This window comes from Streptomyces violens, assembly GCF_000717745.1.
In the GTDB taxonomy this organism is placed as follows: Bacteria; Actinomycetota; Actinomycetes; order Streptomycetales; family Streptomycetaceae; genus Streptomyces; species Streptomyces violens.
This window is the reverse complement of the sequence record NZ_JOBH01000015.1, coordinates 1-57,671: the sequence shown is the minus strand read 5'-3', so window position 1 is coordinate 57,671 and position 57,671 is coordinate 1. Positions and strand designations below refer to the sequence as shown.

Annotated in this window: 48 protein-coding genes and 4 pseudogenes (1 of these 52 running past the window's edge); 23 read left to right on the top strand and 29 right to left on the bottom strand. The window is 71.2% G+C overall.

Annotated features, from left to right (window positions below):
• From IF04_RS0126930 to IF04_RS0126880, 11 genes are all read left to right on the top strand, one after another.
• A protein-coding gene (locus IF04_RS0126930) for an MFS transporter (RefSeq protein WP_030263261.1) crosses the window boundary here: on the top strand, positions 1–337 show its final stretch. 932 nt of this gene lie to the left of the window's left edge; 337 of the gene's 1,269 nt are visible here — the last part of the coding sequence; the start codon falls outside the window, past its left edge; the stop codon is at positions 335–337.
• 36 nt (positions 338–373) lie between these two features.
• Positions 374–1,423 carry a MupA/Atu3671 family FMN-dependent luciferase-like monooxygenase gene (locus IF04_RS0126925; protein WP_030263260.1) on the top strand — a complete coding sequence of 350 codons (1,050 nt, stop codon included), beginning with the start codon at positions 374–376 and terminating at the stop codon, positions 1,421–1,423.
• A 20-nt stretch (positions 1,424–1,443) separates the two neighbouring features.
• Positions 1,444–2,001, top strand: coding sequence for a flavin reductase family protein (locus tag IF04_RS36075; RefSeq protein WP_063829532.1), 558 nt, complete (start codon positions 1,444–1,446; stop codon positions 1,999–2,001).
• Positions 1,998–2,861, top strand: a complete 864-nt coding sequence (fabD, locus tag IF04_RS0126915; protein ID WP_030263258.1) for an ACP S-malonyltransferase — start codon at positions 1,998–2,000, stop codon at positions 2,859–2,861. Before IF04_RS36075 ends, fabD begins: the two co-directional genes overlap by 4 nt.
• Complete coding sequence (locus tag IF04_RS0126910; RefSeq protein WP_051831595.1) at positions 2,858–3,652, top strand: thioesterase II family protein; 795 nt, start codon at positions 2,858–2,860, stop codon at positions 3,650–3,652. The genes fabD and IF04_RS0126910 overlap by 4 nt, the downstream gene beginning before the upstream one ends.
• On the top strand, positions 3,643–4,782 hold the full coding sequence (locus tag IF04_RS0126905; RefSeq protein ID WP_078600843.1) for an AfsA-related hotdog domain-containing protein: 1,140 nt from the start codon (positions 3,643–3,645) through the stop codon (positions 4,780–4,782). The genes IF04_RS0126910 and IF04_RS0126905 overlap by 10 nt, the downstream gene beginning before the upstream one ends.
• Positions 4,779–5,825: a beta-ketoacyl-ACP synthase III gene (locus IF04_RS0126900; protein ID WP_030263249.1), complete on the top strand. Its 1,047-nt coding sequence runs from the start codon at positions 4,779–4,781 to the stop codon at positions 5,823–5,825. Before IF04_RS0126905 ends, IF04_RS0126900 begins: the two co-directional genes overlap by 4 nt.
• 51 nt (positions 5,826–5,876) lie before the next feature.
• The gene (locus IF04_RS0126895; protein ID WP_030263246.1) at positions 5,877–6,131 is read left to right on the top strand and encodes an acyl carrier protein; all 255 of its coding nucleotides are present in this window, start codon (positions 5,877–5,879) and stop codon (positions 6,129–6,131) included.
• Entirely contained in the window at positions 6,128–7,354 is a 1,227-nt protein-coding gene (locus IF04_RS0126890; RefSeq protein WP_030263243.1) for a beta-ketoacyl-[acyl-carrier-protein] synthase family protein, read from the top strand. The genes IF04_RS0126895 and IF04_RS0126890 overlap by 4 nt, the downstream gene beginning before the upstream one ends.
• Before the next feature lie 71 nt (positions 7,355–7,425).
• On the top strand, positions 7,426–9,141 hold the full coding sequence (locus IF04_RS0126885; RefSeq protein WP_030263239.1) for a 3-hydroxyacyl-CoA dehydrogenase family protein: 1,716 nt from the start codon (positions 7,426–7,428) through the stop codon (positions 9,139–9,141).
• A gap of 80 nt (positions 9,142–9,221) precedes the next feature.
• A complete protein-coding gene (locus tag IF04_RS0126880; protein WP_051831594.1) occupies positions 9,222–10,460 on the top strand; it encodes an MFS transporter in 1,239 nt (412 codons plus the stop codon).
• A gap of 55 nt (positions 10,461–10,515) precedes the next feature.
• Here IF04_RS0126880 and IF04_RS0126875 read toward each other — a convergent pair whose 3' ends face one another.
• From IF04_RS0126875 to IF04_RS0126825, 11 genes are all read right to left on the bottom strand, one after another.
• On the bottom strand, positions 10,516–10,965 hold the full coding sequence (locus IF04_RS0126875) for a DUF7144 family membrane protein (RefSeq protein ID WP_030263232.1): 450 nt from the start codon (positions 10,963–10,965) through the stop codon (positions 10,516–10,518).
• 145 nt (positions 10,966–11,110) lie between these two features.
• Complete coding sequence (locus tag IF04_RS0126870) at positions 11,111–11,869, bottom strand: HpcH/HpaI aldolase family protein (protein ID WP_030263228.1); 759 nt, start codon at positions 11,867–11,869, stop codon at positions 11,111–11,113.
• Position 11,870: 1 nt separating this feature from the next.
• A complete protein-coding gene (locus tag IF04_RS0126865) occupies positions 11,871–13,094 on the bottom strand; it encodes a type III PLP-dependent enzyme (protein ID WP_030263225.1) in 1,224 nt (407 codons plus the stop codon).
• Complete coding sequence (locus IF04_RS0126860; RefSeq protein WP_030263221.1) at positions 13,091–14,869, bottom strand: IucA/IucC family protein; 1,779 nt, start codon at positions 14,867–14,869, stop codon at positions 13,091–13,093. Before IF04_RS0126860 ends, IF04_RS0126865 begins: the two co-directional genes overlap by 4 nt.
• A complete protein-coding gene (locus IF04_RS0126855; protein ID WP_030263218.1) occupies positions 14,869–16,125 on the bottom strand; it encodes an MFS transporter in 1,257 nt (418 codons plus the stop codon). The genes IF04_RS0126860 and IF04_RS0126855 overlap by 1 nt, the downstream gene beginning before the upstream one ends.
• On the bottom strand, positions 16,122–17,948 hold the full coding sequence (locus tag IF04_RS0126850) for an IucA/IucC family protein (RefSeq protein ID WP_051831593.1): 1,827 nt from the start codon (positions 17,946–17,948) through the stop codon (positions 16,122–16,124). Before IF04_RS0126850 ends, IF04_RS0126855 begins: the two co-directional genes overlap by 4 nt.
• Positions 17,945–19,135, bottom strand: a complete 1,191-nt coding sequence (locus IF04_RS0126845) for an ATP-grasp domain-containing protein (RefSeq protein ID WP_030263211.1) — start codon at positions 19,133–19,135, stop codon at positions 17,945–17,947. The genes IF04_RS0126850 and IF04_RS0126845 overlap by 4 nt, the downstream gene beginning before the upstream one ends.
• Before the next feature lie 87 nt (positions 19,136–19,222).
• Positions 19,223–20,233: an ABC transporter substrate-binding protein gene (locus IF04_RS0126840; RefSeq protein WP_030263207.1), complete on the bottom strand. Its 1,011-nt coding sequence runs from the start codon at positions 20,231–20,233 to the stop codon at positions 19,223–19,225.
• A gap of 67 nt (positions 20,234–20,300) precedes the next feature.
• A complete protein-coding gene (locus IF04_RS0126835; RefSeq protein WP_051831592.1) occupies positions 20,301–21,143 on the bottom strand; it encodes an ABC transporter ATP-binding protein in 843 nt (280 codons plus the stop codon).
• Complete coding sequence (locus IF04_RS0126830; protein ID WP_030263201.1) at positions 21,140–22,204, bottom strand: FecCD family ABC transporter permease; 1,065 nt, start codon at positions 22,202–22,204, stop codon at positions 21,140–21,142. The genes IF04_RS0126835 and IF04_RS0126830 overlap by 4 nt, the downstream gene beginning before the upstream one ends.
• Positions 22,201–23,169: a FecCD family ABC transporter permease gene (locus tag IF04_RS0126825; protein ID WP_425428456.1), complete on the bottom strand. Its 969-nt coding sequence runs from the start codon at positions 23,167–23,169 to the stop codon at positions 22,201–22,203. The genes IF04_RS0126830 and IF04_RS0126825 overlap by 4 nt, the downstream gene beginning before the upstream one ends.
• Positions 23,170–23,432: 263 nt before the next feature.
• Here IF04_RS0126825 and IF04_RS0126820 point away from each other — a divergent pair, with 263 nt between their 5' ends.
• A complete protein-coding gene (locus IF04_RS0126820; RefSeq protein WP_030263195.1) occupies positions 23,433–24,230 on the top strand; it encodes a GNAT family N-acetyltransferase in 798 nt (265 codons plus the stop codon).
• Positions 24,231–24,233: 3 nt separating this feature from the next.
• On the opposite strand, the gene IF04_RS0126815 is transcribed toward IF04_RS0126820, so the two are convergent.
• From IF04_RS0126815 to IF04_RS0126790, 6 genes are read right to left on the bottom strand one after another with little or no spacing between them, the layout of a single operon-like run.
• Positions 24,234–26,357 (bottom strand): endo-beta-N-acetylglucosaminidase, encoded by a 2,124-nt coding sequence (locus IF04_RS0126815; protein WP_051831591.1) that lies wholly within the window; start codon positions 26,355–26,357, stop codon positions 24,234–24,236.
• A gap of 2 nt (positions 26,358–26,359) precedes the next feature.
• Positions 26,360–29,404: an alpha-mannosidase gene (locus IF04_RS0126810; RefSeq protein ID WP_030263189.1), complete on the bottom strand. Its 3,045-nt coding sequence runs from the start codon at positions 29,402–29,404 to the stop codon at positions 26,360–26,362.
• Positions 29,405–29,419: 15 nt separating this feature from the next.
• Complete coding sequence (locus IF04_RS0126805; protein ID WP_030263187.1) at positions 29,420–30,643, bottom strand: glycoside hydrolase 5 family protein; 1,224 nt, start codon at positions 30,641–30,643, stop codon at positions 29,420–29,422.
• A 42-nt stretch (positions 30,644–30,685) separates the two neighbouring features.
• Positions 30,686–31,516 carry a carbohydrate ABC transporter permease gene (locus IF04_RS0126800; RefSeq protein WP_030263184.1) on the bottom strand — a complete coding sequence of 277 codons (831 nt, stop codon included), beginning with the start codon at positions 31,514–31,516 and terminating at the stop codon, positions 30,686–30,688.
• Entirely contained in the window at positions 31,513–32,391 is an 879-nt protein-coding gene (locus tag IF04_RS0126795; RefSeq protein ID WP_030263181.1) for a carbohydrate ABC transporter permease, read from the bottom strand. Before IF04_RS0126795 ends, IF04_RS0126800 begins: the two co-directional genes overlap by 4 nt.
• 3 nt (positions 32,392–32,394) lie before the next feature.
• Complete coding sequence (locus IF04_RS0126790) at positions 32,395–33,705, bottom strand: ABC transporter substrate-binding protein (RefSeq protein WP_030263179.1); 1,311 nt, start codon at positions 33,703–33,705, stop codon at positions 32,395–32,397.
• Between the two features lie 209 nt (positions 33,706–33,914).
• On the opposite strand from IF04_RS0126790, the gene IF04_RS0126785 reads away from it, so the two are divergent.
• Together IF04_RS0126785 and IF04_RS0126780 are read left to right on the top strand one after the other, a co-directional pair.
• Positions 33,915–35,024 (top strand): LacI family DNA-binding transcriptional regulator, encoded by a 1,110-nt coding sequence (locus tag IF04_RS0126785; RefSeq protein ID WP_051831590.1) that lies wholly within the window; start codon positions 33,915–33,917, stop codon positions 35,022–35,024.
• A 142-nt stretch (positions 35,025–35,166) separates the two neighbouring features.
• Complete coding sequence (locus IF04_RS0126780) at positions 35,167–36,498, top strand: formimidoylglutamate deiminase (RefSeq protein ID WP_030263173.1); 1,332 nt, start codon at positions 35,167–35,169, stop codon at positions 36,496–36,498.
• Positions 36,499–36,573: 75 nt separating this feature from the next.
• Here IF04_RS0126780 and IF04_RS0126775 read toward each other — a convergent pair whose 3' ends face one another.
• The gene (locus IF04_RS0126775; protein WP_078600839.1) at positions 36,574–37,485 is read right to left on the bottom strand and encodes an alpha/beta fold hydrolase; all 912 of its coding nucleotides are present in this window, start codon (positions 37,483–37,485) and stop codon (positions 36,574–36,576) included.
• 153 nt (positions 37,486–37,638) lie between these two features.
• On the opposite strand from IF04_RS0126775, the gene IF04_RS0126770 reads away from it, so the two are divergent.
• Positions 37,639–38,277: a TetR/AcrR family transcriptional regulator gene (locus tag IF04_RS0126770; RefSeq protein WP_030263168.1), complete on the top strand. Its 639-nt coding sequence runs from the start codon at positions 37,639–37,641 to the stop codon at positions 38,275–38,277.
• A gap of 6 nt (positions 38,278–38,283) precedes the next feature.
• On the opposite strand, the gene IF04_RS0126765 is transcribed toward IF04_RS0126770, so the two are convergent.
• Positions 38,284–38,739 carry a hypothetical protein gene (locus IF04_RS0126765; protein WP_157847710.1) on the bottom strand — a complete coding sequence of 152 codons (456 nt, stop codon included), beginning with the start codon at positions 38,737–38,739 and terminating at the stop codon, positions 38,284–38,286.
• Positions 38,736–39,353 (bottom strand): TetR/AcrR family transcriptional regulator, encoded by a 618-nt coding sequence (locus IF04_RS0126760; protein WP_030263159.1) that lies wholly within the window; start codon positions 39,351–39,353, stop codon positions 38,736–38,738. The genes IF04_RS0126765 and IF04_RS0126760 overlap by 4 nt, the downstream gene beginning before the upstream one ends.
• A gap of 155 nt (positions 39,354–39,508) precedes the next feature.
• On the opposite strand from IF04_RS0126760, the gene IF04_RS0126755 reads away from it, so the two are divergent.
• A complete protein-coding gene (locus IF04_RS0126755) occupies positions 39,509–41,122 on the top strand; it encodes a class I adenylate-forming enzyme family protein (RefSeq protein WP_030263156.1) in 1,614 nt (537 codons plus the stop codon).
• A 31-nt stretch (positions 41,123–41,153) separates the two neighbouring features.
• Positions 41,154–42,365: an acyl-CoA dehydrogenase family protein gene (locus IF04_RS0126750; protein ID WP_030263153.1), complete on the top strand. Its 1,212-nt coding sequence runs from the start codon at positions 41,154–41,156 to the stop codon at positions 42,363–42,365.
• On the opposite strand, the gene helR is transcribed toward IF04_RS0126750, so the two are convergent.
• From helR to IF04_RS0126735, 4 genes and pseudogenes are all read right to left on the bottom strand, one after another.
• Positions 42,352–44,547, bottom strand: a complete 2,196-nt coding sequence (helR, locus tag IF04_RS0126745; RefSeq protein WP_030263149.1) for an RNA polymerase recycling motor ATPase HelR — start codon at positions 44,545–44,547, stop codon at positions 42,352–42,354. The genes IF04_RS0126750 and helR overlap by 14 nt on opposite strands.
• 120 nt (positions 44,548–44,667) lie before the next feature.
• On the bottom strand, positions 44,668–45,123 hold the full coding sequence (locus tag IF04_RS39160) for a tellurite resistance TerB family protein (RefSeq protein ID WP_030263145.1): 456 nt from the start codon (positions 45,121–45,123) through the stop codon (positions 44,668–44,670).
• 123 nt (positions 45,124–45,246) lie between these two features.
• Positions 45,247–45,453, bottom strand: a pseudogene (locus IF04_RS40145) (ArsR/SmtB family transcription factor); the annotation flags it as partial.
• 788 nt (positions 45,454–46,241) lie between these two features.
• Complete coding sequence (locus IF04_RS0126735) at positions 46,242–46,682, bottom strand: hypothetical protein (protein WP_030263141.1); 441 nt, start codon at positions 46,680–46,682, stop codon at positions 46,242–46,244.
• A gap of 116 nt (positions 46,683–46,798) precedes the next feature.
• On the opposite strand from IF04_RS0126735, the pseudogene IF04_RS37790 reads away from it, so the two are divergent.
• Positions 46,799–47,112, top strand: a pseudogene (locus IF04_RS37790) (DNA-processing protein DprA); the annotation flags it as partial.
• Between the two features lie 61 nt (positions 47,113–47,173).
• The gene (locus IF04_RS0126725; RefSeq protein WP_211259861.1) at positions 47,174–47,890 is read left to right on the top strand and encodes a TRADD-N-associated membrane domain-containing protein; all 717 of its coding nucleotides are present in this window, start codon (positions 47,174–47,176) and stop codon (positions 47,888–47,890) included.
• Between the two features lie 111 nt (positions 47,891–48,001).
• On the opposite strand, the gene IF04_RS0126720 is transcribed toward IF04_RS0126725, so the two are convergent.
• The 3 genes from IF04_RS0126720 to IF04_RS38870 all read right to left on the bottom strand — a co-directional run bounded on the left by IF04_RS0126720 (position 48,002) and on the right by IF04_RS38870 (position 50,191).
• Positions 48,002–48,202 (bottom strand): hypothetical protein, encoded by a 201-nt coding sequence (locus tag IF04_RS0126720; protein WP_157847708.1) that lies wholly within the window; start codon positions 48,200–48,202, stop codon positions 48,002–48,004.
• A gap of 777 nt (positions 48,203–48,979) precedes the next feature.
• On the bottom strand, positions 48,980–49,612 hold the full coding sequence (locus IF04_RS38875) for a hypothetical protein (RefSeq protein WP_157847707.1): 633 nt from the start codon (positions 49,610–49,612) through the stop codon (positions 48,980–48,982).
• A 366-nt stretch (positions 49,613–49,978) separates the two neighbouring features.
• Complete coding sequence (locus IF04_RS38870) at positions 49,979–50,191, bottom strand: hypothetical protein (RefSeq protein ID WP_030263128.1); 213 nt, start codon at positions 50,189–50,191, stop codon at positions 49,979–49,981.
• 1,312 nt (positions 50,192–51,503) lie between these two features.
• Between IF04_RS38870 and IF04_RS0126705 the strand changes: the two genes are divergently transcribed.
• The gene (locus IF04_RS0126705) at positions 51,504–53,567 is read left to right on the top strand and encodes a tetratricopeptide repeat protein (protein WP_078600833.1); all 2,064 of its coding nucleotides are present in this window, start codon (positions 51,504–51,506) and stop codon (positions 53,565–53,567) included.
• 141 nt (positions 53,568–53,708) lie between these two features.
• Entirely contained in the window at positions 53,709–54,434 is a 726-nt protein-coding gene (locus tag IF04_RS0126700) for a hypothetical protein (RefSeq protein ID WP_245654518.1), read from the top strand.
• Between the two features lie 142 nt (positions 54,435–54,576).
• Here the strand turns inward: IF04_RS0126700 and IF04_RS0126695 are convergent, their stop codons facing one another.
• Positions 54,577–54,807, bottom strand: a complete 231-nt coding sequence (locus tag IF04_RS0126695) for a hypothetical protein (protein ID WP_030263118.1) — start codon at positions 54,805–54,807, stop codon at positions 54,577–54,579.
• Between the two features lie 499 nt (positions 54,808–55,306).
• Between IF04_RS0126695 and IF04_RS37780 the strand changes: the two are divergent.
• Positions 55,307–55,535: pseudogene (locus IF04_RS37780) on the top strand (oxidoreductase); the annotation flags it as partial.
• Positions 55,536–55,715: 180 nt separating this feature from the next.
• A complete protein-coding gene (locus IF04_RS38865) occupies positions 55,716–56,282 on the top strand; it encodes a hypothetical protein (protein WP_157847706.1) in 567 nt (188 codons plus the stop codon).
• Positions 56,283–57,082: 800 nt separating this feature from the next.
• On the opposite strand, the pseudogene IF04_RS36070 reads toward IF04_RS38865, so the two are convergent.
• A pseudogene (locus IF04_RS36070) lies at positions 57,083–57,638 on the bottom strand (MerR family transcriptional regulator); the annotation flags it as partial.
• Positions 57,639–57,671 lie beyond the last annotated feature (33 nt).

Genomic DNA, 57,671 nt, shown 5'->3' with positions numbered 1-57,671 from the left:
CGCCGCCGCGTGCCTGCTCGCGGGCGCCTTCGTCCAGGTCATCGGCGAGATGCTGCACTCCGCCGGCTCCTGGGCGCTGTCCTACGATCTCGCGCCCGCCCAGGCCCACGGCCAGTACCAGGGCCTCTTCGGGCTCACCCAGCGCGCGGGGGCCGCCGTCACGCCCGCCCTCACCACGGCCCTGCTCATCGGCTGGGGCAGCGCCGGCTGGCTGGTCTTCGCCGCTGTCCTGCTCGCCGGGGGCCTCGCGACGCCCGCGGTCGCGCGCTGGGCGGAGCGCAACCGGCCGTTCGCCACCGAGCGGCCCGCCGCCGAGCCGGCGGCCACCGCGGCCTGACCGGTGGCATCACTCAACCGAGCCAGAGAGAAGCACATGGACTTCAGCCTGTTCTACTTCGGGGACGACGGCCGCGACCCGGCCGCGCGCGGCCGCTACGACCTGGTGCTCCAGGGCGCGCGGTTCGCCGACGAGCGCGGCTTCACCGCCGTCTGGACCCCCGAGCGCCACTTCCATCCCTTCGGCGGTCTCTACCCCAACCCCGCCGTCACCGGAGCCGCCGTCGCCGCCGTGACCAGCCGGGTCGCCATCCGCGCCGGCAGCGTCGTCGCGCCGCTGCACCACCCGCTGCGGATCGCCGAGGAGTGGTCCGTCGTCGACAACCTCTCCGGCGGCCGGGTGGGGCTCGCCTTCGCCTCCGGCTGGCACGCGGTGGACTTCGCGCTCCGCCCGGAGTCGTACGCCGACCGCAGGAAGGTCATGACGGAGACCGTCGAGGACGTCCGCCGGCTGTGGCGCGGCGAGGAGCTGACGGTGACCGACGGGGCGGGCGAAGAGCAGCGGGTACGGGCCTATCCGCCGCCCGTCCAGCGGGAGTTGCCCGTCTGGATCACCAGCGCGGGCGGGGTGGAGACGTTCCGCGCCGCGGGCGACCGGCGCGCCGGCGTCCTCACCCATCTGCTCGGCCAGGACCTGGACGAGCTGGCCGGGAAGATCCGCGAGTACCGCAGGGCGTACTCCGCGAGCGCGGGCCCGGGCGGCGGCGACGGCCATGTCGTCCTGATGGTGCACACCTTCCTCGGCGCCGACGACGACGAGGTCCGGCAGCTCGTCGGGGACCCGCTGAAGGCGTATCTGCGCAGTTCGCTGGGGCTGCTGCTGGGCTCGGGCACGGCGGGCGCACGGCGGGTGGACCCGGCGAAGCTCAAGGAGAAGGACGTGGACTTCCTCGTGGCCCGCGCGTTCGACCGCTACTACGACAACGGCGGCCTGCTCGGCACGGTTCCCAAGGCCGCCCGCGTGGTCGAGCGGCTGGCCGGTCTCGGCGTGGACGAGGTGGCCTGCCTCATCGACTTCGGGCTGCCGGTCAAGACCGTACTGGACGGGCTCGGCCACCTCGACGCGCTGCGGGAGCGGTGCGCATGAGGGGCGGCGGGAGCAACACCGTGACGGAGCCGGCCGCGTCCCGGAGCGGCAGCGAGGCCGAGCGGCGGCGCTTCCGGCGGGCCGCCGGCCGGTTCCCCACCGGGGTCACCGTGGTCACGGCGCTGGCCGGGGGAGTGCCGCACGGTACGACCGTCAACGCCTTCGCCACGGCCTCGGTGGACCCGCTGTTGATCCTCGTGGCGCTCGGCAACGGCTCCCGGCTCCTCGGCCACGCCCTGCACAGCAGACGGTTCGCCGTCACCGTACTGGCCGCGCACCAGGAGGCCGACGCCCGGTGGTTCGCCGACCCGGGCCGCCCGGCCGGCGCGGCGGGCTTCGCCGGGCGGCCGTACCGGCCCGCCGCGTACGCCGGTTCACCCGTGCTGACCGAGGGCGTCGCCGCCTTCGACTGCGCGCTGGCCGGCGCCTTCCCGGCCGGCGACCACACCGTACTGGTCGGCCGCGCCGAGGAGTTCGAGGTGCTCTCCGCGGCCCCGCCGCTGCTCTTCACCGACAGCCGCTTCCACCCCGGCCCCCGGCCGGCTTCCGACACCCTTCCGAGGATCACCACTCCATGACCTACGTCCTGATGTTTCCCGGCCAGGGGGCGCAGCGCCCCGGCATGGGCGCCGACTGGTTCGACCGCTTCCCCGAACTCACCGAGGCGGCCGACGCCGTACTCGGGTACTCCGTTCGTCGCCTGTGCACCGAGGACCCCGACGGGCTGCTCGGCCGTACGGAGTACACCCAGCCCGCCGTCTACACCGTCAACGCACTCGGCCACCGCGTCCTGCGCGAGGAGCACGGTGTCCCCGACGTCGCGATCGGCCACAGCCTCGGCGAGTACAACGCCCTGGAAGCGGCCGGGGTGTTCGACTTCGCCGAGGGGCTGCGGCTGGTCGCGGCCAGGGCACGCGCGATGTCCGCGGTCACCGGCGGCGGCATGGCGGCGGTGGTCGGCCTGGACGACGCGGTCCTCCGCCTCGTCCTGCGCCGGGCCGGGCTCGCGAGTATCGAGGCCGCCAACTTCAACACCGCGGACCAGACCGTGATCGCGGGCCCGGCGGCGGACCTGGAGCCGGCCGCCGACGTGGCGCGCGCCGCGGGCGCCCGGATGGTCCGCCGGCTGGACGTCAGCGGGCCCTTCCACACCTCGCACATGGCCCCGGCGGCGGACGCGTTCGCGCCGGTACTGAAGGCCGCGGCCCTCGCCGCGCCCACCCTGCCGGTCCTCTCGAACCGGCACGCCGCGCCGTACGGCGACGACGGGGCCGGGATCGCCGAGGTACTGCTCGAACAGATCGCGCACCCCGTGCTGTGGCGGCAGACCCTGGAACGGCTGCTGGCCGAGGGCCGCACCGCGTTCCGGGAGGCCGGCGACGGCAGCGTGCTCACCCGCATGCTGCGCGCCGTCCGGCGGGAAAGGGCGGCGGCGTGAACGGGACGACCGAGGTGAGCGAGGCGGTGATCAGGCCCCGCCCGGTGGACCGGCCGGCGCTGCGGGTCTTCCTGCTGCACCATGCGGCGGGCTCGCACCTCGCCTTCACCGACTGGGCCCGGCACGTCCCCGACGACTGGGAGGTCTGCCTCTTCGAGGCGCCGGGCCGCGGGCGGACGAGCGACCGCCCCGCCCTGCGCAACGCCCGTGACCTCGCGGAGTACTTCATCGGCGAGACGCTGGACCTGATGGACCGCCCGTTCGCGCTCTTCGGGCACAGCATGGGCGCCCTCGTGGCGTACGAGGCGGCCGCGCGGCTCGCCGCGCGCGGGCTGCCGGAGCCGTGCTGGCTCGGGGTCTCCGCCTGCGGCGCGCCGTACGACGAGCTGCCCGGCGAGGGCCTGGGCGGCGAGCCGCTGCACCGGATGCCGGGGGACCGGCTCAGGGCGGCGCTGCGGGCGATGGGCGGCATCCCGCCGGCGGTGCTGGACGAGGACGACGTCTGGGCGCTGTTCGAGGACCGGGTGCGCGCCGACTTCGCGGTGGTGGAGACCTGGGAGCCGCGGACGGTCTCGGCCGACGTGCGGGTCCCGCTGTCGCTCTTCGGTGGCGAGGACGACCGCGTGGTGCCCGTGGAGAGCCTGCTCGACTGGGCGGACGGCGCCGAGGATTTCCTCGGTCAGCACCTTTTCCCGGGCGGCCATTTCTACTTCGAAGGACGTGTGACGGCCGTTGTCGAACGGCTGGTCCGGGATATCCGGGCAGCGGTCACCGCCGGGTCATGGAATTGATCCGGGTCATGGAATCGATGAAGAACGGGGGAAACATGCAGTTCACAGCCTCGGGACGAACGGCGGAAACTGAGCGGGCGTTGCCCGACCTCGACCGCTGGGCGCTCCCCGAAGTGTTTCTGAGCACCGTACGGAAATTGACCGCCGCGGAATACATCGCGACGGCCCGTATTCCGGGGGAGCACTCCTACTACACCGATCGCGTACCGGGCCCGGAGCGGGCCGCGGGAATCGATCCGCTGCTGCTCCTGGAATGCTGCCGGCAGGCCGGACCGTACGGCGGCAGGGAATTCTCGGGAATCGAGTCCGGCGGGCGCTTCCTGATCGAATCGTTGGAGCTCGCGCTGCCCGGCATCCGCACGGCGGGCCGGACGCAGGGCGCGGCGGATCTCGCCCTGGCGGTGACCGCCGAAGGCCGCCCCGGCACGCCCGCGGCACGGCGGATGTCCTACGCCTTCGACATGACCCTGCCGGCGGGCCGCCTCGGCACGGCAGCGCTGCGCGTCCGGCACGTCTCCCGCGAGCTCTACGACGGCCTGCGCCCGGCCCGCGCCCGCAAGGCGGTGGCACGCCCGGGAGCGCCGGTGCTGCCCTGCACGCCCGTCGCTCCGCACCTCGTCGGCCGCACCCGCCCGGAGAACGTGGTCCTCACGCGGGTCGCGGTGGAAGGCGGCAGGGCCAGGGCGCTGCTGCGCCTGCCCGCCGACAACCCCGCGCTGTTCGACGCCGGTTACGACCACGTGCCCGCCATGGCCCTGCTGGAGGCGGCCCGGCAGCTCGCCCTGTGCGCCGCTGCCGAGACGTACGGCGCGCTGCCCGCCCTGACGACGGTCGCGGGGCTCGACCTGCGCTGCCACCGGTTCGTCGAGCCGCACCTCCCGGTCACCGTACGGCTGAGCGCATACGACACGGCCGAGCGGCCCGCCGGGCTCGGCGCCGGCCTGCCGCAACCCCGTTCGTTCCGGGCCGCATTCGAGCAGAGCGGCACGACCGTGGCCGAGGGGCGGCTCCACCTCACCACCGCGGGACCGGAGGCACAGGCCCGCCGCGCGGAGAGCCGCCGGCCGGTCGCCCTGGCGGCGGCGGGCCGAGACGTCCCCGCCACCGGCGCCGCGGGGGAGCCGTCATGACGGCCGGCACGCAACGCGCCGCGGTCCTCTGCGGCCTGGGCGGCGCCCTGCCCGCCACCGCCGTACCGAACAGCGCGCTGGCCGCGGAGCTGGACACCACCGACGAGTGGATCCGTACGCGTACCGGCATCCGGCAGCGCTTCGTCATCGCGCCCGGCGAGGCCACCTCCGACCTGGCCGTGGCGGCCGGGCGCCGGGTCCTGGAGTCCGCGCGCAAGGCCGCGGGCGCCGACACCGAAGAAACCGCCGTGGACCTCGTCGTCCTCGCCACTAGTACCCCCGACCACCCCTGTCCGGCCACCGCACCGGCAGTCGCCCGGCGGCTCGGCCTGACCGGCGTCGCGGCCTTCGACATCGGCGCGGTCTGCACGGGCTTCGTCTACGCACTGGCCACCGCCGCCTCGATGATCACCGCGGGCACGGCCCGCCGCGCACTGGTCATCGGCGCCGACACCTTCTCCACCATCCTCGACCCCGCCGACCGCACCACCCGCGCCATCTTCGGCGACGGCGCCGGAGCGGTGGTGCTGCGCGCGGGCGACCCGGCCGAGCCGGGCGCGCTGCTCGGCTTCGACCTGGGCAGCGACGGCGCGGGGGAGGAGCTGATCACCGTACCGGCGGGCGGCTCCCGGCAGCGCTCGACGGCCACGCCCCCGCCCGAGCGGGACCGGTACTTCACCATGCAGGGCCGCGCCGTCTTCAACGAGGCCGTCCTCAGCATGAGCAAGTCCGCCGAGACCCTGCTCGCCCGGATCGGCTGGCGCGGCGCGGACCTGGACCGGGTCGTGGCCCACCAGGCCAACGTCCGTATCCTGCGGGCCGTCGCCGACCAGCTCGGCCTCCCCGAGGACCGCCTCGTCATCAACCTCGACCGCGTCGGCAACACCGTCGCGGGCTCCATCCCGCTCGCCCTCGCCGACGCCGCCGCCGACGGCACCCTGCGCCCCGGCGACAAGGTGCTGCTCACCGGCTTCGGCGGCGGTCTGACCTGGGGTTCGGCGGCCCTGCGCTGGCCGGCCCCGTACGTCGAACCGGTCGCCTGACGCGCCCCCTGAACGACCCCGACGATCCCTCTCGACACGACAAGGAACCCCATGCCCACCCTTGCCCCTGCCGACATCAAGACCCGCCTCGTCACGCTGCTGAGCGAGAAGTTCGGGCTGCCCGAGGACGAGATCCTCGCCGGCGCCACCTTCGACGAGCTGGACATCGACTCGCTCATCCTCGTCGAACTCGGCCTGCTCGTCCGCAAGGAGCTGGGCATCGTCCTGGCCGAAGGCGACCTGCAGTCCTCCTTCCGCATCGACGACGCCGTCGCGGTCGTCGCCGAGAAGGGCGGCCTGGCATGAGCGCAGGCCGGGAGGTCGCGATCAGCGGCATCGGTCTCGTCACTCCGGCGGGCATCGGTGTCGAGGCCAACTGGGAGCGCGTCCGCGCAGGCAGATCCGCCGCGGCCCGCGACCCCGAACTCGCCGGTCTGACCGTCGACTTCTCCTGCCGCGTACCGGACTTCGACGCGAACGCGCTGCTCGGCCGGCGCACCGCCTGGCGCCTGGACCGCTTCGTCCAGCTCGCGATGGTCGCCGCCCGGCAGGCCGTCGCGGACGCCGGACACGACCCGGCGACCTGGGACGGCACCCGCGTCGGCGTCGTCCTGGGCAACTCCCTCGGCGGGACCGCCACCTTCGAGTCCCAGCACCGCACGTACTACGACGGCGCGCCCGACGAGGTCTCCGCGCTGATGATCCCCATGGCGATGGTCAACATGGTCGCCGGGTACGTCGCCATCGACCAGCGTGTCCACGGGCCCAGCCTGGTCACCGCGACCGCCTGCGCCTCCGGCGCCGCGGCCCTCGGCACCGCCCGCGCCTGGCTCGCCGCCGACGTGTGCGACATCGTCCTCGCGGGCGGCACCGAGTCGGCGATCACCCCGGCGACGCTCACCGGCCTCTCCCGCATGGGCGCCCTCTCCACGCGGCGCGACGAACCGGCCGCCGCTTCCCGCCCGTTCGCCGCCGACCGGGACGGCTTCGTCGCCGCCGAGGGCGCCGCGGTCCTCGTCCTGGAACGCGCCGATGACCTGCGGGCCCGCGGTGCGCGCGGCTATGCCCGGCTCGCCGGGTACGGTGCCTCCTCGGACGCCCACCACGCCACGGCGCCCGACCCGGAGGGCAGGGGTGTGACCCGTGCGCTGCGTACGGCACTGCGGGACGCGGGCGTGGCGCCCGACGACGTCGGCCACGTCAACGCGCACGGCACCTCCACGCCCATGAACGACCTCACCGAGGCCCGCGCGCTGCACCGCGTCCTCGGTACACGCGCCGCCGTGACCTCCACCAAGGGCGTCACCGGGCACACGCTCGCCGCCGCGGGCGCCGTCGAGGCCGCCTACACGGCACTGGCGCTGCGCGACGGCGTCGTACCACCCACCGCCAACGTCACCGCGCTGGACCCGGAGATCGAGATCGACGTGGTGACCGGCGCGGCCCGCACCACACCGCTCGACGTGGCCGTCAGCACCTCGCTCGGCTTCGGCGGCCACAACGCGGCACTCGTACTGACCGCGGCATGACCCGCGGCACAGCACCACACGAGAAACCACCGCACCCGAGAAAACGCGCCACAACAGGGGGAACAGCAACGATGGACGAGGAAGCGGAACAGGCCGGTGTGCGCAGCGTCGCCGTGGTCGGCCTCGGCACGGCGGGCGCGGCCCTGGCCCGGCGCTGTGCCGAAGCGGGCCTGCGGACGATCGGCGTGGAGGAGGACGAGGCGTCCGCGGACCGGGCCCGGCGGGAGTTGGCCGGTACCGGTACGGAGGTGACCTGCGCCCTCGACGCGGTCGCCGCGGCCGACGTGGTCATCGAGGCGGTGCCGGAACGGGCCGCGGCCAAGCGCGCGGTGCTGGCGGCCATCGCCGCCCACCGCGGTCCCGGCACGCCGGTGCTCACCACGGCCCTGACCCTGACCGCCGCCGAACTGGCCGCGGCGAGCGGCGGCCCCGGCCTGCAGGCCCTCCGCTTCGTACGGGCCGACCGGCTCACCGCGGTCGAGCTGGCCCGCGCGCCCGGCACGCCCGAGCGGCACACCGCGATCGTCCTCGCGCTGCTGCGCCGCCTCGGGCTGAAGGCGCATCAGGTACCGGACCTGCCGGGGTCGGTCGCCCCCGTGCTGCTCTTCGCGCTGCTCAACCAGGCCGCGTGGATGCACGAGGAGGGCCACGCGAGCGCGGCCGCGCTGGACACCGCCGTACGGCTGGGCTCCGGCTGGCGCGACGGCCCGCTGCGGACGCTCGACGCCATCGGCCTGGACACGGCGCTGGACGTCCTCGACGGTCTGCACGGACGCCTGGGGCCGCGCTTCCAACCACCGCCCGGAATGCGGAAGTTGGTCGGCCAGGGCGCGCTGGGGGCGAAGGCGGGGAGGGGGTATGCGTGCGGAAATGTCACCGCCACACCCAAGCCCACCATCACCTCCGGCCCCGTCCCCGGCGTCGGCCCGGTCGTCGTCATCGGCTCCGGGACGATGGCCACCGGCATCGGCGAGGTCTTCCTGCGCGCCGGGTACCGCACCGCCCTGCTGGCCCGTACGGCGGAGAAGGCGGCAGCGGCAGACGAGGCCGTCCGGTTCGGGCTGGAGCGCACCGCGGCGAGCGGGCCCGACCCGGCCGAGGCGATGACCCGCTGGACGGCCACCGCCGACCGGAGCGTGCTCGGCCGCGCGGGGCTCGTGATCGAGGCCGTCGTCGAGGACCCCGCCGTCAAGCGCGACCTCTTCGCCGAGCTCGGCGCGGTCTGTGCGCCCGGCACCCTGCTCGCCACCACCACCTCCAGCTTGCCGGTGGGGGAGTGCGCCAAGGCGAGCGGCCGCCCCGCCGACGTCGTCGGCCTGCACTTCTTCAATCCGGCCCCGGCGATGCCGCTGGTGGAACTGGTCCGCGCCGCGGGCACCGGCGAGCCCGCGCTCGCCACCGCCCGGCGCCTCATCACCGGGCTCGGCAAGACCCCCGTCGAGTGCGCCGACCGCACCGGCTTCCTCGTCAACGCGCTCCTCTTCCCCTACCTCAACGACGCGTTGGGGCTGCTGGAGGACGGCGCGGTCGGGCCGGCCCTGCTCGACGCCGCGGTGAAGTCGGTCGGCGGCCAGCCGATCGGCCCCACCCGGCTGCTGGACACGGTCGGCGCGGACGTCGCGCTCACCGTGGCCCGGCGGCTGTACGAGCGGTACGGCAGACGACCGGAGTTCGCGCCCGCGTCCCTGCTGGAGCGGCTGGTCGACGGCGGCTTCCTGGGCCGCAAGAGCGCGGGCCGGGGCGTACGCGCCTACCTCACGGAGGCGGCGGCCGCGGTGGCGGCCTGACGCAGTGCACGACGGGGGAACGGGCGAGCAATCGCAGAACGACGCAAGGCCGGGCGCGCCCGGCCGGAAAGACACGGCTCATGACGATGGACAGCACCACCTCCGGCACCGTGCCACGCGCACGGCCGACGGATGCCCCCGCTCCGCCCCGCCGCCGCGGCCTCGCCGTGTGCACGGTCACCGCCCTGCTCTTCACGGTGATGCTCGGCGGCACCCTGCCCACCCCGCTCTACCCCCTCTACGCCGCGCGCCTGGGCCTGTCCCCGCTGATGGTGGCCCTGGTGTTCGCGGCGTACGCGCTCGGCATCCTCGGCCCGCTGCTGCTGGCCGGCGGCCTGTCCGACCAGGTCGGCCGGCGCGCCGTCCTCGTACCGGCCGTCGGCGTCGGGCTGCTGAGCTGCGCGGTCTTCGCCGCGTTCCCCACCCTCCCCGGCCTGCTCGCGGGCCGCGTCCTGTCCGGCGTCTCGGTCGGCCTGACCACCGGCGCGGCCACCGCCTACCTCGCCGAGCTGCACGCCCGCCCGCCCCGCGCCGCGCTCATCGCCGCGGTCACCAACATGGCGGGCCTGGGCGTCGGCCCGCTGCTCTCCGGCCTGCTCGTGGCGTACGCGCCGGCCCCGCTGATCACCCCGTACGTGGTGCTCGCCGCCCTGCTCCTCCCCGGCCTCCTGGTCCTCGCGCTCCCCGAGACCGTGCGCAAGGGCGGGGCGAAGGCCCGCATCCGGCCGCAGCGGCTGTCGATACCGGTGTCCGCCCGCCCGGTGTTCACCGCGGCGGCCGTCGCCGTCTTCGGCTCGTTCGCGGTCCTCGGGCTGCTCTCCGCGCTGGCGGGCAAGTTCCTGGCCGAGGGCCTGCACCACACCAGCCCGGTCCTCGCGGGAACGGTCGTTTTCTGCGCGTTCGGCAGCGCGGGCCTCGCCCAGCTGGCCGCGGCCCGCATCGCGCCGCGCACGGCGGCCGTGTGGGGCATGGTCGTGGTGCCGCTCGGGCTGGCCGCCATCGTGCTCGCACTGCCCGCCGCCTCACTGTCGTTGTTCCTGGCGGGCGCGGCCGTGGCGGGCGCGGGCGGTGGCGTGGCGTTCCGGTCGGGGCTCGCGCTGGTGGCGGCCGAGGCCCCGGCGGGCCGCGCGAGCGAACTGATCTCCAGTTACTTCGTCGCCGCCTACCTGGGCCTGGCCGTACCGGCGATCGGCGTCGGCCTGCTGGTCACGGCGACCACCCTGCAGACCGCCGCCACCGTGTTCGCCGCCGTGGTGGTCCTGCTCGCCCTGACCAGCATCGCCGTCACGGCACGTACGAGGCCGGCGGCGCGGGCGTGAGAAGTCGGAGGCCGCCCCGCTCGGCGGAGCGGGGCGGCCTCGGTTCCGGGGCCGGTCAGGCGATGTAGCGCGTACGGTCCGTGCACAGCGACCAGATGACGAAGACGCCGAGCGCGATGCCGACGATGGCCCACACGGGCTGGTACGGCAGCCACATGAAGTGGGCGATCACATACAGGCTCGCCAGCACGATGCCCGCCTTGCGGGCCCAGCCCCTGCCCTTCAGCAGGCCGAAACCGGTGACAGCCACGAGGACGCCGAGGATCAGGTGGATCCAGCCCCACGCGGTCGTGTCGAACTCGTAGACGTAGGTGCCCGTCAGCTCGTTGCTCAGCAGGTACACCTCGTTGTTGGCGATGCCGGCGATGCCTTCCAGGACCCCCAGGACCCCGGAGACCAGCATCATGACCCCGGCGAAGAGCGTGCCGCTGGACGCCCAGACGCTCTCCGGGCCGTGCGCCCGGGGCGTCTTGGGGCCCGGTGCGTGGGGTGCTGCCTGCGACATGGTGGCTCCCCTCGTGACATACGTGTGCGAATGCCGTCGGTTCAGCGTCGTCCCGCCGCGCCCCGGTGTCCACCACATACGTTGCCTACCGGACGAACCCGGTCCCGGACGTGCATGGCGTACTGGACGCCGGGACCGGGCGGTCTCAGACCCGTTCGCGATGGGCGCGCAGCGCCCGGGCGGCCAGATCCCGGTCCTCGCCGAGGACGAAGGCCGTGACACCGTCCGCACGCCACTCGGCGCGCCGCTCCGGAGTGGTGGCCATGGCACAGAAGGGCACGCCGTGCCGGCCGCAGGCGGCACGCAGCGTGCGCACCGCCTCCTGGACGCGCGGGTGCCGCACCTGCCACGGCACGCCGTACGACTGCGAGAGGTCGCCGGGGCCCGGCAGGACCAAGTCGACGCCGCCGCCCGCGAGGATGTCGTCGATCGCGTCGACGCCCTCGGCGTCCTCGACGAGCGGCACGACCATGATCTCGGCGTTGGCCCGCTCGATGTACGCGCGCAGGTCCGTGCCGCCGTACCCGGGCATGCGCCCGCCGTTGAGCGAGCGCATCCCCTCGGGTGCGTAGCGCGCGGCCCGCACCGCGGCGTCCACATCGGCCCGGCCGCGCACATGCGGTACCACGATGCCCATGGCCCCGGCGTCCAGCGCGTGCAGCACGGCGCCCGGGTCCGCCTCGGGCACCCGCACGAACGGCGTGACGCCGCTGGTCTCCGCCGCCCTGATCAGGTGCTCCAGCTGCCGCGGATCGACGAGCGTGTGCTCGGTGTCGAGAATGACGAAGTCGTACCCCGCGCAGCCGATCATCTCGACCACCGCGGGCTCGGGGAGCACGTTGAACAGGCCGTGCACCTCCTCGCCCGCCGCGAGCTTCCGCTTCACCTCGTTGGTGCGCAGCACGTCAGGAGTCCTCCCCGGCCCCGCCCAGGAAGTGGAACCCCGGCCGCGGGTGCATCAGGAAGTCGTGGTGCGAGATGTTCCAGGCGTAGGCGCCGCACAGGCTGAAGGCCACCCGGTCGCCGGCGCGCAGACCCGGCGCCGGGACGTCGCGGGCGAGCAGGTCCTTCGGCGTGCAGAGCTGGCCGGTGAGGGTGACCTTGTCGCCCTGCGCGGCCGAGCGCGGCCACGAGTGCGGCCACGGCGCGTCGGTGGGCAGGACCGTGCAGGGCTGGTCGTGGCCCTTGGTCGCCGGGGTGCGGAGGTGGTGGGTGCCGCCGCGGACCACGGCGAACTCCTCGCCGTGGCTGTGCTTCACGTCCAGCACCTCGGTGGCGTACCAGCCGCAGTACGCGGTGAGCGCGCGGCCGGGCTCGATGCGCAGCGTCAGGCCGGGGTGCGCGTCGGCGAGCCGGCCGAGCCCCGCGCCGTACGCCGCCCAGTCGAAGCGGCGCTCCGGCTCGGCGTAGTCGACGGCCATCCCGCCGCCGACCACGACCTCGTGCAGCTGCACACCGTGCCGGGCCGCCAGCTCCACCGACCAGGTGACGATCGAGGACGCCACCGCGAGCTGCTCGGCGGCCTCCAGACCGCTCGCCAAGTGGGCGTGCACGCCGCGCAGTTCGAGCTGCGGGTAGCTGCCGTCGGTCAGCAGCCGGACGACCTCGTCGGCCTGGTCGGGGTCCAGGCCGAAGGGGGTCGGGCGGCCCCCCATGGCGAGCGACACGCTGTCCAGCGAGCCGTCGCCGACGGGGAGGTTGAAGCGCGGGAGGACGGCGATCCGACGGTCACCGGCGTGCCGGGCCGCCAGGTCGGCGAGCATGTGGAGCTCGTACACGCTCTCCACATGGAACCGCTCGACGCCCAGCTCCAGCGCCTGGATCACCTCGGCGGGCGTCTTGCCGGGGCCGCCGAAGGCCAGCGGGCGGCCGGGCACGGCCTTGCTGACGTGCGCCAGCTCGCCGCCGGAGGAGACCTCGTAACCGTCCACGTGCGGCCGCAGCGCGGCGAGGATCTCCGGCTCCGGGTTGGCCTTGGCCGCGTAGTACAGCTCGACGCGCTCGGGAAGGGCGGCCCGGACCTCGGCCACATGTTCCTGAAGTGCCGTCAGGTCATAGATGTACGCGGGGAGTTCCTCGGGGCGGAGGGCGTGAACGCGGTCGCTGACCGCGGGAGTGGGGTGGGTCATCGGGCGCTCCAGGCGGTGGCGGAGAGCACGTCCTCGGCGAGCGGCGAGGGCAGCCGGACGTAGCCGGCCTCGCGGTCGGCCTTGCGCTCCCAGCGGGTGAGCAGATTGGACTTGGCGGGCAGCGGCACGCCGGCGAGCAGCGCGGCCAGCCGCGGCGGGCAGCCGTGCCGGTCGGCGTGGCGCTGGAGGGTGCGGCGCACCTCGGCCCACAGCTCGGTCTCGCTGTCCGGGTGCAGGTCGGCGAGGGCGGCGAGCAGTTCGGAGACGTGGTTGACCAGCAGGCAGTACACGACGCGGTCCCAGCCGCGCTGCGCGTCGTACGTCAGCGGCGCGGCGACCTCGGGCGGCAGCGCGGCGAGCGTGTCGGCGTGCTGCTCGGGGACGAGCTTGGTGCCCTCCAGGTCGCGCAGCAGCACCTGGGCGGGCATCCCGTCGCCGTCGACGCAGATCAGCACGTTCTGCAGATGCGGCTCGAAGACCAGGCCGTGGTCGAAGTAGGCGGACAGCACCGGCGGGACCAGCAGGTCGAGGTAGGCGGCCCACCACTTCAGCGCGGTCTCGGCGTCGGCACCGGCCAGCAGCCGGGAGATGTGCGCGTCGCTCGACGGGTACTCGTCGGCGACGGCGCCGGCCAGCAGCGGAGTGGTGCCGGGCAGCAGCCGCCGGGACAGCCCCTCGCGGACGATCACACCGAAGCCTTCGAGGAGCGCGGTGTCCGGCTGCCCGTCGGGGCCCGGCAGCGCGACGCTGCGGTACGCGGGCTCGCGGAGCACCGCGCAGCCGGGGAAGCGGGCCGCCAGGTCGTCGAGCACGGGAGCCAGCAGCCGGGTGAGCGCGACGGCGCCGGTCAGCTCGTAACTGGAGTTCTTGCGGAGGCAGTTGGTGATCCGCACGTTCAGGCTGAACTTCAGGAAGGAGTCGGCCGTGTAGAGCGTGCGGACCGAAGCGGTCGCGGCGTGCGGGAACTCGGCGGTGCCCAGGACCCGGATGTCACCGCGGTCCAGGGCCTCCTGGAGCGCCGGCTGATCGCGCAGCAGCTCGTACTGCCAGGGGTGGGCGGGCAGCAGCCGGTACCCCTCCGGAACCTCGGCCTCGAAGGCGTCCAGCGGAGCGGTGGCGTCGGCGGCCACGCTCTCCTCGGCGAGCAGCTCCGCGCGGACGGCGAGCAGCAGCAGGGGGAAGGACCCGCCGGTCTCGGGCGCGTACTCCTGCCAGGCGACGGGGTCACCGGTGCGGGCCTTGGGGGTGGGGTGGAAGCGGTGGCCGAGGACGAGGGACTGCTCGGAGGCCACATAGGCGTCGTGCCAGTTCCCGGCGGTGGCCGAGGGGCCGTCCGGACGGGTCGGGGCGGCCGTCCGGCCGGCCAGCGCCGCGGCGGTGGCCTGGTGGCTGGCGGCGATCTGGGTCAGGAACTCGTCGTTGTCCACGCCGGTCCGCAGCGACAGCTCGGCGCTTACGTACTCGGCCAGCCGGTGCCAGCCGACCTCGGCCCAGCCGTCACCGTCCTGCTCGGTGACCGGGCCGGTGAAGCGGTGCGCGCCGATCAGCGACGTGCGGCGCAGCGCGACGCGCAGCAGCACGCCGCGGCGCGGCAGCCGCAGGAGCAGGTGGCCGTGGTCCACGGCGGTCTGGTGCTCCGGGCCCGAGACCTCGCGGAGCAGGCAGTTGAGGAGGGTGTGTGCCACGGCGTCGTCGGCGGTGGGCAGGCCGGCGGGGGACGCGCCGGCCGGGGAAGCGGCCCGCGCGGGGCCGGTGGAATGCGTCAGCGGAGGCATCAAGAGCTCCTGCGAGTGTGGGAAAGACGACGGAAGAGAGCGGGGAGGGTGGTCGCCAGCACGGTGGCCACGGCGATGGCGGTGCCGATGAGCAGCGGCGCGGACGGCCCGAACAGGCCGTTGCCGAGCGCGGCTGCCAGGCCGGCGGCGACCGCGCCGGCCTTCGAGAAGAATTCGATGGAGCCGAACAGCCCCCCGGGTGCACGGCCCTTGGCGCAGTCGGCGGCCAGCACGGACATGCAGACCAGGCCCAGAGTCAGGCCGGCCCCCAGCAGCAGGCGCACGGCGATGAACGCGGGCAGCGACCCGGCGACGCCGTGCCCGGCCGAGCCCAGCGCGATGCAGGCGAAGCCGAGCGCGATGCCGAGCCGGGGCCGGGTGCGGAAGGCGGCGTGCACCGCCATCGCGCCGGCCAGGTAGCACATGTGCGGGAGCGCGAAGAGCACGCCGGAGACCAGGGACCCGGTCCCGGGTATGCGCTCCTTGATGAGCTCGATCAGGTACGGGAAGGAGATCACCGTCGAGAAGACGAAGGCGAACTCCAGGGCGAGCAGGGCACGGAGAGCTCCGGTGCTGCCCCGCTCCGGCTGCGCGGCGGAGGCGGCCGCGTCGGGCTTCGCCGCCGGGACGGTACGCGTCCGGGGCGGCTCCGGCAGTGCCGCGAGCATCGCGGCGGCGGCCAGCGGCAGCACGGCCAGCAGCGCGTACTGCCGGTGCGGCGACAGCCACGGCGACAGCGAGCCGACCACGATCGGCGCGAAGACCAGCGCGGCCCGCGCGCTGCCCTGCATCAGCGTCAGCGCCTTGGACAGCGCGGGCCCCTCCAGCGCGGCACCCAGATAGCCGTTGGACGCGGCGAACGTGCCGCCCAGGATGCCCTGCAGCACCAGCGCCGCGGTGAAGGTGGCGAGCGAGTCGGCCCAGCCCGCGAGCAGGAACGCCGCCGCCAGCCCCAACTGCGCGCGCAGGAGCAGCCGTTTGCGGCCGAACCGGTCGGCCAGCCGCCCCCACAGCGGGGCGCCGAGCCCGCCGAAGATGGTGGGCACGATGTAGAGCAGACCGGCCCAGCGGGCGGCGTGGTCGCCCAGGTCGGGCAGGATCTCGGTCAGATACGGCGGCAGGCCGAGGGCGGCGAAGGAGGCCACGAAGTAGCAGCCGGCCACGGCGTGCACCTGGCGGCGGCCCAGGGCCGGTGCCTTGGGTGCTTCCGGTGCGGCGGCGGGTGCCTGGACCGCCTCGGGTGCGGTGGCGCTCATCGGATGTTCCCCGTCGGCAGCAGGTAGTTGGGGCCGGTGGTGTAGTGCTTGTTGATGTCGGCCGCGCCCGAGCGCTCCTTCGACAGCAGCGTCCCGGCGCTGACCATGGCCTTGACCGGCAGGTGCGGGGCGTCCAGCAGCTTCTCGCGGAGGACCGCGCCGGGCTCGCCGGGGCCGGTGCCCAGCCGCTCGACGGCCTCGGTGAGGCGGTCCCGGACCAGCTCCAGCAGCCGGTCCAGCGGCGCCCGGCCGTGCCGGGCCAGCCCGAAGGCGTACGAACCGGCGCACAGGTGGACGGTGATCGTGGCGAGCATGTCGGCCACCGGGCCGTCGCTCTCACTGAAGATCCGCGGGTCGGCGAAGTCCGCCGGGTCCGGCGCGTCGGCGCCCAGCCGCTCCCGCAGCCGTACGGTGTTGATCCGCGGCGCGTCGTTGTCCTTGAACAGCAGCCGCGGCCGGGTGCCGCCCGCGTCGGTGCGGTCCAGCACCAGCGAGATGTTCTGCTGGTGGGACTCCAGGCCGATGCCGTAGCCGAAGAGCGTGGTCTGCCAGTCGAACAGCAGGGTCAGGCAGGCGTCGAGCAGCGCGAGCGGGTCGCCGCCGTAGAAGCGGTCGGCGAGGTGGTCGATGACCAGCCGCCCGCCGGGCGCCGGGGCGAGCAGTGCGGCCAGCGGGACGACGGCGCTGCCGTCCAGTCCCGCCGGGTAGCGGCGGCACAGTACGGCCAGCAGCTCGTGGTCCGCGTGCGCGTACACCGTCTCGTCGGCCTGGAGGATCGTTTCCCGGAACCGCGGTTCGCGGGCGATCACCGTCTCCAGCAGCCGCTGGCCCGCGGCACCGTCGACGAGCGTGCGGGGCTTGATGGTGCGCCGGTTGCGCAGCCCCAGCGTCGCGGTGGCCAGCGGCAGCTTCAGGTGCACCTGCGGATCGACGTCCAGCGCCACGGTACGCATCGACAGCGTCGGCACGGCTCCCAGCCAGGAGTGCTCGGAGAGCACCGCGTCCTCGGCCAGCCCGGTCTCGCGCAGCGCGGCGTCCAGGGGGGCGCCGAGCGACAGCGGGTGGACGGGCAGCGCGATGTGGCTGTCGTCCAGGTCGGGGCGGCCCAGGTCGACGGGGTGCGGCCAGCAGGCGGGCAGCGCGTCCGGGCCGCCGGTCACGGTGACGGCGGCACGCGGCAGCAGCAGCCAGCGCAGCGCGAAGCGCGGGGCGAACTCCGGTGCGTACGCGCGGAGTTGGTCCTCGTCCAGCCCGGAGCGGCCGCGCGAGGCCGGGTACACCGGGTGGTCGAGGCGGGCCGCGAGCGCGTCATGCGCGAGCCCGGCGGTCAGGCCCGCCCAGCGGGCCGGGTCCGGGCCGTGCCGGTCGGCCAGCGCGGCGGTCAGCTCGTCCTGCGTGGCGGCGTGCAGCCGCAGCGTCGCCAGGGTCTGCCGGCACTCCTCGGCGAAGGCGTCGAACCCCTCATGGTCGAGCGGGTCGGCGAGTGCCCGCACCGCGCCGAGGACCTCGTCGAGGGTGCTCAGCCGTGCGCCGTCGGACTCGCGGACGAGCAGCGGCAGCCGGGCGGCGTACTCGGCCTGGTACCCGTCGGGGGCCAGCGGCAGCAGCAGCGCCTCAGCGGCCTCGCTGATCTCGTCGGTCCCGTCGCTGCCGGCGGGGAGCCGCAGCCAGGGCCCGTCCGGGCGCTCCAGTACGGTGCCGCGGGACCGCAGCCCCACGACGTCCTCGCGCAGCAGCGCGCTGAGCACACGTACCAGCAGCTCGTGCTCTTCGGGCCCGCTGTCCGTCGCGGGCGCGGTCAGGGTCTCCGTCGCGGCGGTCACGGGGTGATCTCCCAGCGCTCGGCGGCGAAGAACGCCTCGGCGGCCCGGTCCACGGCCTGCTGGTCGCTGCCGGTGGCACGCAGCACACCGAGGTAGTCGCGGTTGGTGCGGTAGTGCGGGTGCTCGGCGCCGATCGCGCGCAGCGGACGGTACGTCAGGTGCACGCCGTCGACCGTGCGGTCCAGCGGGCCGGGCGCCGCGGTGAGCGTGCCCGCCCGGTCGGCGAGGGCGTACTCCACCCGCGCGGCGGCGTCGGTGCGTGCGCCGAGGTCGGCCGGCAGCGGCTCGCCCAGGTGCGTGCGGAGGATGTGCTCGAAGAGCGGGATGTCCAGCGCCTCGGCCAGCATCAGGTCGCACTGGTCGCCGATGGCGCGGTAGTTGACCTCGATGAGCCGGGCGCGGCCCTCGTGGACCACGAACTCGGTGTGGCAGGCGCCGAACCCGACGCCCAGCGCGTCCAGTTGGGCCAGTACCTGCGCGACGACAGGCTCAGGGTGGGCGGCGACGAACTCGTGCCGCTCCTCGATGAAGGCCGGGGGAGCGGACAGCGCGCTGTGGAAGCCGCCGAGCACGTGCCGCGTTTGGCCGTCGCCCAGCGTCTCCAGGGTGTACAGCTCGCCGGCCAGGTACTCCTCGGCCACCAGCGCCGCTCCCGGGCGCCGGGAACGTATCTCCTTGGCCCGCTCGACCAGTTCGCCGGGCCCGTCGGCGAGGACGACGTCCTCGCTGGCCACGCCCTCGCGGGGCTTGACGACACAGGGGAACGGCAGGTCGGCGGTGGCCAGTACGTCCGGCTCCTCGTCGGGCGCGAGCTGGACCGACCGTACGGTGTCGGCGCCCGCGGCGGCGAGGTGGCGGCGCATCTCGGCCTTGTTCTTGGCGCGCAGCGTGGCGCGCCAGTCCTTGCGGGGCAGCCCGAAGTACTCGGCGGCCAGGGCGGCCTGGGTCTGCAGGTGGTCGCTGTTGGTGAAGACCGCGTCGGCGGGGCCGTGCGCGGCGATCCGGCTGATGACGGCGCGGACGTCGTGGACGTCGCACTCGAGGATCTCGATCTGGGGGTATTTTGCCCGGTGGGCGGCGGGCTGGTCCGTCAGCACGGTGACATCGATGCCGAGGTGGGTGGCCGCGGGCAGGAAACCGTCGGTGACCGAGTCGGTGGGGTTGAGTGCGAGCAGGTGCATCCGCATGAGCGGGGACCCCTTCTGGTTCGGGGGCGGTGCGGGGACGACGGGGAGCGGGGGCGGGCCGGGGGACACGGCCCGCCCCCGCCGGTGTCACTTCTTCGGCAGCTCGACGCCGGTGGCGTCGGCGATGTCGGCGAGCATGTGCTCGGCGGCCTGGATGCCGATGCCGGACATCCAGGTCTCGTCCGGCACCTCGAAGACCTTCTTGTCCTTGACGGCCGGCAGGTCCTTCCAGACCGGGTTGGACGTGACGTCCTTCTTCTGGGTCTTGGACGGGGTGTCGGCGACGGTCACGAAGACCAGGTCGGCGTCGGCCTTGTCGATCTCCTCGGGGCTGACGTCGAGCATCGGCTTCTCGGGGTCGGTGGAGCTCTGCGACTTCGGGCGCTCCAGGCCGATGTCCTCGAGGACGACGCCGCTGAAGGAGGACTTCTGGTACAGGCGGGTCGGACCGGCGATGAAGCGGACCACCGAGGCGCTCGGCATCTGGCCCTTGTCCTTCTTCTTGATGGCCTCACCGAGGTGCTTGGCGCGCTCCTCGTAGCTCTTCATGGCCGCGGCGGCCTGCTTCTCCTTGCCCAGCGCCTTGGCGTGGACCTTCAGGTTGGCCTTCCAGGGGCCGCCGGTGGTCTCGGTGAAGACGGTCGGGGCGATCGCCTTGAGCTTGTCGTAGACCTTCTCGTGGCGGACCTTGGAGGACAGGATCAGGTCGGGCTTGAGGCTCGCGATCTTCTCGAGGTTCGGCTCCAGCAGCGGGCCGACGTCGGTCAGGCCCTTGGTCTTGCCCTTGAGGTACTGCGGGAAGCCGCCTTCGGTCTTCATGTGCGGCGAGACCGCGCCGACCGGCTTGATGCCGAGCATGGTGACGTCGTCCAGCTCGCCGGTGTCCAGGACCACGACGCGCTTCGGCTCGGACGGGATCTCGACCTTGCCCATGGCGGTGTTCACGGTGCGCGGGAAGGCACCGGAGGCACCCTCCTTCGCGTCGCCGCCTTCGGACTTCGCGCCGCCGCAGGCGGCCAGCGCCGCGGTGCCCAGGACGACGGCGAGCAGCGCGGCGAGGAGCCGGCCGAGGCCACGCAGGGTGGGTCTGTTGGACATGAGGGTGTACTTCCTTGCTGTGAGCGGACGGGGACGGAAGTGGGGGGTGGGGCTCGGTGACGGGCCGTCAGACGGACACGGCGGTACGCCGTACCGCGCGGCCCTTGGGGACGACCAGCGGGGTGCCGGTCTCCGGGTCGGGGATCACCCGGCAGTCGACGTCGAACACCGACTTGACCAGCTCCGCGTCGAGGACGTCCGCGGGGGCGCCGGCCGCGGCCAGCTGCCCGTCCTTGAGGACCACGAGGTGGTCCGCGTAACGGGCGGCCTGCCCGAGGTCGTGCAGCACCATCACCACGGTGCGGCCCGCCTCGGAGTGCAGTTCGGCGACCAGGTCGAGGACATCGAGCTGGTGCCGCAGGTCCAGGAAGGTGGTGGGCTCGTCGAGGAGCAGCAGGTCCGTGTCCTGGGCGAGCGCGAGCGCGATCCAGGCGCGCTGCCGCTGACCGCCGGAGAGCTGGTCGACGGGCTGGTGGCGCAGCGCCGCGGTACCGGTGCGCTCCAGTGCCTCCTCCACCGCCGCCTGGTCCTTCTCGGACCAGGGGCTGAGCAGCTTCTGGTGCGGGTAGCGGCCCAGCCGTACCAGCGCCTCGACGGTGATCGCGTCGGGCGTGACCGGCTGCTGCGGCAGCAGGCCCATCCGCAGCGCGAGCGCCTTGGCGGACATCCGGTGGATGTCGGAGCCGTCCAGGGTGACGGTGCCGGCGGCCGGGGCGAGCAGCCGGGTCAGGCCGCGCAGCAGGGTGGACTTGCCGCAGGCGTTGGGGCCGACGACGGCGGTCACGGCGCCGCCGGGCAGCTCCAGGTCGAGGCCGCCGACGATCAGCCGGTCGCCGTAGCGCAGGTCGAGGCCGTGCGTAGCGAGCTGGTTGGCCTGCTGTTCCGGGGCCTTCAGCTGGTTGGCGGTCATCGGACACTCCTGTTGACGGAACTGCTCTGACGGATCATCAGCACCAGCAGCCAGGGCGCGCCGAGGGTGGCGGTGACCACCCCGACCGGCAGCCCGCTGACCGGCAGCAGATGCTGCGCCACCAGATCGGAGGCGAGCAGCAGGACGGCACCGGCGAGGCCGGTGAGGGCCAGGGTCCCCGCGGTCGGCGGCCCGGCGAGGAACCGCACCATGTGCGGGACGGCCAGCGCGACGAACGCGACGGGGCCGGTGAGCGCGGCGGCCAGCGAGGCCAGCGCGACGGCGGTGACCAGCACCTGGAGGCGGGCGGTGGAGGTGTTCACGCCCAGCGCGCCGGCCGAGTCGTCGCCGAGGTCCAGCACGGCGAGCTTGCGGTGCAGGAGGAAGGCGGCGGCCAGCGCGACGACCACGGCGGCGCCCGCGGCCCACACCTCCGTCCAGGTCCGCCCGTACACCGAGCCGGTGGTCCACTGGAGCGCCGAGCCGGCCAGCTCGGTGGGGAACCGTACGACCATGAAGTTCACCGCGGCGGTCAGCCCGGCCTGGACAGCGAGGCCGACCAGCACCAGCCGGGTGGCGCTGACGCCGGAGCGCCAGCCGAACACCCCGAGCAGCACGGCGGCCAGCAGCCCGCCGCCCAGCGCGGCCAGCGGGATCAGCGCCTGGGAGGCACCGGCGGCGAGCATCGCCACCGCGCCGAACGAGGCGCCGCCGGTCACGCCCATCACGTCCGGCGAGGCGAGCGGATTGCGGAACATCCGCTGGAGCAGCGCGCCGGCCACCGCCAGGCCCGCGCCCGCGATGATCGCCGCGACCATGCGCGGCGCCCGGAACTGCTGGACGATCAGCACGTCGGCGCCGTCACCGAGGCCGAGCAGCCCCTGGAGCGCCGCGTCGGGCGCCAGCGGCGTCTCGCCGATCGCCACCGAGCAGGTGACGAGCGCGAGCAGTACGACGAGGGCGGCACCGGTCAGCAGCAGGGTGCGGCGGCCGGCGTGGGCGGGCTTGGCCGGGTGCGGCGCTGTGACGCGCGCCTTCTCGGTCTTCAGGACGTCGCTCACCGGGCCACCTTCCGCGCCAGTACGGCCAGCAGCGGCGCGCCCAGGAAGGCGCTGATGATGCCGACCTGGAGCTCGGAGGGCCGGATGACGACCCGGCCGAGGATGTCGGCGGTGAGCAGCAGCAGCGGGCCCGCGATCATGCAGCCGGGCACCAGCATCCGGTGGTCGGAGCCGAGCAGCTGCCGTACGAGGTGCGGCGCGGCCAGGCCGATGAAGGCGATGGGACCGGCCACGGCGACCGCCGAGCCCGCGAGCAGCACGACGGCCAGGCCGCCGGCCATACGGATACGGGCGACCGGCACGCCGAGCGCCTGCGCGGAATCGTCGCCCAGCGCGAGGGTGTTGAGCGCCGGGGTGATCGCCAGCGCGAGCACGATGCCGATCACGAGGGTGGGGAGCATCGGGTACAGCACGGAGAGGGGACGTTCCGCCAGCGACCCGGCCAGCCAGAAGCGGGCCTCGTCCAGCGACCGCTTGCTCGCCAGCATCACCGTCGAGGTCCAGGAGAGCAGCACCAGTTGGAGCACGGTGCCGCCGAGCGCGAGCCGTACGGGATCGAGGTCGCCGGCCCGCCGGGCCAGCGCCTGCGCGAACAGCGCGGCGGCGGCCGCACCGGCGAACGCGAACCAGACGTACTCCACGGGCCGCGTCAGATGCAGCGCGAAGATGGCGACCACGACCGCGAAGCCCGCGCCGTTGTTGATGCCCAGCGTCGTGGGCGAGGCGAGCGGATTGCGGGTGATGCCCTGGACGACCGCGCCGGCCACGCCCAGTGCGGCGCCGACCGCGAGCCCGACGAGGGTGCGCGGCAGCCGCAGGCCGGTGACCACGATGGCGTCGCGCCCGTGGGCCTGCCCGGTCAGGGCGTCGAGCACGGTGGACAGCGGCACCGAGCGCGTGCCCACGGCGAGGCTCAGGGCGGCGCACACGGCCAGTGCGCAGAGCCCGGCGATCAGCAGCGGGATACCCCGCAGCAACGCCGAAGGAGGCCGCGCGCCGGCCACGGGGGCCGCGGTAGCTGGTGGTTTGGTCGTCAACACGCGTCGTAACGTAGGTTAGGCAAACCTAAACCTGCAAGCGCGCTGACGGGAATCGGCGAACTGTCCAATTTGGTGCCCCGGCGAAGCGGCGCGGGCCCAGTTTCCCTACCCGCGCGGGCCCGGCCACTCACCTCCGGACGGGCGCAAATCCGGTTGTCCGGAAGCACGCCACCTGCTGAGGTGACCGGATGAATCACACAGCGGTGCTCTCGTTGTACGACCGGCGCATGCGACAGGACGCGCGGCCCGACGGCCCCGGCGCCCGCATCGAGCGCGTGGACGGTGTGGTCCGCCAGACCGCCGACGCGGCCGACGGCTGGCACGGCGTCCTCTGGGCGGACCTCACGCCCGCCACCGCGGACGCCGTCATCGCCGCACAGATCCGGTACTTCACCGCGCTCGGCCGCGCCTTCGAATGGAAGCTGCACGCCCACGACCGCCCGGCCGGCCTCGCGGACCGCCTGCTGGCGGCCGGCTTCGTCCCCGAGGACGAGGAGACCCTGCTGGTCGCCGAGACCCATGACCTCCCTGCCGCGGCGGACCTCCCGGCCGGTGTCCGCCTGGAGCCGGTGACCGACGCCGCCGGTGTCGACCTCATGACAGCCGTCCATGAGCGTGCCTTCGGCCCCGGCCGCGCCCGCTTCCGCAGCCAGCTCCTCGACCGGCTCGCCGCGGCCCCGGACACGGTGACGGCGGTGGTCGCCATGGCCGGGGACACCCCGGTGAGCGCGGCCCGTATGGAACTGCCGCCGGGCGCGCCCTTCGCCACCCTCTGGGGCGGCGGCACCGACCCGGCCTGGCGCGGCCGCGGCATCTACCGCGCCCTGATCGCCCACCGCGCCCGCATCGCCGCGGCGCGCGGCTACCCGTACCTCCAGGTCGACGCCTCCGACCAGAGCCGCCCCATCCTCCAGCGGCTCGGCTTCACGCCGCTGACGACCACGACCCCTTACGTCTTCACCCCCGGGGCCGCGGCCGCCGGCTGACGGTCAGTGCGGCCAGCGCACCGTGGCCACGGCCGTCCCGCCCCGCGTGCCGTCCGGCGCCACCGCCGTCAGCCGCAGCTCCGTCCCGCGCTCCGCCCCGGCCCGGGCCAGCGCCTTGACGTAGTACACGTCGTCGAAGATCCGCCCCAGCGACTCGGTACGGCCGCCCGGCAGCTCCCGGGTGAGGTCGTAGTACCAGACGCCCTGCCGCGCCAGCCGCCAGGAGAGGAAGACCTCGGCGGTGTCTCCGTCGGGGTGCACGGCATCGACCGTGAAGCCGGCGGGCGCCGCCGGGCGGGGCGCCGGGCGGCCGTCGAGGAAGGCGAGCTCGCCCAGCCGGAAGGTGTGGTCCGCGGGACCGCCCGTGGTGGAGAACCGGACGGCCACCGCGGCGACGGTACGCCCCGCGAGCGCGGCCAGTGGCAGCTCAGCGGTGGTCCAGCCGCCCGCGCGCGGCCGGCCTGCGGGCAGCCAGACCGTGGTCCCGGGGTCCTCCTCGGTGATCAGGCCCAGCTCGACCCGGCCCGCCCGCTCCTCCGTCGCGTACACCAGCCGCGCCCGCTCCCCGCCCGTGACCCGCAGCCGGGTCTTGAACAGCCGGGCGGTCGTGGGCCCTTCCGGGGTGAGGCGGCCCGCGAAGCGCAGCGAGCAGCCGCCGTCGTAGGCCAGCCCGTAGTCGTACTCCGCACGCAGCGGTTCGGCGCCGCCCGCTCCCCGCGTCCAGAACTGCCAGGTGGGCAGCACATCCTGGATGGAGATGTTGTTCCACTCCCGGTCGGACACCTGACGGCCCGCCAGGAAGAAGGCGCGGCCGTGCCCGGTGTTGAAGCGGGTGACGAAGGGGAAGCCGCCGATCACCGACCGCTCCGTGATGTACCGGGCCACGCCGTCCCACTTGCGGAAGTTGTGCTCGTCGCGCGGCTTGCCGTCGTCCTCGTCCGGCCAGGGGACGTACTCCGTGCGCCCGGTCCGGGTCGGGTCCTCGTTCGGCCCCGACCAGTAGTGCCGCTCCCGCACGAAGACCTCACCCTGCGCGTCCGGGTCCTCGCGGTCCGGGTAGCGGTCCCAGGGGAAGTGCGAGCCGAACAGCGCCCAGCTGGTGCGCGCCGGTTCCCCGTCCGGGCAGACGATCCGGGCGTCGAAGGGCGGGTTGAAGCCGTACTTCTCGGTCTCGGTGCCGTGGAAGACCGCTTCGTACGGGTCGAGGCCGCGCTCCAGGGCAGTGCGGCGCGAGGTCGCGACGCCCTCTTCGGTGAGCCAGTAGTTGGCGAAGAAGCTGTGGTTGACGGGCGTGTCACCGTGCTGCACCCAGTCGGCGTTCTTGTCGTTGAACGCGTTCTGATAGTCCAGCTTCCCGTTCGTCATGATCGTGTCGTACCACTGGAGGTGGAAGCCCTCGGGTGCCTTGGCGCGCAGATACTCCAGCATCCGCATCAGCTCGTGCGCGTCGGCGGGCGAGATCTCGGCCTCCTGGTTGAGGAAGTAGCCGTCGAAGCCGAAGTACTCCGCCATCGCGAGCATGCCGTCGGCCACCGGGTACGAGCCGTCGGCCCGCCGCTCCAGATAGTCACCGAACTCACCCGTACGCGGCCAGAACCAGCAGCCCAGACTGCGCGCCCCGTTGCGGTGCGCGGCATCCGTCCAGGCCGGGTTCGGCGGGTTGACCACGCCGTGCACCGGCTCGTCCTCGGGCGAGCCGTCCACCGGCAGCCCGTGCCAGGAGCCGTACAGATCGGTGTACTGCCAGAAGCGCAGCAGCCTGCGGGCGAAGACGTCGCCGTACTTGTAGGCGGTGAAGAAGGAGTTGTCGTAGTCGAAGCTGAGGTTCATCAGCTGCGGGCCGGTGGCGAGGTCCGGGTCCGCCTGAGTGGCGGCGAAGGCCGGGATGCGCGCGGCGAGCGGCACACGGGAGCGGAAGTACCGCGCCCAGCGGTCCGTCTCCGGGCTCCAGGACTTCAGCGCCGCCGCGTCGTAGCCGTGCATGTAGGGCTGGTGGGCGCCGCGCGCTGAGGCAGCGGCGGCGGGCGGCGCGCTGAAGGGACCCAACGGCCCGGCCAGCCCCACGGCCACCCCGGCCGCCCCCAGCATCCGCACGAAGGTTCTGCGATCCAGCGGTCCACTGCTCACGGTCACGCCTCCTCTGTGGCGCCGCGGCTCAGCCGCAGCGTGACGATCTCGAACGGATGCAGCTCCAGGGCCAGTACGTCGCCCTCGCACCGCTCTTCACCGGTCCCGGCCGGCCGCTCCAGCAGGTCGCACCGGACCGCGGCGGCCACCGGGAAATCGCAGACCAGCTCCGTGCGGACACGCCCGCCGCGCGCCTCGTGCAGCCGCACCACCACATCCCCGCTGCCGTCGTCCGCGAGCTTCACAGCGGTGACGGTGACGGCCTCGTCGGCCACCGACACCAGCGGCTCGACCGCCGCGGTGCCCGGCACCCGCCGCTCCGGAAGGTTCAGCGCCCAGCCCTCCCGCACCGCGTCACCGATCCCGGCACCCGGCACGAGCGCGCAGCGGAAGCGGTGGACGCCCTGGTCCGTGCGCGGGTCGGGGAAGCGCGGCGCGCGCAGCAGGGAGAGCCGTACGGTCGTGGTCGTGCCGCGGCCCGACTCCCGGGCAGCACGCGAGGCGTCGTACCCGTACGTCGAGTCCGTCACCACCGCGACGCCCCAGCCCGGCTCCTCGACGTGCACGAAACGGTGCGCGCACGCCTCGAACTTCGCCGCGTCCCAGCTCGTGTTGGTGTGCGTGGGCCGGTACAGGTGCCCGAACTGGGTCTCCGCAGCGACCCGGTCCGCGTGCACGTCCAGCGGGAAGGCCGCCTTGAGGAACTTCTCGGTCTCGTGCCAGTCCACCTCGGTCGCGATCTCCAGCCGCGCCGCGCCCGGCGGCAGCGTCAGCACCTGCTCGACGGCCGAGGAGCCGAAGGTACGCCGGACCCGTACGGCTCCCGCCGTTCCGCCGTCCACCGCTTCCACGGCCTCGGCGTCCACCAGGTCGGTCACCGTGTTGCGGTAGAACTCGTCCACGTCCCAGGCGTCCCACATCGTCGGGAAGTCCTGGTGGAGCTGGAGGAGGTTGGCCGCCTTGCCGGGGGCCAGCGTCTCCCGGCCGGCCCGCAGGTCGTACAGCGAGACCAGCAGCCCCCGGCCGTCGATCTCCGCCCGCAGCAGGCCGTTGTCCAGGACGTAGCCGCCGCCCGCGCGCGGCACGCAGCCCGTGCCGTTCGCCGCCTCCGGTTCGGGGCGCGCACCGCGGGCCGGTACACCGTCCCGGCCGTGCGGCGCCGCGTTGAAAACCAGCGTGCCGCCGGCCGCCCGGTCGCCCGCCAGCGCCCGCTGGGCCGCTCCGATCAGCTCCTCCAGCTCCGCCGCGATGCGTGCGTACCGCTCGGCGGCCTCCCGGTGCACCCAGGCGATCGAGGTGCCCGGCAGGATGTCGTGGAACTGGTGCAGCAGCACCTCCTTCCACAGCCGGTCCAGCTCCTCGTAGGGGTACGCGAATCCGGTCCGCACGGCCGCCGTCGCCGACCACAGCTCCGCCTCGTACAGCAGATGCTCGCTGCGCCGGTTGCCCTGCTTCGTACGGACCTGGCTGGTCAGCGTCGCGCGGTGCAGCTCCAGATACAGCTCGCCGGTCCACACCGGCGCGTCCGGGTACTCCGCGTGCGCCTTCTCGAAGAAGTCCGCGGGCTTCTCGAACGTGACCCGCGCCGAGCCCTCCAGGTCGGCCAGCCGCCGCGCCCGCGCGAGCATGTCGCGGGTCGTGCCGCCGCCCCCGTCGCCCCAGCCCGTCGGCGCCAGCGACCGGGTCGCCGCGCCCTTCTCCCGGAAGTTGCGTGCCGCGTGCGCCACCTCCTGGCCCGACAGCTGCGCGTTGTAGGTGTCCATCGGCGGGAAGTGCGTGAACACCCGCGTGCCGTCCAGGCCCTCCCACCAGAAGGTGTGGTGCGGAAACTTGTTGTCCCGGCTCCAGGAGATCTTCTGCGTCAGGAACCACTTGGCGCCCGCCTGCCGGACGAGCTGGGGGAGCGCCGCCGAGTACCCGAAGGTGTCCGGCAGCCACACCTCCTCCGTCTCGACCCCGAACTCCTCCAGGAAGAACCGCTTGCCGTGCACGAACTGCCGCGCCAGCGCCTCGGATCCCGGCATGTTGGTGTCCGACTCCACCCACATCCCGCCCACCGGCACGAACCGGCCGTCCGCCACCGCCTTCTTCACCCGCGCGTACACCTCGGGCCGGTGCTCCTTCAGCCACGCGTACTGCTGCGCCTGCGACATCGCGTACACGAAGTCCGGGTCGTCCTCCAGCAGCGCCGTCATGTTGGACGCCGTACGCGCGACCTTCCGCACCGTCTCGCGCAGCGGCCACAGCCACGCCGAGTCGATGTGCGCGTGGCCGACGGCGCTGATGCGGTGCGCGGAGGCGTGCGCGGGCGCGGCCAGCACGTCGGTCAGCAGTTCACGGGCGCGGGCCGCAGTCCCGCCGATGTCCTGGAGATCCACCGCGTCCAGGGCGCGTTCCACCGCGCGCAGGATTTCCCACCGGCGCGCCGTGTCCTCGCCCAGCTCGGCCATGAGCTGGCCCAGCACCTCCAGGTCGTGCGCCAGCTCCCACACGGTCCGGTCGAAGACGGCCAGGTCCATCCGGGCCAGCTTGTACTGCGGCACGTCACCGGCCGTCTCGCGGTCGCCCAGCTCGGTGGGGAGGAAGGGGTGGTAGTCCAGGATGACGGGGTTGGCGGACGCCTCGATGTGCAGGTGGACCTCCTCGCCGCCGCGGGCCGGGGCGGCTATCCGCACCCACTGGTTGCGCGGGTTGAGGCCCTTCACGGGGAAGCCATCGGGCCGGTACACCAGGCCCTCGCACTGGAAGCCCGGCATGTTCTCGTCGAAGCCCAGGTCGAGCAGGGCTTCGACGGTACGGCCCGCCCACTCCTCGGGGACGGTGCCACTGACCGTGAACCAACTCGTGCCCCACGGCGGGCCCCACGGCGCACCGGCTTCGATGGCCGTACGCGGCGCGGCGATGCCCTCTGCGACCGGTACCGGCTCGCCGGGCGCGTGCCACACGCCGACGGTCAGCGGCACCGACTCCGGATACACGGCGGGCCACAGACGCTCTTCCAGCACCCGCTTCAGACGGGCTTCGGTGGTGGTGCGGTGGTCGTGCATGTCGGTACGGCTCCTTCACGCCTCGTGGGGCTGGATCACTTCCGCGATGCCGCGGTCCTTCAAGTACGCGCTGTCGGCGGCCTGTTCGGTCCTTACGCAGGCCGGTCGCAGACCGCGTTCCGCGAGCCGCATCCATGCCTCGAAGACCGGGCCGCCAGGGGCGCAGTCGGGGCCCGCGCTCCCGACGGCCAGGGCGAGCGTGCGAGGCGCGGCGGCACGTGGCTCCGCCCGGAATGCGCCTACGGCCTCGGCGAACGCCTCGCCGACCGGCTTGACCTCCCGCTCGTTCGACAGCAGCCCGAGGCTGTACTCCAGCTCGGGGAAGTCGGCCAGCGCCCGGTCCACGTCGTGCGAGCACCACCACGTGATGCCCCACAGGTCCGGGCAGTCCAGCGCGGCGCGCACGGTGTCCCGTACGAACGCGGGGGCGTGCTCGGCGGGGATGTGCGGCGCCGGCGCACCGACCTCCTGGAGCCAGACCGGGCGCCGCGGATCCACCGCCCACGCCTTGGACAACTCCACCAGATACGCGGCGTGTTGACGGGTGGCGGTGGACTCACGCCCGTACCGCTGTGCCGTCCCGTTGAACACCCATGCGTGTACGGCGGTCAGTGCGCCCAGCGTCGCGGAGTGTTCCGGCGTGAACGGATGCCCGTCCAGGTACCACGCCGCGTCGTACGAAGCGTGCAGATGCAGGCGGCCCGGCGCACCCTGCTCGCAGGCCGCGAGCATCCGCTCCAACCAGGCCGCGGCCTGATCGGGCGTGATCCGGTCGGGGTCCGGATGCGGGTCGCCGGAGAACTGGTTGGTCTCGTTGCCGAGGGTCATACCGAGGAAGTTCGGCCGGTCGGCGAGGGCCGCGGCCAGCGTCTCCAGGTACGCCGCCTGGCCGTCCAGTACGTCCGGGTCGCTGAAGAGGTTCCGCCGGTGCCAGGTGGTGGTCCAGGCGGGCACGAAGTCGAAGCTGGACAGATGGCCCTGGAGGCCGTCGACGGCGACGTCCAGACCGCGTTCGGCGGCCGCGTCGGCGAGGGAGACCAGCTGGTCGACCGCGCGCGGGCGGATCAGCGTGCGGTTGGGCTGGAAGAGCGGCCAGAGCGGGAAGACGCGGACGTGGTCCAGGCCGAGGGCCGCGACGGAGTCCAGGTCGGCCCGGACCTCGTCCAGGTCGAAGTCGAGCCAGTGGTGGAACCAGCCGCGGGTGGGCGTGTAGTTCACACCGAAGCGAATCGGGGGCATACGGGTCCTGTTCGACAGGGGTGGGCCGGGCGGATCGGGCGCTCAGCCCTTGACCGCGCCCTCACCCACGCCGCGGAAGAAGTAACGCTGCAGACAGGCGAACATCACGATCAGCGGGGCCACCGCGATGATGGTTCCGGCGGCGACCACGCGCGGCTTGTCGGCGAAGGTGCCGTGCAGGAAGTTCAGGCCGACGGTGAGGGTGAAGTGGTCCGGGTCGGAGAGCACGATCAGCGGCCAGAGGAAGTCGTCCCAGGCGCCCATGAAGGCAAAAATCGCGACGACCGCGAGGGTGCCCTTCACCGACGGCAGTGCGATGCGCCAGAAGCGCTGCCAGACGTTCGCGCCGTCCACGACGGCCGCCTCCTCGATCTCGTACGGGATCGCGCGGAAGGCGTTGCGCATCAGCAGCACGTTGAGCGCGCCGACACTGCCCGGGAGGACGACGGCGACCAGGGTGTTGTTCAGGCCCAGATCACGCATGGTGGTGAACTGCGCGATGATGATGGATTCCAGTGGGACGAGCAGCGCGGCGACGAAGACCAGGCCGGCCGCCGTACGGCCGCGGAAGCGCAGCCTCGCCAGTGCGTATCCGGCGAGCGAGGCGCCCACGCAGTTGGTGAGGACGTTGGCGGCGGCGACCTTCAGGGAGTTCAGCGCGTAGTCCCAGACCGGGATGATGCGCGCCACCTCGGCGTAGTTGGCGAGGGTCGGGTCGTGCGGGACGAAGGACGGCGGCGAGGGATAGATGTTCTCGTCGGGTCCCTTGAGCGAGGTGGAGAGCTGCCACAGGAAGGGCCCGACGGTGATCGCCAGCACGGCGAGCATCAGGACGTAGCGCACGACCCGCTCCGTGCGGCCGACGCGGGTCATGCGGACTTCTCCTTACGGTCGGCGCGCAGCACGAGCAGCATCAGCAGCAGCGCGATGCAGAAGATGACGAGGGAGAGCGCGGAGGCGTAGCCGACCCGGCCCGACAGCCCCGTGCCGGAGCGCTGGACGAGCATCACGAGGGTGCTGTCCTCCCCGGCGGGGCCGCCGGTCGGCCCGGCCAGCAGGTACACCTCGGAGAACACCTTGAAGGCGGCGACCGAGGACAGCGCACCGACCAGCACCATCGTGGAGCGCACGGCGGGCACGGTGACGGTGACGAAGCGGCGGATCGGCCCCGCGCCGTCCACGGCCGCGGCCTCGTGCAGCTCCTTCGGCACCTGTGCCAGCGCCGCCAGGTAAATGATCATGTAGTAGCCGAGGCCCTTCCACACCGTCAGGGCCATCGCGCACAGCAGCACCAGCCAGGCGTCCCCGAGGAAGGACACCGGGCCCGCGCCCAGCACCTCCAGCATGCTGTTGAGCAGCCCGCGGTCGTCCAGCATCCACACCCAGATCAGCGCGACCACGACCACGGACGCGACCACCGGCGTGTAGAAGGCTGCGCGGAAGAACACAACGCCCTTGAGCGGCTTTTCCACCAGCAGGGCCAGCAGCAGCGGCAGCAGCACCGTGCAGGGCACCACGACCACCACATACAGCAGGCTGTTGCGCAGCGCCGTCCAGAACTGCGGGTCCTGCAGCATCTCCTGGAAGTTGCGCAGCCCCACCCACACGCCCGGGGTGAGCGTGCGCGCGTCGGTGAAGGCGTGCTGCACGGTGCTGAGGAAGGGGTACAGGATGAAGGCCGCGACCACCGCCAGGCCCGGCAGCAGGAACAGCCAGGGGCTGGCCGCGCGATGGGTCCGTACGCTCATGGCTCAGCCCTGCTGCAGCAGCCGGTTGCTCTGCGCGACCGCGTCGTCCAGCGCCTGCTTCGGCGACTTGTCGCCCTGCAGCGCCTTGGCGACCTCGTTCTGCAGCACGGTCTTCATCTCTTCCGTCATCACCACGGGCGTGTAGTTGACCGCACCGTCCAGCATCTTGGCCGCGGCCACCCGCACCCGGCCCTCGTCGGTGCCGTCGTCCTTGGTCCAGTACGGCTTCTCCAGGGAGCCGCGGGTGCTGGGGAACACCGCGACCTCGTGCGCGAAGGACTCCTGGTTGCGCTGGTTGGTGACGAAGCGCGCGAAGGCGATGGCGGTGGCTTTGTGCTCGCTGCGGTCGTTGACGCCGAGGCCCATCACATACATGTTGGGCTTGCCGGTGTTGGTCGGCGCATCGGTGATGCCGAGGTTCTTGTACAGGTCGGGCGCGTTCTCCTTGAAGTCCACGAGGTCGGGCGCGCTGCCCGGGTTCATCGCGACGCGGCCCTGGAGGAACTTCCGCCCCGCGCTCTCCGGCGTGGCGCTGAGCGCCTGCGAGTCCAGCCCGCCGCTCTTGAAGAGCTTCCTGTACTCGGTGAGCAGCTCCACACCGCGCGGCTCGTTGTACGTGAATTTGGTGGCGTCGGCGTTCATCAGCTTCACGCCGTACCGCCCGAAGTCCTCGATCGCGGGCACCCCGGCCAGCGTGGCGACCTTGCCGCCGGAGGACTTCGCCATCTTCTCGGCGTCGGCGAACAGCTCGTCGTACGTCGTCGGCGGCTTCTCCGGGTCCAGCCCGGCCTTCTTGAACAGCGCCTTGTTGTAGAAGAGCGGGCCGGTGTTGAGGTACCAGGGGAAGGCGTACGCGCCGTCCAGGCCCGGCAGTTGGTTGCCCGCCCAGGCTTCCGGCGTGTAGACCTTCTTCGCCTTGGCGGTGACCGGCTCCTTGTCCAGATTCATCAGCAGCCCGGCCTTGGCCAGCGGGTAGGACAGGTCGGGGGAGACGTTCACGACGTCGGGCAGGGTGCCGCCGCCGGCGTCCGCGCTGAGCTTCTCCGGGTAGTTCTCGGCCGGCTGGTCGATCCACTTCACCTTCGTGCCGGGGTGCTTCTTCTCGAACTCGTCGATGAGGCCGTTGAAGTAGTCCTTGTACTGGGCCCGGAGGTTCCAGGTCTGGAAGGTGATGTGGCCGTTCACCTTGCCGTCGGCGGCGCTGCCGCCGCCCTCGGCGCCACCCCCGCAGGCACTGAGGAGCAGCGCACCCGCCAGCAGCGGTACGGCGGTACGGGCGGGTCTGGACACACGGGTCCCCCGGAAAGTGGGCATGGCCGCAGGGCTCCTTCAGTCGGTCCTGAGTGGGCGCCCCAAAAGGTGCCCGCAGCCGCCGAGTTACGTCAACACTTTTCGCGCGGATTTCTATTTGCAGCTCCGAACGTGCAGGTCAGAGACGTGAGTTCGCGCCTGTTGCGCCAAGCGCTAATGCGCTTTAGTCTTTCCGCACTCAAGCGCATTAGTAGGGAAGCGGAAGAGGGAGCATGCGCCGTACGCCGGCCCGGCGGCCGACCATGAAGGACATCGCCCTGCGTGCCGGGGTGTCCGAGAGCGCGGTCTCCTTCGCGCTCAACGACCGCCCGGGCGTCTCGCCGGTGACCCGCGACCGCATCCGCCGGGTCGCCGAGCAGCTCGGCTGGCAGCCCAGGGCGGCCGCCCGCGCGCTGTCCGGCGAGGGCTCGGCCACGGTCGGGCTGGTACTGGCCCGGCCGGCCCGCACCCTCGGCGTGGAGTCCTTCTTCCTCCAGCTGGTCTCCGGCATCCAGGAGGAGCTGGCCGAACGGAAACTGGGGCTGCTCTTCCAGGTGGTCGAGGGGCTGGACGCGGAGTGCGCGACCTACCGCCGCTGGTGGGCCGAGCACCGCGTGGACGGCGTCCTCGTCGTCGACCCGCGCCAGGACGACCCGCGCCCCGACCTGCTGGGGGGCCTCGGGCTGCCCGCCGTGATGATCGGCGCCCCCGCACCGGAGGTGGCCGACGGCGAGAGCCCGGCAGTGTCCACTCTCGGCGCCGACGACGCGGGCATCATGGCCGCCCTCGTCGGCCATCTGCACGCGCTCGGCCACCGCCGTATCACGCACATCGCCGGGCTGCCCGAATTCGCCCACACCCAGCGCCGGATCGCCTCGCTGCGCGCCGAGGCGGCCCGGCTCGGGCTCACCGAGGCCGCCTCGGTGACCACCGACTACTCCGACAGCGAGGGTGCGGCCGCCACCCGCCGGGTGCTGGACCACCGCCGGCCGCCCACCGCCCTGATCTACGACAACGACGTACTGGCCGTCGCCGGGCTCGCCGTCGCCACCGAGCGCGGCATCCGCGTCCCCGACCAACTCTCCCTGGTGGCCTGGGACGACTCGGTGCTGTGCCGCAGCGTCCACCCGGCGCTGACCGCACCGGTGCGCGACACCGCCGCCTTCGGCCGGCACGCCGCGCAGGCCCTCACCGCCCTCCTGGACGGCGCGCCCGCGGGCCACACCCAGGAGCCGCTGCCCAGGATCGAGCCGCGGGGCAGCACGGGACCGGCGCCGGATCAGGACCCGGTGCCGGCCCCGGCGCCGCAAGAGGGCCCTTCCGGCCCACCACGGTGTTCCTGAACTCGCCCACGCCACCGGCATCTTGAGGCCACGTCCGCGCGAGCCGTTCCCAGTCGTTCGGAGGTCAACTACCGTTGACGGAGAGCTGTGTGGTCGCCGCGGTGCGTGACCGGCCGCGGCGGACCGTCCTCAGGGAGGCCGGATGACGTTTCATTGCGAGTACGCCTGGCTCGGCGGGACCGGCGTCGCCGAGCAGGTCCTCATCGAAGTGGCCGACGGCCGGATCACCCGTGTCACCGACAACACCCCGGCACCGCCCGGTGCCCACCGACTGCCAGGACTGACCGTACCGGGCCTGGCCAACACCCACTCCCACGTCTTCCACCGCGCCATCCGCGGCCGCAGCCAGAGCGGTGTCACCGACTTCTGGCGCTGGCGCGACGTCATGTACGACGCCGCGGGACACCTCGACCCCGACCGCCTGTACGCCCTCGCCCGCGCCACGTACGCGGAGATGGCGCTGTCCGGCATCACCGCCGTCGGCGAGTTCCACTACGTCCACCACAACCCGGACGGCACACCGTACGACGAACCCAACGCCATGGGCAGCGCGCTCGCCCGCGCCGCCGACGACGCGGGCATCCGCCTCACCCTCCTCGACACCTGCTACCTCATGGCCGACATCGACGGCAGACGGCTGGAGGGCGTGCAGCGGCGCTTCAGCGACGGCAGCGCCGAGGACTGGGCGCGGCGCACGGGCGCCCTGCGGGACGGCGACCGGCTCCGCATCGGCGCCGCCGTGCACAGCGTGCGCGCCGTGCCGCGCGAGGCGATGACGTTCGTGGCCGCCGACGCCCGCCGCCGCGGCGTCCCGCTCCATGTCCACCTCTCCGAACAGCCCGCCGAGAACGCCGCCTGCCGCCAGCGGTACGGCCGCACCCCCACCCGCCTCCTGCACGAGAAAGGGGTACTGGGCGAGGGCGCGACGGCCGTGCACGCGACGCACCTGGACTCCGCCGACATCGCGCTGCTCGGCGGCTCCCGCACCGGCGTCTGCCTGTGCCCGACCACCGAACGCGACCTGGCCGACGGCATCGGCCCCGCCGGCCGGCTGGCGGCGGCCGGCACACCGCTGAGCCTCGGCAGCGACGCGCACATGATGATCGACCTGTGGGAGGAGGCCCGCGCCATCGAACTGGACGAGCGGCTGATCAGCGGCCGCCGCGGCCACTGGACCGCCGCCGAACTCCTCACCGCCGCGACCTCGGCCGGCATGACGGCACTGGGCTGGAACGCCGGCGCGATCGCGGCGGGCCGGCTCGCCGATCTCGCCACCGTACGGCTGGACTCGCCGCGCACGGCCGGGGCGCGGGCCGGCGATCCACTGGCCCACGCCGTCTTCGCCGGCACCGCCGCCGACGTCAGCCATGTCGTCACCGGCGGCGAAATCGTCGTCGAGGACGGCCGGCACCTGCACATCGAGGACGTCGGAGGCGCGCTGGACAAGGCCATCACGACCTTGCTGGCGAGCTGAACGGGAACCGCCACCGCCGGCGCCGTGCGCCGCACGCCGTCCGGCGGTGGCGGTTCAGACGCCGTCCATGAAGTTTCAGATGCTGTCCATGAAGTCCAGCATCCGGCGGTTGATCTCCTCGGCGTGGTCGATCTGCGGTCCATGGCCGGTGTGGGCGATGATCTCTGCCCGGGCGCCCGGTATCAGGCGCGGGACGCGCTCCGCTTGCCGCTGCGGGTGCAGGAGCAGGCTGCGCTTGCCGAGTACCAGATAGAGCGGGGTGCGGATGCCGGACAGCGCGGCCTCGGAGAGGGGCAGCGGCGCCGGGCGGCGGATGCGGTAGGCGCGGACGCCGCGCCTGATCATTGTGCGGAGTTCCGGCACGACGAGCACCGGCTGCTCCAGCCAGGCCGCCAGCCGTGGCCGCAGCGCCTTCGGCGCGAAGGTCGCGAACAGTCCTGCGAAGATCCAGACGAAGAAGCGCAGCCCCACCTTCTCCAGGCCGCCGGGGTCGAGCAGCGTGACCGAGGCCAGGCGGCCGGGCCTGTGGTGCGCCTGGTTCAGGGCCAGCCATCCGCCGTAGGACGAACCGACGAGGTGTACGCGGTCGAGCCCGAGCCCGGCGAGCGTCTCGTCCAGCCACTGGGCGGCGCGTTCGGGCTGGTGGAGGGGTTCGCGCTGCACGCTGCGGCCGGGATCCCCCGGGGTGTCGATCGCGTAGACCGGCCGCTCGGCGCTGAGCGCGGGGGTGTTGGGGTACCACATGGCGGAGCAGGAGCCCGCTCCGTGCACCAGGACGATGGGGGTGCGGCGGCGGGCTGCCGGGTCCGTCGGGCCGTAGCGGTAGACGTGCGTGGTGCCGAAGGATGTCGCGATGTCCTCTTCGGCCAGCGCGGGGGCCCCCAACGCGTACACCGCGTCGCAGGCCGCGAAGTAGCGGTCGCGCCGGACGTCGCTCACATAGCGGCCGACCTCGGCCTGGGTGCGGACTGCAGCGGTCTCGGGCACGGCCACCTCCGGGTAGTCGAACGTTGTGATACGAACGTACCACGATGGTGGTACGGCTGTACCATCAAGGGGGTGGCGCGGTACGCGCCTGTACAAGGGCGGTGCGGTAGGCGCCTGTACTCATGTCGTCAACGAGAAGCGGAGAGCCGGACGATGCCCAAGCGCGTGGATCACGCAGCGCGGCGGACCGAGATCGGCGAGGCACTTGTCCGGGTCGCCGGCCGGCGCGGGCTGCATGCCGTGGGGATGCGCGATGTGGCGGCGGAGGCGGGCGTTTCGCTGCGGCTGGTGCAGTACTACTTCGAGACCAAGGAGAAGTTGCTCCTCTACGGGCTGCAGCAGCTCACCGAGCGATTCGGCGAGCGGGTCGCGGCCCGGCTCCGGGCTGCCGGGGACCATCCGGGTCCGCGCGCGATGGTCGAGGCGCTGCTGATGGCGGCGCTGCCGACCGACGAGGAGAGCCGCACCTTCCACCTCCTCTACACCTCGTACGCCGTCCTGGCCGTGCACGACCCGGCGCTCGCGGCCCAGCCGTTCATCAAGGACCCCGATGCCGCCGAGGCCGCCCTGGCCGGGTTCCTCCGGCAGGCGCAGGAGGCCGGTCTGCTCCGACCCGGTGTGGACCCCGGGTCGGAGGCCATCGGCCTGCTGGCCATGTCCGCCGGACTGGGCACCAGCATCCTCGTCGGCCAGCGCACCCCGGACTCCGCCACCGCGGTCTTCGAGTACCACTTGGACCGGATCTTCCGCCCGGACCAGCACCCCGCTCCGACTCGACAGCGACGGAAGTGACGTGCGTCAGCGGGGGATCAGTGAGCCCTTTTCCGTAACCGTCACCCGAGCCTGGTGGCCGGCCGGGGAACAGTTGCGGCCGTTGGGATAGGTGGGCTTCGGGGTGACACTGACCTGTTGGTCGAGCAGGGTGGTGTCGCGTTGGTTCTTGAGTACCAGCGTGACGCGTACCGGCTTTCCTGGCAGGTCGCGGACGGTCGCGAAGCCGGGCCAGTTGGTCGCCGGTTCCTCCGGCCGGGTGATTTCCCGCAGTTGCACCGTGCGCTTGCGGCATGTGTCGTCCCAGCAGGCCGTGAGGGTCGCGTCGGCCGTCCGGTTCGCCAGTTCCGGGTGGACCTTGACGTGGATACCGGCGGGCGCGTCCATCAGGGTGCAGGGGTGGGTGTTTCCGTCGGCGCCCCCGCACGCGGTGAGCAGCGCAAGTGCCGCCAGGGGTGCCGTAATTCCGATGCTCTTCCTCACGTTGACGCCGTCCCGTCCGTCGTCTCGTCGTTGAAGCCGCTGGCCCAGTATCGGCCGTGCAGGCCGAGGTCGAGCAGCATTCGTACGACGTCCTCGACCGGCATCGGCGGCGTCTCGTGCTCCACCCACCAACGCAGCACGGCGATCTGCTCGCCCACCCAGACGCGGGCGAGGAGGGTCGGATCGATTCTCGGCTCGACACCATTGCGCTCGGCACGGTCCCGGAATTCATCGGCGGTGGCCCGGGCGATCGCGTCCGTGAACATCTGGAGCGGCCGGCCGTCCCCCTCGCCCCGCAGCACGATCCGGTAGGCATCGCGTTCCTCGCGGGCGTGCCGGAGCATCTCCAGCACGGGTTTGCCGGTGAAGCCGACGGGGCTCTCGGCCATGACGGGACGCAGCCGTTCGGAGAGGCCGTCCAGCAGGCCGGCCGTCACCCGCGCGAAGAGGTCTTCCCGGTCCCGGAAGTGGCTGTAGAAGGTGGCCCGGCCGACGTCGGCGCGCTCGGTGATGTCCTCCACGGTGAGCGCACTGAAGCCGCGCTCCAGGACCAGCTCCACCAGCGCGTTGCTCAAGGCCCGCCGGGTGCGCCGGGTGCGCCTGTCCTCGGCCATCGCATCCCCCTTCTCGTCACCGCTTCTCGTACCGCCGTCGCTGCTGGGGGAGTCTACGTGAGCCTTGACAGTGAATAAGTTACTGAACAAGCTGTCTCGAAACGTTCAAGATGTCGTGTTGGATGTCGTGTTGCCCCTCGGCTCTGGAGAATCCCTTGAACCTCGGCACCTACCTCACTCGCAGTGCCCGGTACTGGCCCGATGAGACCGCGTTGGTATGCGGCGAACGCACCTGGAGTTACCGGCAACTCGAGCGCGGGGCCAACCAGTTGGCCGCCGCGCTGATCGGCCGGGGCCTGCGTCCCGGCGACGCGGTCGCCTCCTTCGCCTGGAACAGGGGAGAGCTCGTGGAGATCGAGTTCGCCCTGTACAAGGCGGGACTGATGCGCGCGCCGGTCAACGCCCGGCTGGGGCGCGGCGAGATCACCCACATCCTGCGCTACGCCCCGGTGCGCGTCCTGGTCTTCGACGCGGCGCACCGCGAGGACACGCTGGCCGCGATCGCGGCGGCGGGGACGGACTGCCTGCCGGTACCGCTCGATGACATACCGTCCGATGCCGTACCGACCGATGACGTGCCGGGCACCGGCCCGGCGGGCGTCTCGTACGCCGACCTCCTTGCCGAAGTCGAAGTCGAAGCCGAAGGCACCGGCCATCCGGTCGCCGTCGAGGTCGACGAGGACGAGCCGTGCGTCCTGAACTTCACCTCGGGCTCGACCGGCGCGCTGAAGGCCGCTGTGCAGACCTTCGGCAACCGACTGGCCAATATGCGCAAGCAGCTGATGAGCGATGAATCCCGGCCCCGCCCCGGCACCCGCTACCTGGCCTGCGGACCCATCACCCATGCCACCGGAATGGGGCTGCTCGCCGGCGTCTTCGGCGGCTCCACCACCCATGTGCTGCCGGCCTGGAGCCCCGAGGCGTTCCTGGAGACCGTGGAGAAGGAACGGGTCACCGCCACCTTCCTCGTGCCGGCCATGCTCACCATGGTGCTCGCGCACCCAGCGGCGGCCGAGCGGGACCTCTCCAGCCTCACCAGCCTCCGTATCGGCGGCGCGCCGATCGCGCCGCAACGCCTGCGCGAGGCCGTCGCCCTGTTCGGGCCGATCGTCGCGCAGGGTTACGGCCTGGGCGAGACCACCAGTGTCGTCGCGGGCCTGACCGGCCAGGACATCGCCCGCGCCGTCACCGAGGACCCCGAACTGCTGCAGTCGTGCGGCCGCGCCGCGTACGACACGGAGATACGTGTCGTGGACGAGGCCGGCCGTGAGCTGGGGCCGCGCGAGGTCGGTGAGGTGATCGTGCGCGGCCCCGACTGCGTACGCGAGTACTGGCAGGAGCCGGAGCTGTCCGCCGAGACGTTCAAGGACGGCTGGGTGCACACCGGTGATCTGGCGTGGATGCGCGAGGACGGCTACCTCTTCCTCGTCGACCGCAAGAAAGACATGATCATCTCCGGTGGCTTCAACATCTACTGCACCGAGGTCGAGGCCGTTCTTTACGAACACCCCGCCGTACGGGAGGCGTGTGTCGTCGGCGTGCCGGACGAGCGGTGGGGCGAGGCCGTCAAGGCCGTGGTCGTGGCCCACGAGGGGCGCGCCATCACACCGGACGAACTGATCGAGTTCTGCGCTGAGCGCCTCGACCGGTACAAAAAGCCCCGCTCCGTGGAGTTCGTCTCCCAGCTGCCCCACAACCGCAACGGCAAGCTCGACCGCAAGGCCGTGCGCGAACCGTACTGGGCCGACACCGCCCGCCGCGTGAACTGACCCGTCGCCCCGTACCAGTGGAGAACGCCCGATGACTTTTTCCCTGCGCCCCACCTATGCCGACCCGCACCTCGCCGCCCTCGTCGACAAGCTGCGCGACTACCTGGACGGCGAACTGGCCGAGTACGAACACGACCGTGGCATCTCCCGGGCCGGTCGCCTGACCCGCGCCGACCTCCAGCCCGTATGGCAGCGCAGTCGCGAACTGGGCTTCTACGGCATCCACTTGCCCAATGAACACGGCGGACAGGACCTCACTCATACCCAACTCGCCGCGCTGAAGGAGGAAATCGGTGCGAGCGGCCGGGTACTGGGCCACAGCGTCCTCGGTGACATGGGTGGCCCGCTGCGCGCCGGGGACATCCTGCGGTACGCCACCGAACACCAGTTGAAGACCTACTTCCTGCCCGTGGTCCGCGCGGAGCGCGCCTGCTGCTTCTCGCTCACTGAGACCGACGCCGGATCCGACGTACGGTCCATGCGCACCACCGCCCAACGGGACGGCGACGACTACATCCTCAACGGCCATAAGGTCTTCTCCTCCGCGGGCCCGTTCGCGGACTTCGCCATCGTCGTAGCCCGCATGGCCGGCACCGGTGAAAGCGGGAACGAAGGCGAGGGCGACAAGCCGCGCTTCTCCGCCTTCCTCCTCGACCTGGACACTCCTGGCTGCCGGGTGCTGGACGGGGCCACCCCGATGTCCGGCGAGCACATCGAGAGCGACATCGTCCTGGAGAACTGCCGCGTGCCTGCCCACAACCTGCTGGGGGAGGAGGGCAAGGGACTGCGGATCGCGCTCGGCCGGGTCACCGTCAACCGTCTCCTGCACTGCCCCACCGCACTCGGCGCCATGCGCCGTGCCCTGGACCTCACCCTCGATCGCACCCGCCACCGCACAGTCGCCGGCGGCCGGCCGCTGCTGTCGCTCCAGGCCATCCAGCACAAGGTGGCCGACATGGCCACCGAGTTCTACGCCGCCCGCTCCATGACGTATGCGGCCCTCGCCGCGCTCGACCGCGGCGAGGACGTACGCACCGAGGCGTTCATGTGCAAGCTCTTCGTCGCCGAGTCCGCCTTCCGCCTCCTGGACGAGGCCGTCCAGATCCACGGCAAGGAAGGACTCACTCAGGGCAACGAGATCGAGTACCTCTTCCGCAAGATCCGCATGTTCCGGATCCTCACCGGCACCTCAGAAATCCAACGCAACGGCATCGCCCGCGACCTGGCGTTCATGAGCTCCTGAGGATGACGAGTCGCTGCGTCGCGCGGGTCATCGCGACATAGCGGTCGACGGCCCCTTCGATGCCGTCGCCGAACGTCTCCGGGTCGATGAGGACGACCAGGTCGAACTCGAGCCCCTTCGACAGCTCCGGGGTCAGCGAACGGACACGGGACGTCGCCCGGAAGGTGGGGGCGCCGATGACGCAGGCGATTCCCTCGGCATGCGCGGCGAGCCATGTGTCGAGGATCGAGTCCAGCTCCGCAACAGATCCATGGACGACGGGGATGCCACTGCTGCGGATGGAGGTCGGCACATTGGCGTCCGGGAGGGCCGCGCGGATGGCCGGCTCGGCCTCCGCCATGACCTCTTCCGGTGTGCGGTAGTTGATGCTCAGGGAGGCCACGGTGATCCGGTCGAGCCCGACCCGCTCCAGCCGTTCCTGCCACGACTCCGTGAAGCCGTGCCTGGCCTGGGCGCGGTCCCCGACGATGGTGAAGCTCCGGGACGGGCAGCGTGGCAACAGCATCTGCCACTCGGCGTCGGTCAGTTCCTGCGCCTCGTCCACGATGATGTGGGCGAACGGACCGGCGAGCAGGTCCGGTTCGACGGTGGGCAGTGCGTTCTCGTCGATCAGGGTGTCCTGGAGGTCCTGCCCGCGCAGCATCCCCATCGCGCCTTCGCTCTCGTCGATCACCACGTTCTGCAGCAGGCTGTCCATCACATCGGCCCTGCGCGCACGTTCGGCGGCGACAGCGGCTTCCTGTCGGCGCTTGCGCACGGACGCCTCCGGGTCGCCGAGCCGCTGCTGCGCCGCGTCCAGAAGCGGCAGGTCGGACACCGTCCAGGCGTGGGCGTCCGCGCGCTGCAGCTTGCGCACGTCATCGCGGCTGAGCCAGGGAGCGCACTTGCGCAGATAGGCGGGTACCGACCACAGATCCCCGACGAGGTCGGTCGCTTCGAGCATCGGCCACGCACGGTTGAGGGTCCTGATCAGCTGCCGGTCCTGCAGCAGCGACCGCCTGAGCAGCTCGGGCGGTACGTCGGTGTCATCACCGTCATCACCACCACCACTGCGACCACCGTTGCTGTTGTGCTTGTCGATAAGGATCGTGAGCAGCTCCTCGCGGATCTGGTCACGGGCCTCGTTGTGCGGCGTACCTGGTTCCACTGCATCGAACGCCGCCGCCCAGTCATCGGCGCTCAGCCAGATGTCGGACCAGTGGGTCGAGAGCGTCATCCCCTCGGTAGGCGGCTCCTCGTAGATGCCGACGGCCGGTTCGATGGCCTTGACCAGGTCCGCGGACGACTTGAGAAGGGCCACGTCCGGGTCGCTCTCGATCGCCGCTCCGGCTCCCTCGGCGACCAGGTCGCGCAGCGTACAGGTCTGCACGCCCTCCTCGCCGAGGCTGGGCAGGACGTCGGCGACGTAGGCGAGGTAGGGCCGGCTCGGACCGACGAACAGTACGCCGCCCCGACGGTGACCGAGGCGGGGGTCGGAGTAGAGGAGGTGGGCAGCGCGGTGCAGGGCGACGACGGTCTTGCCCGTGCCCGGACCGCCGTCGACGACGAGAGCGCCGCGGGAGCCCGCCCGGATGACCGCGTCCTGGTCGGCCTGGATGGTGCCGAGTACGTCGCGCATCCGGTCGGACCGGTTGCTGCCCAGGCTGGCGATGAACGCGGACTGATCGTCGAGCGCGGCGTGCCCTTCGAGCCCCTCGGCGGTGAATACCTCGTCCCAGTAGTCGCTGATCCGGCCGCGGGTCCAGCGGTACCTGCGGCGGCTCGCCAACCCCATCGGATGGGCGTGGGTCGCCGCGAAGAACGGCTCGGCCGCGGGGGAGCGCCAGTCGAGCAGCAGCCGGCGCCCCGCGCTGTCGGTGAGGCCGAGGCGGCCGATGTACACGGGCTCGGGGCTGTCCGTAGGGACGATGTGTCCCAGGCACAGGTCCAATCCGAAGCGGCGCAGTGCGCGCAGGCGACCGGTCAGCCGGTGGATCTCCGCGTCCCGGTCCATCGCCGCCCGGCCGATGCCACCGGGCGCCTTGCGCTCGGCATCGAGACGGTCGGACAGTTCGGCGATCGTCTGCTCCAGGCACTCCGCGATGGCGGCGAAATGCCGCTCGTCGCCGCCGATCAGCGCCGGGTCGGCCTTGGCGGAAAGGTGGTCGGGAAGGTCGAACGCACTGCTGGTCAGGGGGTGCATGGCCAGTGATTCTGCGGCACGACCAGGGCCTTGCCGCAAGCCCCCCAGTGCGCTATAAGTTGAGAGTGGCAAGGAGTGAATACACCTCCTTGCCTTTCTTGCTCAGATCGCTTTTCTTGCTCAGAGGCCGAATTCCTGCGGGGGCAGCCCGAGTGCACGGCAGGCTTCGCGGACGATGGCCTGTTCACTCTCGATGAAGGCGCCGTCCGCACCGCCGATGATGATGCCGATCTGGATGACGGCGCGGGCTTCGGTGGTCTTCTTCTTAGCCTTGCCGACCTCGTGCAGGACGGTGGTCTTCCCGTGCTCGAAATTGAGGGCCAGCCGGTCGAGGTTTTCTTCGAAAAGGCGCTGCAGGTCGTCCGCGGCGAAGTTCTGCAACACCTCGTTGGTGGCGATGAGTTGAGAGACTCGTACTTGCTCGGCGGGGTCGATGATGCCGTCGGCGGCGGCGACCAGCGCGCACATCGCCATACTCGCGTCGCGGAAGGCGCCACTCCTCAATTCCTGCTTGCGCGAGATGAGTTGGGCCTGCATCGCCGAAGCGGATGCCTTGAGGCGCCCCCAGACAACCATCCGCCCCCTGGTACCGGCACCGGCGTCAGTACCGGCGTCGTCACCGACCGGCAGGGCGGCCGGCAGGCGGCAGTGATCCAGGTACTCCTGCAGAGCGGAGAGGCGCTGGTCCAGTGAGACGCCGGCGACCCGGTAGTAGATCTGCTTCCCCTCTTTACGGGCGTCGACCAGACCACCGCGATGGAGGAGACGCAGATGCTCGGAGGCGGTGGAGGGACTCAGGCCGTTCCGCTCGGCTATCTCCCCGGCGCTGAGTTCACCGGCGCCCGAGAAGTGCGCCAGCATCCGCCGCCGGGTCTCGCTCGCCAGTGCCTTGAGGAAGACCGCCATTTCCTCGTCCACCGGTGTCTCCTGCGACTCCTGCACCCTGCTCACGACCACCTCCGGCCACTGCGCTGACGCCTCGATCGACAGCCGCGTAGAGGCATTCACCCTCTCACAGCGCCGAATCCGCCCCGCTGCCGGTCCGGCCGCACTCCCTCCTCGTACGAGGACCTTCGTAGTTTGACAAGCGCCGTACTACGATGGGTATCGTATAAGCCCGGCTTCAACCGGAGCCCCACCCCGTTCACGTACAGGAGTCTGCTGTGAGCGCACTGTTCGAGCCGATCACCCTTCGGTCGCTGACCATTCCGAACCGTCCTGGGCCTGTGGAACGACACCCAGACCGCCGCCTTCCGCCGCATCACCGACTTCATCAAGTCACAGGGCGCGACCGTGGGTATTCAGATAGCGCACGCAAGCTGCATCAACTCTCAGGTCACGCTGTGCGAGACTCTCGCGCTCGCTGCCTGAAATCCCTAGCTACGACTCCTTCTCCGGCACCAGCGTTGCGCTCGCTCGGCCTCGACGCTGCACTCGAAACTTCGCCTCACCCTCGTTCGGGGCGTACGGCGCAAGCCCGGCACCCGGCCAACCTCAGCCGCATCGTTGTAGTCCCGCGCTTCCACAATGAGCAGCAAGCTTCAGCCGGGCGGGGACTTGAGGCAGAGCCGCTCGCAGTCTTCCCCGGGACGTTGATCTTCACGGCACATTGCCAACGAGCGGATTATGCGGACAGGGCGGTCTGTCCCTGCCGTACGAGGACGCATACGGTTACCGTCCGTCGGCAGATGGCGCTAACCAGCTGGCGGCGATAGATAGTCCGGGTCGCGCAGTTCGATGTCGTTGACGGGGATCCCCTGTCGCTCAGCGAGACGCTGCAGCTGCTCCTCCCGAAGACTCAGGGGCGCCTCGCTGTCAACGAACTCCCCAAGCCACTCATCGGTATGACGATTGTACGGAAGCTGCCGAGTCGCGGCACTGGTTGCCCAGACTCCCACGCGATTGACGGTGAAGCCGGTCTCCTCGGCTATCTGGCGGACCCGCGCCTCGCAACGCTCGATGAACTCCGGCGATGGTCGGTCCGAACCATCGCTGAAGAAGGCGGAGATGGCTCTGGGCTCGAACTCATCCCGCTGAGCCGTGATGCCTGCCGCCTGCAGGGTCGCCAGCGTGTTGTCGAACCGGTCAGCCGGCCCGTAGAGGATCACGTTCACTGCACCGCGTACATCGTTCATATCGGGACTCTACTGACATCGCGTGCGTATGTGACCGTCGCGATCAAAGGCATATCCGGAGCCAGTAGGTTCGTTTCCTCGCTCTCCCGTAGGCTCGTGCCGGGACCTGGGCGTTCGCTTCACTGGCGCCCGGCGTCGACCGTTTCTATCCCAGCGGACACATGGAGCTGATCGGACGCATCGCTGAGCAAGGTCTCCTCGTCGCGGAGCTGCCACCCGGTGATCATCCGACCCGCAGCAGATTCATCTAGCGCAACCGCGCGATTCCGGCCCTCACCCGGGGCGCCGTCGTCGGAGCCGCACTGCGCTGCTCATCACTGGCCACCGCCCGCCGCGCCATCGAGGACGGCTCACGATGGGCGGGCCGGCACCCGTGCAGGCCCGGACAGCCCCGGCCCCGATCCGCTTCCGCTGCTACATCCCGGCCTGAATCGCCCGATCAGCGCTAATCTGTGCGGAGTTGACGCCGAGGCGGTTGAGGAACGGGGGGCATGTCCAGGGACGATTTCGACGACCCGAGCTATGCGGTATCACGGGAAGACTACGAAGAGGCGATGCAAGACGATGACCCACGGTGGCAGGCGAGACGTCACCCTGCGGTCCAAGTCGGTGAGAACTACGTCTTCACCGGTGACGCTCCAAGTATTGTGATCGGCAACGCTTACGCTGGCCCGGTCCATGCCGGAAGCGGCGACATTGCTCAAAAGTCAGAGGGCGAGAGTCTTGCCGAGCAACGGCAGCGGTTCTTCTTCGACTTCCTCAAGGAGTCGCTCAAGCAGGCCGAGTGGACGTTCCGGCTGAGCGTCTGCTTCATGGCGGGCGGCGCGGCCATCCTGCTGGCCGGAGGAGTGCTGGCCTTGGTTCATGCGGGCAACCCCGACATCAGCTACCTGCCGCTGGTGACTGCACTGACCGGAGCCCTGATCACGGTTGGCGGCGGCGCGCTGGCGGTCCACGCCCGGCGCGCTCGTGCTCACATCACCGAGCAGGCCAACCGCCTGGACGTGAAGATCGACGCGGACCACAAGATGGAGAGAGCGACGAGCTTCATCGACCGGGTCAACGACCCGAACGCCCGCGATCGCCTCAACTCGGCTGCCGCACTCAAGGCCCTGGACATGCAGTCGGACCCCGACACGATGGGCCGACTGCTGCCTAACCCGGAGGAGCGGCCCGGCCGGATCGGTCCGGGCAACACCGCTCGCTGACGCCGCGAGGACCGGGACAGTGTCTCCTGTGGCCATCCGTGTGCCCGCCAGGCCCGGTGCCCCGGAGAGGGGCCTCGTGGCCTCCCATGGCCCACGGGAGGCCGGGACGGGTTATGCGGCGGCGGGTGGCTCATGGTCCTGGTGGTGGCTCACCGGCTCAGTCTCGTCCGGCCGGGCGCTCCACAGCTCGCGCCAGGCGTCCAGGGCGCGCCGGATCGAGGCGAACAGTTCGGGAAGCTGATCGATGAAGCCCCGAAGAGCGAACACGAAGATGGAAAGAACGCCGAAACCGGCCAGGATTCCGAGAGTCAATGCCCCGTCCACGGACTCAGTACCTTTCGTTCAGGTAGCCGAGCCGGGCGATGCGCGGGCATTCGTCAGCTCGGCCACCGCATGGTGGCTCGAACTGAGAAAGCCCTGCATTGACGCGACGCATGGTTCTCAGGTTTCCGGGCGGTTGTTCGTTCGGAGAGTTCCTAGGTCCTTGGTCTTCGGTCTCCGTGCGGCGCATTCACAACCTTGGCGTCAAGGAGGCTGCCTTACTGAACAGCTGCTCCCACTCGGCTCCTGCACCACAAGTCCTGAAGGTCCGAGGCCCCACCCCGGAATGCTCAGGTGCACCGAGCCATGCCGTGGCTCGCTGGCTCGACTATAGCGCAAGGTGAGCAGAAGCGGACAAAACTGCGCCCCGTCCAGGCAATGTTGGACGGGGCGCAGGTGCGAGGACCAGGCGGGGCGGTCGCCGAGTAAGGGGCAGCTCCCCGGCGACGACACGGGCCGATCCGCCGTCCTGTCAGGTCAGGAAGATGGCCAGACCGCCGGTCGCCAGCCGGACCATGGCGACCTGTTCGACCGTGTGCTATGCCTCTGGCGCGCCGTGCCGCCCGGCCCGGCCCTGGCGCGTCTCTCGCGTCCCGTACGGTTCATCCCGATCTGGAGCGGTCCGCCGTTACCCGCCAGCCTAGTCCGCCTCATGCTCCTGGATGATGACCACCGGGCCCCTGCCCGACGTGCCCTTGCTCCCCGCGCCCGAAGACGATCTCTCCGCCAGTGGCGGGGCCGCGACCGCTGAGCACTTTCCCCATGGGGTCATGTCAGATCGCCGGGCGCGTACTGAGTCACCGCGCCCTTGCCGGCCTCGGCCTCGGGGCGCCACACCCAGATGTGGGACTTCTTCCACAGGTCCGGCAGCTCCTCGTCCTTGGGTACCGGCCGCCAGAACTCATTGGATATGAGGATGGCGCGCACCCGGTTCTTCAGGGGCAGTTGCGGGGCACGCCAGGGGATTCGCCACTCCCGCTCATAAGTCCAGTCGACCGCGGACACCTCGCCGCCGGTGCGCACCGCCCAATGCCCCAGTCCTGCATTACGGAATGCCGTTAGCGTGGGCTCCCGGTGCGTATACGTCACCGTGCCACCGCCGTCGTCGAGCACCTGATCACGCGTCATCACGATGCCCCACGGGCTGTATCCGCGCTTGTTGAGCAGGTACCGTAGGTGCTCAAGAGTGGTTTCCGTGAAGCACGCGCAAGGTTTTTCCGCGCCGAAGGGACGGAAGAGTCTCATCGCTCCGTCCGTGATGATGGCGCCTAAGCGTTCCTCCGCCGACATAACCTGTATCTCTGCCGGTACCGAATTCGAGTGGCGCCGGTTGCCTCGGCGGGTGAAGTGAATCAAGTAGTCGCTCTGCGACCCGCCGTAGTTACCCATGAGAACAGCCACGGTGGCCTCCCCGTTCGGCACGCACGATGCGCGCCCACAAGAGCAAATTGCCACGAGCGGGGCCCGTGTGGCAGTGGAGGGGATGAGTCCTTTTTGGGGAGTGAGGTGCGCCGGGGCGGTAGGGCGGCCGGCGGCGTATGACGGGCGCGTCGTGGCGTGAAATCGGGGCGCCCCAGAGGGTGCAAGGAACGCGACTCGCAGCCCAGGGCCGGGGAGAGCTGCTCCTGACCTGCCACCGTGCAAATGTGGAGCGGCCCCGTAAGGGAGACAAGAGCCCTACTTCACGGCGTCGGTGCCGAGTTCGGATACGAGGCCGTCGAGGATGGGCCAACGTGGGGCGGCCTAGAAGGGCCGCCCCCAACGTCGTTAGGCGTCCTGCTTCTTGATGTAGGCAACGGCCGTCATGCCGAGGCTGAAGGCTCCGGCCAAGGCGGCAGCTCCTGCCCCGACTGCTGAGATCGGCGACACTCCCAGCATGGTCAGGAGCACGCCGGTGACGAGGCCCGTGATGACGGCCAGCAAGAAAACGATCACGACTTCATAGATACGGTGATTACACACCGATACCTGAGTGGACAACGATGATCCTTCCGAGTTCTGTCAGAACATCGGCGTCCGGATCTCGCGGGGTTCAACGCACACGCCAGCCGGACGACCAATGCCTACGCACTGAGGTCGTAGCCAGAGCGCGTCACTCGTGAAGCGAGCGCCTGGCAACCACGCGGTGAAGCCCACGCGGCCTAAGCGGTGCATGCAGATCCCCCTACTTGCGCGTCACGGCTCCTCGGCGTCACCCAGTGACGGTCGAGACTTGGAGCGGCCTAGACACTACCGCTTCCGGGCGCAAGCGGGCTGCAAGGCAACGGGGTTGGTGACCTGATTGCAGTCTTTCGCGGAGGTCCAGCGTGCGAGCCGGTGGGGTGCGTATGGGAGCTGGGAGCGGCATGTTGGAGCTCTTCCGTTCGATGCTGTGGTGTGCGATGACGGCTCCTGGGAGCACTGTTACGGACGTGGATCGGGATAGCCGAAAATGGCTTGAACCCACCGCAGCGATAGTCTTCTTGCTTCCCGCAACGTCTGTTCTGACGAGGCCGAGGCGTCCGACGCAGGGTGGGTAGGCAAGAAGAGCCATGGCGAGTCGTCGGCGCGCGTGCAGCTGCGGACGTTGCGGCGACGGACGCCGTTGTCGCGGAATCATCTGCACAGGTGGTCGTAGCGGCGGCCCTTGTCGAGCGGGACGTGCAAGCCTTCGGAGGCGGAGCGTGGGGGAGAGGAAGGGGAGAACGCGCGGGACTGTCTCCTCATCCTCCGGGGGGAGAGATCGGCAGCGGCCGCTGCGGATGGTCCCCGACGGGCATGGAGTTCCCTCTCCGGAGGCTGATGGCGGGCGAGGCCTGCGGCTTGGGCTAATGGGGAACTGTTGTAGCCCGCCGATTCGTCTTGCAGAGGGTTGGTTGCTCGCGTGGCTGTCGAGGTACCGCAGGCAACGGGAGAGGCGAGAGGGAGCGGGCGCGTGACACGGACATGGAGAATCGCGGTGCTGCTTGCCGCCGTAGGGGCGATCGTCTCGACGCCGATGATCTGGCTACTAGATGGGCCGGAGGCAGGTCAGTTGGTAGGGGCAGTGGTGCAGGGTGCCACAGGGGTCGGCGCCTTGGTGTGGGCGTGGCTGCAGCCGAATGCCCCTGTCTCGAGGGACGCAGCGGCACGGACAGGCCGGGCTGAAGCGCACAGTGGGGGAAGGGCGCACACGGGTATTCGCCGCCGAGGCGGTGGGAGCACGGGAGCGGCCCGAGTGGAGCAGACCGGGGATGCCATTGCCCGTGGTCCGGGCAGCACGGCCGGCACCGGGATCGACTACACCGGATAGAACCGCAGCGGTGATGGACGAATGGCGGGGTGGGCTATGAAGTGGCGTCGGGTCAGGCGGAAGTCTCCCTCACCGGCGGGTGAACACGGGACAGTGTCCTCTGTCCGTGTCACCGATAGTGGTGATGCCATCGCCTGGGCCCCTCACTCAGTGGCCATCAGCGGACACATCAGCCAACTGTCGTTCGTCCCTCCCGCTCCGCGGACGCCGGTGGAGTGGCCGGTTCGGTTGGGAGGGGTGCCGACGCTGGCATCAGCCTTCCAGGACCGGGCCTCGGCACGAGAGCGGATTGACCAAGCCCGGGCTGATCACACCACGGTGGTACTTGCTCAGGTTCTCTCCGGAGGCGGCGGCGTGGGTAAGACCCAACTGGCGGCCGCCTATGCCCATCAGGCATTGGTCGACGGGGTGGAGCTGGTGATCTGGGTCGACGCCAGCGAGACCGAGCAGGTCATCGCTCACTATGCCCGGGCCGCACGCCATGTGCAGACGCCCGGCGTCGACGAACCCGATGAGAGGGACGGCGGGCCCGGGAGTAGGAGCGCTGAGGACGCTGCTCGGCTGTTTCTCCAGTGGCTGGCGACCACCTCTCGTTCGTGGCTGGTGGTTCTTGATGACATCACCGACCCTGATGCGATGCAGCCCTGGTGGCCGCCGCCGTCGGCCTCCGGCCGCGGCCGGGTCCTGGCCACCACCCGCCGTCAGGATGCCCTGCTATCGGGTGGTGGCCGGGCAGTGGTGGCGATCGGCACCTACAGCGCAGCAGAAGCCGACGCCTACCTGCGTGAGCGTCTTGCCGCGGCTCATGCGGCGCATCTGCTGGATGGGAAAGCGGCAGAACTAGCCGACGTCCTTGGCCACTTGCCGCTCGCGCTCTCACATGCCGCCGCCTACATGGTCAACGAGGATGTGACGTGCGCCGAGTACCTGCGGCGTTTCACCGACAGCGCCGCCCGCCTGGACGATCTCCTCCCCCGGCACGCGGACACCGAAGGGTACGGGCGGCAGGTAGCTACCGCTCTGCTGCTCTCTTTGGACGTCGCCCAGGTATGCGAGCCGGTCGGTCTGGCAGTCCCGGCGCTGCGTCTGGCTTCCGTACTGGACCCCGCCGGGCATCCTCGTTCGCTGTGGTCGAGCGGCGCAGTCACGCACTATTTGAACTCACATCGCACCGCGTCGTCCCCAGATATCGCGCGCCCCGATGTTGGCCCAGCCGAGGCTCAGGCGGCTCTGCGACTTCTGCACCGCTACGGTCTGATCGTCGACGATGCCCATGCCGACTACCGCGCCGTGCGACTGCACGCTCTGACCGCCCGAGCCACGCGCGAATACATTCCCGGCGACGTATTGCCGCGGGTGGTGAGGACGGCCGTCGACGCGCTGACCGAGTTGTGGGAGGACTCCTACCCGTTCGACCGCACGGAGGCCGGCGTGATGCGTGCCAACGTCGACAACCTTGCTGCATGCACAGAAGATCTGCTGTGGGAGATCGACGGTCACCATCTCCTCCGATGGGCCGGTCACCACCTGATCGACTACGGCCTGGCCACAGCGGCGGTCCCCTACTGGCAGCGACTAACCGCCACCAGTGAACGACTGCTGGGACGGACCCATCCCAAGACTTTCAGTGCCCGGCGCGACTTGGCCGTGGCCTACTTCAAGGCCAACCGCGACAAGGACGCTTTCGCGGTGCTGCGGGAGGATTTCGCGTACCAGGATCAGACGTTGGCCGCCAGCCAACCCGCAACTCCCCAAGCATGCGATCGGTATTCCCATCCGTACGGAAAAACAGGTACGAAGGAGTTCATTGCCCTGCTGGAGGACACTCTTGCCTTCCGCGAACGACTGCTGGGCTCCGACGACCCCACAACCCTCGCCTGCCAGGCCAACCTCGCCATCGCCCACTGGCAAACAGGAGAATTCGGCAAGGCAACTCGTCTCCTGAAGCGCGCCGTAACGGGACGTGAAAGAGTCCTGGGCGCTTGCCACCCCGACACCGTCGCGGCATCCGACCGCCTTCAGCGCTGGAGAGACGAGCGCAGAAAACGTTGGAGGCGACACCACCGCTCTGCGGGGATCCCGTGACTCGCGGAAAGGCTCGTCCAAAGCTGCCTGACTGAGGCGAGCTTGTCAGTGTTGAGTGCCAGAATGCTCTGTATGGGTGAAGAACTGTCGCTGGCCGACATCTTGGAGATGAAATAGATCGACCAAGTGGGGGAGCAGTGGTTGGCCGCTGCTGCCACCCTCCTTCATCAGCAGGGTGATGCCGAAGCTGCCATAACCGCCACAGACGTGATCGCCGTCGACCTGTCTCTTTGGAACTCGGGAGACTATGAGCCCGATGGGTACAGGGCCTTCTTCATGGTGGAACCGCACCTCGTCGAACAGTTCACCGGGAATGTGCTGAGGCGGATCCAAGACGGCATGCATGCTGCCGTGCCGAGGCGGGCTGCGATCTGCATTGAGTCGATCCAAATCTGTCCGGTGGTCCCGGTTCCCAGTGCGGACTGGCGGAAGCAACTGCGGTCGGCGAACGGCCCTAAGCCGACTAATCAGGCTCGGCGGGTTCGCCTTGAGCCGGAGCACCCGGTTGAGGACCAACTGCACTTCACCAATGAGTGGGAGCACAGGCCCTACCGAGTGCTGAAGGAGCGGCAAGCGTCCATGCCGTACAACGAAACCATCGGGATCATTCCCCTGGCCGGGATGCGGGTGCTCGGGTACACGCGAGAGCCTGACTTCTTGATCACTTACAAGGGTCGTGCTGGCGTCATTGAGGTGGACGGTCCCCACCACGAGGGGCCGCGCCGGGCATCTAACGACCACAGCCGGGCCAACCTGCTGATGAATGCCGGAGTCGAGTGGGTGGACCGCATCGACGTGCGAGACGTGACGAAGGCGGAGGCTGCGAAGTTCGTCGACAACTTCCTCGCGAGGCTCGCGCGGCGGTAGTGGGGCCCCTTAACTTAGGTGCGTTCAGTAGACCTGCGCCTCGATCACCCGAGCCGTGCGCCTGCGCGAACCCCAAGGCATCACAGAGATTCCGGCCGCGTTCCTTTTCCCGGGAAGGCGGCCAGATTTCTCGCGCAGTTTTTCAGCGTGTCTTGTCCGTCGGACCGGCTGGCTTACGGTGCAGCCGCTGCCAGATCCCGACGTACCAGCCCGGCGCGTTGCCCTCGCTGCTCAGCTTCCGGAGCCAGAACCGGATCTGGATCTTGCCCACCCAGCTCGGCGGCTCCTCCAGCGTTCGTACGACACCGGCCTGGCCCGCCGCGTTGCCGGCGAGAGCGAGGCCGGTCGTTTCCGGGTCCCCGCATCGTCGCATCACCTCCGCTCGCGCGGGGATGGCTCCAAATCGCCATCAAGCGCGAGATGGGCGGCGAAGGGCTCCCCGCACCTCCGGGGATGGTGCTGAGGTGTCGATTCTCTTCGGGCCGGACATCAGGCGCTCCGCGCCCGCAGGGATGGCCTTGGGACGCCGCATACGGTTCGGGGCAGGGTGGCCCATGAGATCAGAAGTCCGCTCAGCTCCGGCAACCGTCATGCCGGCGGCCCGAGCGATTCGCGACCGTGATTGTCCGGCTACCCGCCGAAGCGAAACGTCGAGACCTGGGGTCGCGTGTGATGGGGACCTCGATGTGCCGGGCGAGGAATGCTCCCCGGCGTGCTCCCGTTGTACGAGAGGTGTCGTAGTTCGGCATTGAGTCATCGGGCGGGCTGGTTAGTTCGATGTTTTCCGTACTACGGAGTTCCTCGTACTAAGGCTTCGGGCTCGCCTCGTCCTGTCCGGAGTCCCGTCCTCGTTCACGTACAGGGAGCCCGTTGTGAGCGCACTGTTCGAGCCGATCGCTCTCCGGCAGCTGACCATTCCGAACGGTCTGTGGATGGCCGCGATGTGCCAGTACTCGGGAGGCCACCGCCGTCAGCCCCGAGGGCCGGATCAGCCCGTACGACCTGGGCCTGTGGAACGACACCCAGACCGCCGCCTTCCGCCGCATCACCGACTTCGTCAAGTCACAGGGCGCGACCGTCGGTATTCAGATAGCGCACGCAAGCTGCACCAACTCTCAGGTCACTTCCCGCAGTTCTGTCGCGCTCTGCGCTTGAGCTCCTCATCTCTTCATTACTCGCTGAGCCATCGCATCTCTCACGACCTCACATGCGACCAGCGCCGAGGGGCGGCCGGAGTACCCCGTAGGCCTGCCGATCACGAGTGAGATACAACTGACTCTCATGGATCAGGGGTTGGCGGCGCTGCTCGGTGCATCGGTTGGTGTGACAGGTACGGTCATTGCGTCGGCCATCACTGGTTGGTCAACACGTCAGCAGGTACGGGCACAGGCCATGGCTGAGCACGCTCAGTGGCGCAGACAAGTGCGTCGTGACGCGTACGGCGCCTTTCTGGCGCCTGCCGGCGAGTCGCGGAACGCATTGAAGGTCGCTGGACGTGCGTTCGTGGGGGAAAGGGATACAGAGGAGATCGACCGCCGACTGCAGGAAGCTCACGACCAATTGGCGCTGGCGCAGGCCGCTTGGGCGAACCTGGCGATCGAAGGCCCGGAGCCGGTCGAGCAGGCCGCTCGCAGTGTCTATACGACGCTCCGGTCCATGCACACGACTCTGCTCGCATTGCGTGACTCTCCGACGAACACTCCCGACGGGAACGCCCGCTTCCTGGAGCGACACGCTGTCGAAGTGGGTCGGCTCTCGGAACGGATCAGCCATTTTGCCGCCGTGGCTCGGGATGCCCTTGACGATGTCGGTGGCTACGCAGTTGCCTCAACGGAGGCGAGAACGTGAGTGGACACGTGGATGTCGTCGCTGGAGGGCCAAGCCAGCGGTAGGCGCTCTCCGCGGGCGTGTACTGATTGTCTGCGAGTTGCCCGCTCCGGCGACCACGCACTCTTCCGAGCTACGTCTGCTCGGTATCGCCCATGCACTGGCGATGAGGGGGGCGGTGCTCGCCTCTCCAGCGGAGACAGGCTGTCGCATCCCGCGCGGCCCAACCCTGTCGGCCTCGTGCGGGAAGGGCGTGAGCGGCACCTATAAGACCACCCCGCGGACTCGGTCGACATGCAATACACGGCGGCATTCGCCCGTGCGAGTCGCCAACAACAAGGCCCGGCTGTGGTGCCCGAAGCCGCTGGACACCCTGGTAATCGAAGTCTAGGTGGCTTCCCCGTAGGGCATGCTGATCACAGCATTTGCGCGATGTAACCGGCGCCGCAGGTGACCGCTCCCGCGCCGCAGTCGCCCGGCCCGGACCGTGCCCTGCTCATCTGGGTGCTGTCGGCCGTCGGGCTGACGCTCGGCTTGCCGCACAGCCCGGCGAGAGACGGCCGGACGCCCGCCACCGACGGCCCTCTTCCCGGACGCCCATGTGCTGCCACACACATGCTGGTCGCCCGCATCGTCCGTTCCTGTCACTGGTGGAGGAGAAGTCCGCAGCCGTCGAAGGGAACCGACTCGGTTGCAGGTTGAACGTTGCATTGCCGCCGCCGGACCGGCAACCACAACTGGCCCGGATCCCTAGGGCCTGTCCGATGGGTCGAATGCGCTGAGCGCGGGCAGTGGATTGGCGGGGGCCTGCCGTTGCCGCCGGGGTCTGCAGCCCCCGGCGGGTGCGCCATGCGGATCAGGTGCGCGGTCACCTCGCGCTGGTACTGCTCCGTGTCCTCGGCGGTCATCGCCTCGACGGCCGGCCGGGACTGCTCCCACGCCTGAGGCCACCGCTCCCGGACCTCGGTATCGATCTGGGGGCCGGCGCTCGAAGCCCTCGAACAGGTTCTCCGGCCTGTTGATCTTCACCATGTCGTTGTTGTCCTTGCCTTCCTCCAGTTCGGCGATGGTGCGGCCGACCGTGCGGGCGAGCATCTCCAGTCGGTCCCGTTCCGCGAGCAGCCGTTGGTGGTGCTGGCGGAGCACGGCCACCTGATCGACCTGGCTCTCCAGGACCGCCCGGATCTCGCGCAGCCCCACGTCCAGCTCACGCATCAGCAGGATCTGCTGCAACCGCAGCAGATCGGCCTCCTCGTAGTAGCGGTGCCCGTTGCTCCCGATCCACGCCGGCGGCAGCAAGCCGATCTCGTCGTAGTGCCGCAGTGTCCGGGACGTCACCCCGGACATCCGGGCCACGTCCGCGATCGACCAGGCCATTGCCCTGCCTCCCATCGCCGGGCCGGTCTCTCC

Coding starts and splice junctions, on each gene's coding strand:
- IF04_RS0126695 (WP_030263118.1), bottom strand. CDS start 54,807: ATGCGACGATGCGGGGACCCGGAAACGACCGGCCTCGCTCTCGCCGGC.
- IF04_RS38865 (WP_157847706.1), top strand. CDS start 55,716: ATGGATCAGGGGTTGGCGGCGCTGCTCGGTGCATCGGTTGGTGTGACA.
- IF04_RS0126725 (WP_211259861.1), top strand. CDS start 47,174: ATGTCCAGGGACGATTTCGACGACCCGAGCTATGCGGTATCACGGGAA.
- IF04_RS0126885 (WP_030263239.1), top strand. CDS start 7,426: ATGGACGAGGAAGCGGAACAGGCCGGTGTGCGCAGCGTCGCCGTGGTC.
- IF04_RS0126780 (WP_030263173.1), top strand. CDS start 35,167: ATGACGTTTCATTGCGAGTACGCCTGGCTCGGCGGGACCGGCGTCGCC.
- IF04_RS0126785 (WP_051831590.1), top strand. CDS start 33,915: ATGCGCCGTACGCCGGCCCGGCGGCCGACCATGAAGGACATCGCCCTG.
- IF04_RS0126900 (WP_030263249.1), top strand. CDS start 4,779: ATGACGGCCGGCACGCAACGCGCCGCGGTCCTCTGCGGCCTGGGCGGC.
- IF04_RS0126890 (WP_030263243.1), top strand. CDS start 6,128: ATGAGCGCAGGCCGGGAGGTCGCGATCAGCGGCATCGGTCTCGTCACT.
- IF04_RS0126865 (WP_030263225.1), bottom strand. CDS start 13,094: ATGACCCACCCCACTCCCGCGGTCAGCGACCGCGTTCACGCCCTCCGC.
- IF04_RS0126855 (WP_030263218.1), bottom strand. CDS start 16,125: ATGAGCGCCACCGCACCCGAGGCGGTCCAGGCACCCGCCGCCGCACCG.
- IF04_RS0126880 (WP_051831594.1), top strand. CDS start 9,222: ATGACGATGGACAGCACCACCTCCGGCACCGTGCCACGCGCACGGCCG.
- IF04_RS0126860 (WP_030263221.1), bottom strand. CDS start 14,869: ATGCCTCCGCTGACGCATTCCACCGGCCCCGCGCGGGCCGCTTCCCCG.
- IF04_RS0126795 (WP_030263181.1), bottom strand. CDS start 32,391: ATGAGCGTACGGACCCATCGCGCGGCCAGCCCCTGGCTGTTCCTGCTG.
- fabD (WP_030263258.1), top strand. CDS start 1,998: ATGACCTACGTCCTGATGTTTCCCGGCCAGGGGGCGCAGCGCCCCGGC.
- IF04_RS0126925 (WP_030263260.1), top strand. CDS start 374: ATGGACTTCAGCCTGTTCTACTTCGGGGACGACGGCCGCGACCCGGCC.
- helR (WP_030263149.1), bottom strand. CDS start 44,547: ATGCACCCCCTGACCAGCAGTGCGTTCGACCTTCCCGACCACCTTTCC.
- IF04_RS0126905 (WP_078600843.1), top strand. CDS start 3,643: ATGGAATTGATCCGGGTCATGGAATCGATGAAGAACGGGGGAAACATG.
- IF04_RS39160 (WP_030263145.1), bottom strand. CDS start 45,123: ATGGTTGTCTGGGGGCGCCTCAAGGCATCCGCTTCGGCGATGCAGGCC.
- IF04_RS0126835 (WP_051831592.1), bottom strand. CDS start 21,143: ATGACCGCCAACCAGCTGAAGGCCCCGGAACAGCAGGCCAACCAGCTC.
- IF04_RS0126895 (WP_030263246.1), top strand. CDS start 5,877: ATGCCCACCCTTGCCCCTGCCGACATCAAGACCCGCCTCGTCACGCTG.
- IF04_RS0126810 (WP_030263189.1), bottom strand. CDS start 29,404: ATGCACGACCACCGCACCACCACCGAAGCCCGTCTGAAGCGGGTGCTG.
- IF04_RS0126840 (WP_030263207.1), bottom strand. CDS start 20,233: ATGTCCAACAGACCCACCCTGCGTGGCCTCGGCCGGCTCCTCGCCGCG.
- IF04_RS0126845 (WP_030263211.1), bottom strand. CDS start 19,135: ATGCGGATGCACCTGCTCGCACTCAACCCCACCGACTCGGTCACCGAC.
- IF04_RS0126805 (WP_030263187.1), bottom strand. CDS start 30,643: ATGCCCCCGATTCGCTTCGGTGTGAACTACACGCCCACCCGCGGCTGG.
- IF04_RS0126735 (WP_030263141.1), bottom strand. CDS start 46,682: ATGAACGATGTACGCGGTGCAGTGAACGTGATCCTCTACGGGCCGGCT.
- IF04_RS0126820 (WP_030263195.1), top strand. CDS start 23,433: ATGAATCACACAGCGGTGCTCTCGTTGTACGACCGGCGCATGCGACAG.
- IF04_RS0126770 (WP_030263168.1), top strand. CDS start 37,639: ATGCCCAAGCGCGTGGATCACGCAGCGCGGCGGACCGAGATCGGCGAG.
- IF04_RS0126705 (WP_078600833.1), top strand. CDS start 51,504: ATGGCGGGGTGGGCTATGAAGTGGCGTCGGGTCAGGCGGAAGTCTCCC.
- IF04_RS0126760 (WP_030263159.1), bottom strand. CDS start 39,353: ATGGCCGAGGACAGGCGCACCCGGCGCACCCGGCGGGCCTTGAGCAAC.
- IF04_RS0126800 (WP_030263184.1), bottom strand. CDS start 31,516: ATGACCCGCGTCGGCCGCACGGAGCGGGTCGTGCGCTACGTCCTGATG.
- IF04_RS0126750 (WP_030263153.1), top strand. CDS start 41,154: ATGACTTTTTCCCTGCGCCCCACCTATGCCGACCCGCACCTCGCCGCC.
- IF04_RS0126790 (WP_030263179.1), bottom strand. CDS start 33,705: ATGCCCACTTTCCGGGGGACCCGTGTGTCCAGACCCGCCCGTACCGCC.
- IF04_RS0126875 (WP_030263232.1), bottom strand. CDS start 10,965: ATGTCGCAGGCAGCACCCCACGCACCGGGCCCCAAGACGCCCCGGGCG.